Consider the following 47,248-nt stretch of genomic DNA (forward strand, 5'->3'; position numbering starts at 1 on the left):
CCGTTGTCAGCCTTAACAATTTTGTAAGGCATGATTTCGATATCACGCTGAACTTCTTCGTCTTCGAAACGACGACCGATAAGACGCTTAATTGCATATAGCGTGTTAGTTGGGTTTGTCACTGCTTGGCGTTTAGCCGGTTGGCCTACTAGCGTTTCGCTGTCTGTGTAGGCTACAACAGATGCGGTTGTACGCTCGCCTTCCGCGTTTTCAATTACGCGTGGCTTGTTGCCGTCTAAAACAGCAACACAAGAGTTAGTAGTACCTAAGTCAATACCAATGATCTTACCCATAATAATTACCTCTACACTTCGCATTAGTTATATTAATGCAAGGTCTTTAAATTCGATGTTAGTTTATTGAGAGCATACAATGCAATGTCGCGTTTAATATGCTCTGACTCAATCAATGCACAGGTTCAAATCGTGCCGTTAAACGGGTCGCAGGATTCGCTGCGAGCCCATATTCGCTATACTGTAAGCGGACTCTTTTGGCTTGGTATAAACGATCACTTAAGCAATATTTAACGGCAACTGAACTTACTTGCTGATGGAAATCTTACGCGCTTGCATTGCTTCTGGTACTTCTCGTACAAGGTCAATATGCAGCAATCCGTTCTCTATACTCGCTGTGGTTACGGTAACGTAATCAGCCAGTTGGAATTTTCGTTCAAAATTGCGCTCAGCAATACCTTGATAAACGTAAGTTGGCTTGGTTTCAGCGGCTTTTATTTCGCCAGAAACAATCAGCATATTTTCATTTTGAGTGAGTGATAGTGCATCTTCCGAGAAACCGGCAACAGCCATCGTAATACGGTAGTTGTGCTCATCTTTCTGTTCGATGTTATATGGTGGGTAACCATTTTGAGAAGGCTTTTTAGCACTGCTTTCCACAAGGTTAAACAGGCGATCAAAACCAATAGCGTGGCGGTATAGGGGAGACATATCTACATTACGCATAATACTATCCTTTATAAATAAGCAATAGTTCTCAACGCACTTGGCGAAGAGAGCGAACTCATATTCCTAAGCCTTAGTTGGCTTATCTAGACATACGGTTCAACAGTTAAAATCGGAAGTGTCGATCTGAGTGTTCAGAATGATCCTTCCGTGACGATGACGCGTTATTCCCTGTATAAGGCGAATTGAGCCATCAACGAACTCCATATGGCAGTTCGTGTAATCAATATATTCTTCCGGAGTTTGTCTGTCAATACAGTATTAGTAAAAATAATGACAAAGTTAAAGTGAAGATTGAGAGAGGAGCCTCAGCTAGACATACCGAGTTCTATATGTGTATCAATACTGCATAGAAAATAAGCCCAACACCGATTAGGCGCGAAATACTTTCTCCTTTAGGCAATATTTTTTCCGCCAGCACCACGAGAGTAAGCAACATAATCCATTGCAAGCTCATGACGCCAGCCACAAATAAAAGTGCCATAAGGAACCAACAACATCCTAAGCAGTATTGACCATGTTTGAATCCAAGTTTCATCGCATTAGCGTAACCTTCTCCCCATTCTTTCATCAGAAACCCCAGAGGTGAGCGACAAACACTTAGGCAACGTTGTTTAATTGGAAGCCATTGATAAATACCAGCCACCATAAGCAAAGCACTGCTAAACCATAGCTTGCTACTAACCATCATGGGGGTTAGCAATGATAAATGGTGTAACCAATATTGGGTAAAGGTAATAATTACGCTATAAATTGTCCAAGCGATAAGGTAGCCGACGATAAAGTAGGCACTATGAACGTAGGGGGTTCCTCGCGAACCCCGTTGCTGATTAATGTTATTCACTAATAAAATAATAGGAATGGCTGATGGCAGCATCATGCCAAACATCATGATCGTCCACATGACGAAGAGCATTAGCAAGTCATAGCCATCCCAATGTGCGATAGGAGCCATATTCATGGTCATTAAAAACGACATGTAATACCAACTCATCGCGATAATACCGATCACGAAAGCAATGATGATTCGACGAGAAAAACTACTCGATGTGATTTGCATGATCAACTTAGTTACTCCATTTCACCTCCGCTTTCGCTGCAAAATTCCCCACATGTTCAAAAGACATCACTGGATGGTTTAACGACATTGCTTCGGTGGTACCGATGATTCCGTCATCCCATAAGAATCCACCATCAGGGAAGCTGATGCTGACCTTTTTATCTTCACCAGTCATTGGGTCTGTTAAAGGAATATGTTGAACATTCAAGGTATCACCAATAGAGAAACTTGCGCGGTGATCATCGGTATTCATCGTAATATCAGTAATGATAGGTCCTTCAAGTTGAGAGAAGGTCCCCGAAAGTGCTTCAAATGGCATGCCACCAACTTGACCAGTAAAAATGGTGGCGATGGCGTTAATTTTGTTTTCTCCAGCTGCGGGATCAATAAACAAAATCGCACGTCCATTTCCTTCATGAATTGCTTTTGGCCATGAAGCGGCAAGCACGATTTTCATTCCAGATAAATCTAGGTCTCCAAGATGGCCAGCTTTAACATAGAAGCCGATTAACGCATCACAGCCTCCTGTATCACTGTCTGGGAAACCTGCAAATTGGCAGCCGCAGCCATGGCTACAGTTACAGCTTTCTATCTGGTGCATATCTAGCACCCATTTATTTTGATTAGACATCATTTTTACTCATTCAACCGGATCAATAGTGAGCTTAGTTGATAGATTTGATAATAGCGTTTTTTGTAAGGAGTAATTTTAAATAGAGGATTCAGTTTGCAGTAAATGGAATATACCCAAGTGACTTCAAGACGCAGGATTCAGAGCCTTGTCACTGGCTCCAGTTTAAGGAAAACAACGACGTGGAATAGCCATCTATTTCCGAGTTGTTTGACGAGAAAATGGTTCCAGTGAAAGGCTCCCGAAGGGCGAGTTTGTTAGGTTCGCAGACTACGTTATCGATTCTTAATTTAGAGCGACTAGATTTGCAAATCGATGCCTTGCCTGCAAACCTAACAACTCTCGCTGAACTAAGCATCTTGAGGTTACTTGGGTATATACCCGTGATATTTGAAATTGCAGCTGTGTTGGCTGTGTTCGTGCGACCCAATCACATAGTTCACCTATGCTCAGGGGACTTTCTTACTTGCCGCCTACCTGCACTTTCAAGTTTATTGGGTATGGCTGTTGATTAAATAGTCAATTGTGAGCTGTATATGCACGGAGAATACAGGGATACTCAGCGTTGCTAATTAGCTAAGAGAGTTGTACAGCGATGATAGAGATAACGGCATCATATAAAGATCGTGATTTTAAAAGTCTAAGGTTCGATGATTAACCGCTAACTTTCCTATCATAGTGGTAGTACCAAAAAAATAATTGCCTAGAATAACGTTGTAGTTTGTGTGTAATAAGGCGATGTTGTGAAAATCGAAGATTTGAAATTGTTTGTCAAAGTGGTTGAGTTGGGTAGTTTTACCGCCGCAGCCAATGCGTTAGATCTACCTAGAGCCAATGTCAGCCGTAGGATCAATGAATTAGAAAATAGGCTTAACACACCGCTGCTTCACCGTACTACACGTAGTCTATCCCTTACCAATCACGGTGAAGTCTATTTTAAAGAAATCGTTAAGGCACTGGCTTTGTTTGATAATGCTAATCAAGCTATCAATCAGTCAGACTACAATATTAAAGGCAAAATCAAGTTGGGAATCTTGTCAGAGACTCACGATATTCTCCAGCCGATATTGTTTGAGTTTTTAGATCGACACCCTGATGTGGAATTGGACATCCGTGTTATCCAAAATGGGTTTATTGATATGTATCAGCAAGGCTTGGACATCGCATTCCATGGTGGTGAGCTGATTGATTCGGATTTGATTGCTCGAAAAATATTGCCGCTTGATCGTTGTTTAGTTGCTTCTCCGGAATACATTGAGCAGTTTGGTTTACCGCAGAACATAGATAAGTTACAACTGCATACCGCACTGTGTTTTCGCTGGCCAAATGGTGAAGTTGATGACAACTGGCAGTTTATTGATGGCGGAATTAAGGTCAATTCAAAGCTAGTGTCTAACAGTGCCGCTTTCTTGAAAGATTCAACTCTGTCAGGTAGAGGCATCGCTTTTTTACCCAAAATATTGGTTGCGAAAGAGTTACGGAGCTCAACACTTATCCATATTCTACCGCACGTTAAAGCCACAGCGGAGCATGGTTACCTGCTTCATCCACAACTGCGTACACTCAATTCCGCGAGTCGTGAATTGATCGATTATTTCATACAAGAAATGTCCAAACTCAATTAATTGTCTCATTTTTCGTGACATTAAGTCATGCAGTTGAAGGCTTATTTTGAACGCTGTTCAATTGTAGGATAGCTCTACAAATAGGGAGTTATCTATTATGAATAAAATATACACAGTTGCGCTTGCTAGCGCAGTGGTTATCGGAGTAAGCGGTTGCAACCAAACGCAAGTTGATGAGCCACAAAAAGTGGCTCAAACTATACTGCAAGTTGTCCAGTTAGGGGACTCAACACCTGATACAGCAAAGCACTTTAGTGGCATTGTTCGCTCACAAGAACAAGCAGCACTCGCGTTTAGAGTTCCAGGTACTATTGAACAAATCTATGTTTCTAAGGGTGATACGGTGACGCAAGGGCAGGTTATTGCCCGACTAGATCCTCATGACTATCAACTGGCATTAGAAGAAATGGAAGCCAAGATGCTTGAAGCGCGCTCGGCGCACAAGTTAGCAAAAGTGGAGCTAAAACGAATCAAGCAAGCCACACATGATGATGCGATTGCTTCGGTGAACCTTGATAGAGCAGTAAGCGGGTATGAGCGCAGCTTATCAGCAGTTAAAGTCGTTGAAAAAAATATTCAGCGAGCAAAAGACACTTTGTCATACACCCAGCTTAAAGCACCGTTTGATGGGGTCATAGGACGTATCGACTTTGAACAACATGAACAAATACTACCAGGTATTGCCTTAGGTTCACTGCAAGATAATATGCAACTGGAAGTGGAAATTGATGTACCAGAAACCTTGATTGAAGCATTTGAAATTGGTCAAATTGGCGCGGCATCTTGGTACGGTTCTGAGCAATTCTTAAACGCTTACGTGACTGAAATTGCGCCATTACCGCACCTGATAAAGCAAACTTACACCGTGACTTATCGAATTGAAAAGGGCAATGCGCATTTGTTTCCCGGTAAATCGATATCAATTTCTACTCACATAGGCAACAACACAACAGATTACTGTATCCCGTATTCCGCTTTGGTTGGTCATAAAGAGCAGATGCACATTAATTTGATACGAGAGAATAAAGTTGTGTACACACAAGTTGAGCTTAATTCGTTAGATGCCTATCAAGCCTGTGTAAAAGGTGATCTCAATGCCGATGATTATGTTGTGGTCAGCGGTAGTCATTATTTGTCTGACGGTCAAAGCGCAGACAAATTTGTTATTCGTCGTCAGTAAAGGTGAATCATGATTAAGTTGGCTGAATTCGCGATTCGTCAAAGAACGTTTTTACTCTTTTTTACGGCATTGAGCGTCATTGCAGGTATCTATTCTTATTTTGATTTGGGCAAACTAGAGGACCCGAGTTTCACGGTTAAAACGGCGGTCGTTGTCACTTTGTATCCAGGCGCTTCCGCTGAGGAAGTTGAGCAACAGGTAACGGACACGATCGAAACGAAGTTACAAGAAATGGCGGAATTAAATCGCCTGCGCTCTTTGTCGCGACCGGGTGTCTCAATGGTGTTTGTCGACTTAAAAGAGAGCTTAAATTCTGCAATGTTGCCACAGCAGTGGGATTTACTGCGTCGTAAAGTCAATGATGTGAAATTTCAGTTACCGAGTACTGCGCAAATCAGCATAGTGCAGGATGAGTTTTCTGAAGTGTACGGCATGCTTTTCGCGATCCATAGTGAAGACGCAAAACCAGAAGAGTTACGTCGTTACGCGGAAGAGCTGCAACGTCGTATAAAAACGGTAGAAGGCATTAAAAAAGTTGAGCTGCATGGTGTGCAGCCAAGGGCAGTATATATTGATATGCCTGACGAAAGATTAGCCCAGTATGGCATCTCTTTTGCGCAAGTATGGAACCAGCTTAGTACGCAAAATATGACGTATGAAGCGGGTAAATTTGATGCGGGACATGAGCGAATCCGAGTTCATCAAGGTAGCCAGTTCCAATCACTTGAAGATATTCGTAATTTGGTTATCAAAGGGGGAATCAGCGAGCTTGGTACCGGTTTGGTACGGTTAGGCGATGTGGCTGATGTCAGCATGGGGTATCAAACACCGGCTTTAACTGAGAATCGATACAATGGACAGCCGTCTGTTACGCTCGCCGTCAGCCCAGTTGATGGGATTAATGTTGTCTCTTTGGGTGATGACATTCGTGGCACAATCGATGAGTATCAAGCAAGTTTACCATTGGGTGTCACGATTTCTGCTGTCGCGTATCAGCCTGATGAAGTACAAAAATCGATCGATAACTTTGTGGGTAATTTACTAGAGAGTGTCGGTATTGTATTTATAGTGTTGCTTGTTTTTATGGGGTTCAAATGCGCCACAATTGTCGGCGGTAGTTTGCTGTTGACGATTTTACTTACCCTGATTTACATGAATCTCAATCAGATCGATTTGCATCGAGTTTCGCTGGGCACATTCATTCTTGCTCTAGGTATGCTGGTGGATAACGCTATTGTTATCACCGATATGATGACCGCTAAGCTCAATAAAGGAGTAGAGCGTACCCAAGCTGCCTTCGAATCCGTCAAAGAAACCGCGACACCATTATTTGGTGCAACTGTTATTGCCATTATGGGTGCAAGCCCTGTACTTTTTTCGAAAACAGATGCTGCCGAGTTTGCTTCTTCAGTATTTGCAATTATTGCATCGTCGCTGTTGCTTTCATGGTTGGTGGCAATGACCTTTACTTTGTTGATGTGTTGGTTATTCATCAAACCGAGTAAATCTGTCGATGGGAACAAAGTCTCAAACTACAAGCGTTGTGTGAGTTGGACTGTCGACAACCCAGTGAAAGCGTTGTCAGGTTTAGTACCTTTAATTGTCGCCACCGTTATTCTATTACCTTTTGTATCGGTGAACTTTATACCTCAATCAGATCGCCCAATCGTGTTTTTTGATTATTGGTTACCAAACGGAGCGAAGATCGAACAAACTTCAACTGACATGAAAAAAGTGGAGCAATGGTTATTAGAACAACCAGAAGTGACCAGTATTTCAAGCAGTGTTGGTGCAAGTGTACCGCGTTTTTCTGTAACGGTTGAGCCAGAACCATTAGATTCGGCCTATGGTCAGGTTTTGGTTAATACCACAGATTATCACGCTATTTCAGCGTTAGTATCGCGAGGTGATAAATGGGTGGCAGAGCAATTCCCAGATTCACAGTCACGCTTCCGTGCTCTGAAACTCGCGACGGCTGACAAATACGCTGTAGAAGCGAGATTTTCTGGACCCGACGAGACCGTTCTTCATCAACTTGCTGAGCAAGCAAAAGCGATAATGGCAAGTCATCCAGATGCAAAATACGTTCGTGATGATTGGCGTCAGCAGAGCAAAGTGTTAGAGCCAATCGTTAATCAAGAACGAGCAAGACGTGCCGGTATTAACCGTGCAGATATTGCCTTTGCGATGAAGCGCGCATCTGATGGTATGCCTCTTGGGCAAATGACGCTCAATGATGAAATGATTTCAATTCAATTACGCAGTACCGAGCAAACAATGGCGTCTTTGGAAACTATTCCAGTTAAATCTTTACTTGGTTTGCATTCAGTGCCATTGGATCAAGTTGTTGATGGCTATGAACTGAGCATGGAAGAAAGCATGATATGGAGACGAGATCGCGTTAAAACCATTACCGCTCAAGCTGGAGTTTCTCGTACCACAACGCCAGCTAATGTACGCAATGCCATTAAAGCGGATATAGAAGCAATTGCCCTTCCGCCGGGTTATAGCTTGGAATGGGGTGGGGAATATTATGACGAGTATAAAGCGGTGTCAGACATTCTGAAGCAACTGCCTAAAGCGTTGTTGATTATGGTGATTATATTGGTTGCGATGTTTAATGGTTTTAAACAGCCCGTCATTATTCTGTCGACTATTCCCTTGGCTGCAACGGGGGCAACATTTGCACTGCTTATGTTTGATAAACCCTTTGGTTTTATGGCGCTAATTGGCGCAATTACCTTGATGGGTATGATCATTAAGAACGGCATCGTATTAATGGATCAAATAGAGTTGGAGCGCCGCAACGGTCGCAACCTATCGGATGCAATTAAAGAAGCGACGATTAATCGTACCATGGCGATTTCGATGGGCGCACTAACAACGGCATTGGGTATGATCCCTCTTCTGAGTGATTTGCTGTTTGACCAAATGGCCGCGACGATCATTGGTGGATTAGCTGCTGCGACTGTGTTGTCTTTGTTTATTATGCCTGCGCTTTATCGTTTGGCGTATAAAGAACCTCAACCTGTTCAAGTTGAACTTAACCAAGCAAATTCATAGGAGTGGCTCATGAAATTTCAACAGCTTAATTTAGCGTTAAAGATTACTCCTATTGCCTTGTCGTTGATTCTGACAGGATGTTCTATGGGACCTGACTACCAAGAACCAAGAGTGAGTATTGCACAGAGTTACCTTTATACTAGCAATCAAGCGCCAACAGAACAGATGTCATGGTGGCATCAGTTCAACGACCCGACGCTAAACGGCTTGATTGCTGATCTCCAGCAGCAAAGCATACCGCTAAAAATGGCAGCGGAGCGGATTAATATGGCCAAAAGTTATCACTCAGTGGTTGAATCATTCAAAGTGCCAACCGTCAATGTTGGTGCGGGCTATTACAATTACCAATTGAGCAAAAATGATTCACTAATGGGACCTGCGTTGAATCCAGTTGGTGAGAGTGTCGCTGGATTACCCTCGCAAATAGGTAATATGACAATGATGAACAACCAACATGATGGTTCGTTCATTGGCGCGTCGGTTATGTGGGAGTTGGACATGTTTGGGCGCATTGATCGCCAAGCTAACGCAGCGCAGATTCGTGTTGAACAAGCTGAGATCTATCAAAGCGGACTAACCACGCTGCTCACGGCAGATTTGGTTCATAACTACATCCAATTCCGTGGAGCAGAGGCTCGTACTGATCTCCTTAATGCGAACATCGAAGATCAAAAAAAGACCCTTGATTTGGTCGAAAAAGTTGTGCGCAGTGGTTATGGCTCGGACATAGATCTTGCTCAGGCGCAAACCATGTTAGCGGCAACACAATCGCTTCAGCCTCAACTGGAAATAGCACAGCAAGTTCACAAGCAGCGGTTGGCAACATTACTTGGTGAGTCGCTCACTCAGGTTGATATCCGTTTGGCATCCCGACAGGGTGTGCCAAATTTAGAAGGTACAATTCCTACGGGATTACCATCGGATTTGCTCAAGCGCCGCCCGGACATTCGTATCGCAGAAAGAGAAGTCGCGGCAATCAATGAAGAATTGGCTGTCTCAATCGCCAATCGCTATCCAAAGTTTTACTTAACGGGTGCACCAGGGCTTTCAGCGAGTAGTTTTGATGATCTGTTCAGTGGTGATTCATTTGGTTGGGCAGGTTCTGCTGGTATTAGTTGGAATGTGTTTGACGGTGGGCGAGGTGAGGCGTTAGTTGAGATCAATGATGCAAGATTGAACAATGCGCTGTTGGGCTATCAGCATGCGGTGGATTCAGCCTTTATTGAGGTCGACTCTATGCTATTTTCCTATGGTCGAAGCCAAGAGAATGAGCTGAGAATTGAACAAGCGATAGCGTCTTCTCAACGTGCGTTAAGCAAAGCAAAATCACTCTACCGCGCAGGTTTGATTGATCACCTAACGGTATTGGATGCACAAAGGCAGCACAGAGCAATGCAAGATCGACAATTGGCGGCAAGGTTACAAACCGCACAAGTGACCGTTGGCGTGTATAAATCACTTGGTGGGGATTGGCAGATTTAAGAGTTTCTGTGCAATCTTAAGCTACCTATAAAGTGTCGGATTGCATTGTTTGTAAGGTATTAGTAACAACGGGATAGCGAGTTTTGCAGATATGAACGGTCCATTATTTGGACCGTTTTTCTGTTATGGTAAAGACAGTCTTGATTTGCAACTACATTGAGTTAATCGTTACTGAGCAGGTTTTAGAGTGTGGCTCTAAATTGCTGTAACAGATCTTGCTGTTGTTCAGTCAGATTTATTGGCGTATCTACCTGAATAGTTAATAATAAATCGCCAGTGATCCCTTTGCGGTTGGTGACACCTTTGCCGGTTATTTTGAACTTACGTCCATTTTGTGTACCCGCAGGGATCTTCAGTTTAAAGCGGCTTTCTAAGACATGAACTTCTGTTTCTCCACCGAGTGTGGCAGTGATCATATCAATATGAGTTGTGCAGATTAGGTTATCCCCTTCACGTTTAAGGAACGCGTGTGAGCGAATCGTGACAACTAGTAACAGATCTCCTGCTGGACCACCGTTAACACTCGGGCTCCCTTTTCCAGAAAAACGGATTTTTTCACCGTCTTTGATCCCCGCAGGGATCTTGACGTTAATTTTTTTCTGCTCGCCATTGATTGGCAGTTCGACGACTTTTTCAGAACCTTGAATAGCATCAACAAAATCAACCGTTAAAGTGAATTCTCTATCCTGTCCTTTTTGTGGGCGAGCATTTCTGCCGCGAGCTTGGGAAAACATATCTTCAAAGCCACCAAATCCACCGCCAAAGCCTTGCCCTTGTTGTCTGAAGCCACCACCAAAGATATCGTCAAAGCCACCATTACGATAGTGAGATCCATACCCAGCGCGGCTACCATCAAAAGCTGCATGCCCGAATTGGTCATACTCGCGACGTTTGTCCGCATCAGTGAGTATTTCGTAAGCTTCTTTTATTTCTTTGAACTTGTCCTCTGCCGTTACATCGCCTGGGTTTTTATCGGGATGGTATTTCATGGCCAATTTTTTGTAGGCTTTTTTAATCTCTGTTGCTGAATCTGTTTTAGATATACCTAGCACATTGTAGTAATCTCTTTTGGACATGTTCGTGCCTTACTCTATTCCTAGCTAAAATGGAAAAGGACGCATGAGTCGTGCTCTTACGTCCTGAATACCAATATTGATGTGGTTATGATATCGGTCCGTGGGCCTATAGAGAACAAATAGTTGCGCTAGGGCGTATATTAACTTTTTGATCTCAGCATCAATGACATTGTCGACTTTAGTTTGGACGTCAGCGCCAGCGCCTTGTTTGGGACGTAGCTTACCTTACCGATCTCAAGATAAATAGTTATTCAATTTGATTACTTTGTATTACATCCATCCGCGAACTAGGGTATAACGACGCCATGAAAATACCGAAGAGAATACAGCCCTTAGTTGACGATGGTTTAGTCGATGAAGTGACAAGCCAGTTAATGAGTGGGAAAGAGGCTTCAGTGTACATAGTACGCTGTGGCGATACGATCCGTTGTGCGAAGGTTTATAAAGAAGCAACCCAGCGTAGTTTTAAGAAAGCCGTCGCCTATCGAGAAGGGCGTAAGGTACGTAACAGTCGCCGCGCACGTGCAATGGAGAAAGGCTCTGGTTTTGGCCGTGAGCAGCAAGAAAAAATGTGGCAAAGCGCAGAGGTGGATGCTTTATACAAACTTGCCGCTGCTGGAGTAAGAGTACCTGTTCCGTTTGGTTGTTTTGATGGCGTACTTTTAATGGAATTGGTTACTGATGAAGAAGGTTATGTCGCCCCAAGATTAAACGACGTGGTTATGTCATCAGAGCAAGCAATTGAAGACCATCAAACGATGATGGGCTATGTGGCAAAAATGCTTTGTGCGGGAATAATCCATGGTGATTTATCAGAGTTTAATGTTCTGGTAGATGAAAATGGCCCCGTGATTATCGATCTTCCACAGGCGGTAGATGCGTCTGCAAATAACAATGCTGAGTGGATGTTAGCTCGTGATATCAATAACATCCGAGACTACTACAGCCAGTTTGCCCCTGAGCTACAAGTGACAGAGTACGCAAAAGAAATGTGGGCTTTGTATGAAAAGGGTGATCTTCTGCCCGATAGTGAGCTAACAGGTCAATTTACTGAAATCGATATCGAGGCTGATCTTGCGACCATCATGCAAGAAATTGACGCCGCTCGTTATGAAGAACAGTACAGACGAGAACGTGTCAAGGAAGCCAAAGAAGGGGTAGACGAGAGTAAATATAATTGGAGTGAAAATTAGCCAAGCTTGCTATCTATACCGCAGACAAGAAGCGTAGACATGAAAGCATGCATAGGCATTGTTCAGCAGCGCAATTATGGATAGAAAGTGGTTAAAATTGTACTTTGATTTTTAAACCTATTTACACCTGAAATTGACACCATTCGTCATTTTTACCGAAAGTAGAGAGTATTGGGAAGATGATGAATCAAGCCGATAAGGAGATGGCTTGATTCATAAAAGACATAGCAAATAGAGCTAAAATAATTGTCCATCGACCAAAACGGCTTTGGATTGGTATTGTGGCGAAAGAATCGTAGCTGCGGCACGATAGCCCGGTTTTAGTAAGCCTAAATCATCAATGCCTATTGCGTTTGCTGGGTAGGTTGAAGCCATTTTTAGCGCTTCTTGTTCTTCTATGCCCCAACTGATTACGTTGGCAACCGAATCAGCCATTCCGATATGAGCACCAGCTAACCGACCTTCAGCATTGACCAACTTATTGTCGATCACCTCAATCATCTGCCCATCAAGTTCAAAACGGTTATTTTTACTGCCAAGCGACGCCATCGCATCGGTAATGATGATCAGCTTACCTTGTGGCTTTGCCTTATGGGCAAGTAAAAAGCTATTTGGGTGGACATGAATCCCGTCGGTGATCACAGAGCACCAAGCGTGGTCGGTATTTAATGCGGTACCAACCACGCCTGGTTCACGACCTTCAAATGGTGACATGGCGTTAAACAGATGGGTGAAACCATCGGTTAGGCTTAGTTTTCGTTCTGTTAAAGCCTCTGCGGTGGCATTGCTGTGACCACAAGAGACAATTACATCCGATTCTTTAAGCCAAGTAAGCGCCTCTTCTGAGACTTTTTCAATTGCCGCGGTGACAAGGACTTTGGCGTTGACTATCCATGGAAAAGCATTGAGTTCATCAATCGTGGGTGAATAGAATAATTCCGCGTTGTGGGCGCCTTTCTTCTCTTTATTCAACCACGGTCCTTCTAAATGCACGCCAAGCACGCCGGGAATCTTTTCGTTCACTGCTTGTTCTGCTGCGATTAATGCTTTAGCGACATTTTCAGGTGTCGAGCTGATCAAGGTGGGCATCAGATAAGCCGTGCCGTGAGTGCGATGTGCTTGGCAAATGGTATCAATCGCTTGTGGGGTAATGTTATTATTGAACATCACGCCGCCGCCGCCATTGACTTGGATGTCAATGAACCCCGGGGCGATCACCGCGTCAGCATAGTGCCGATGTTCTATATCAGCTGGCAGATCCGCGATGGGTTTGATTGCCTGAATGACGCCGTCTTGCCAAATTAAAGCCGCATCGTTGTGATAACGGTCGCCATCAAAAATTCTTGAAGCTGAGATAGCTTTCATCATCGAGATCCTTCCTTGTTAAATTGAAAAGCCGCGCCCAATAAACAGGCATCGTAATCGCCTTTCGCCGCCACAATCGGTACTTGGAATGCGTTCGGACGTTGTAGAATGCATTGCTGTACGCGTGGCAAATAACCGTGCGCCAATCCCACTCCGCCGCCTAATACAATCACATCCAAATCTAGTGTCGCTTTTAAATTGCAGCACAAGGTGGCAATTGCTTTGGCACTGGCAGCGATGATCTCCTCGGCTTGCGGGTTCGTCTTAGCAAGCTCGAATAGTTCCACATTGCTAATGGCTGGGCTAAATAGCTCATCGCTACGACGCTTAATAGCAGTGCCAGAGGCAATGGCTTCAACACAGCCAACTTGACCACAGCCACATTGAGGACCATTTGGGTCGATGGAAAAATGCCCAACGTGTCCGGCAAGACCTACCATGCCACTGTGCAATTTTCCATCAATGATGATACCACCGCCAACTCCGGTTGAGACGGTAATAAACGCCATATTGCGAGTGGAGGAGCCTATCTGTGTGTATTCATACCAAGCTGCGGCTTGGGCATCGTTTAGCATAGCAACCGGTAAACCAGTTGTTTTTTCAAGCGCTTGAGCAAGTGGGAAAGGCGCTGGGAAGGCAAGGGTATCAGGGTTTATTGCCGAGATACCTTGCTTTGATACCAAGCCAGTAGTGGAAACGCCAATACGTTTACTAATGCCGACCCAATCGAGACTGTGCTCAATAATAGCTTGAGCAAATGCCTTTGCGTCTTGCACCAATGGCGTTGGAAATTGACGACGCTCGACAATAGCATCGTTCTCTACCAAACCGATTGCGATTTTTGTACCACCGATATCAATCGCCAATGTAGACATTAGTGCGCTCCTGCTTTTCGTGTTTCTGAGTTAAACCATTCGATCATTACTTCAAGGCGGGTAAGTGCCGAGCCCACAGTGACCGCTGTTGCGCCATGAGCGATGGCTTGTGCTGCGAGCTCGGGTGTATTGTAACGTCCTTCAGCCATAGTAAAGAAACCCGCTTTGGAAAACTGTTCGACCAATAGCAAGTCGGGCTCGGTTGGCTCAATATCCCCGACATACCCAGACAGCGTTGAACCGATAATGTCCACGCCTTGCTCATTAGCCCAAAGACCATCTTCAAAATTAGAGCAGTCGGCCATGGCAAAACAGCCGCTTGCCTTGATCGCGTTTGCAATTACATCGCGATTTACTGGGCGATCGCGATTGGTTGCATCAAAGGCAATGATAGTAGCGCCTGCTTTTGCCAGTGAATCAACATCACAAACAAACGGCGTGATCCGCACTAGGCTGTCTGCTAAATCACGTTTCACGATGGCAATAATTGGTAAATTGACAGCCTGAGATACCGCTTCTACGTTGTGTACACCCTCAATACGCAGTGCTTTTGCTCCGGCCTGTTCTGCAGCTTTGGCCATCGCAACGATAATGTCAGTTTTTTCTAACGGACTACCCGCAACAGGTTGTATCGACACTACAGTTTGACCTTGGAGTGAGTCTTTCAACTGATTGATATTTAAATTATTTATTCTCACGTTTAGCCTCTCAAAAAGACACTTCACTGCGGAGTGCAGGCAAATCAATGCCTTACACAATTCGTCGAGTCAGCCGGTAGAAAACATATCTCTGGCGAATTTTTGTCCGCGATCACATTTCAAAAAAAGTTGGTTTGAAAATAATCTTCATCACTATAATAATTCATAACGAAAATAATTTTCAAACAAAATAAAATTTTTTTTGAAAATCGTGAAACCAGGTAGATAAAAATAAAAAGGGAACACTATGAAAGCCATGAACAAGATTACTTTCGCTATGCTTGCTTTAGGATGTGCAGTGTCAGTTCAAGCAGCGACCACATTGAAAATGGGCATGCAGCCTGCTGTTGGTTCTGTGGAATATAACTCTGCAAAACTATTAGCAGATACTATTGAAGAGCTAAGTAACGGTGACATGAAAGTTGCTATCTACCCAAGTGCACAGCTAGGTGATGACCGTGCGATGCTACAGCAACTATCAATGGGTGATTTAGATATCACTTACGCAGAATTTGGTCGTATGGGTTTATGGATCCCACGCGCTGAAGCAGTAATGTTGCCTTACGTAGCACGTGACTTTGAACATCTACAAACTATTTTCAACTCTGAGTTTGGTCAGGGTGTGCGTGAAGAAATGCTGACTAAGTTTAGCTGGCGTGCACTTGACACTTGGTATAATGGTACGCGTGAAACCTCTTCTAACCGTCCTCTTAACAGCATTGAAGACTTTAAAGGTCTTAAGCTGCGCGTACCTAACGCCAAAGCAAACCTAAACTTTGCCAAACTATCTGGCGCCTCTCCTACACCAATGGCGTTCTCTGAAGTGTATCTAGCACTGCAAACGAACGCGGTTGATGGTCAAGAAAACCCGTTGCCAGCAATCAAGACAATGAAGTTCTATGAAGTTCAAGCGAACTTGGCGATGACGAACCACATTGTTAATGACCAAATGGTGATCATCTCAGAAATGACTTGGCAAGGTCTAACTAAAGAGCAGCGTGACATTGTCGACAAAGCGGTAGCGAAAGCAGGTGAAGCTCATAACGCATTTGTTGAGAAGCAAGAAGCAGAGTTGATTTCGTTCTTCGAAGCAGAAGGTGTAACCGTGACTTACCCAGACTTAACGCCATTCCGTGAAGCGATGCAACCGCTATACGCTGAGTTTGAAGAGAAAATGGGTCAACCGATTGTGAAGAAGCTGGCGGCTATGTAAGCCATGCTTTAACAAATAGGTTTTTGGTTAATATTTATTGCTAGGCTGGCCAGTTTGGTCAGCCTTGGAGTTCAAGATGTTACGAAAGATTATCGACAATATTGAAGAGATCATTACCGTACCGCTAATGGTTGCTTTGTTAGTGGTGCTAACTTGGCAAATAATTAGTCGTTGGCTGCTAAACGACCCATCACTTTGGAGTGAAGAACTGGCTAGGGTGCTATTTATGTACATGTGCATGATTGGCTGTGCGATGGCTCTTAAGCGCGGTGATCACGTAAACATCACTTTCTTCTCAGATAAATTGCCAGAAAAGGCTCGCTTAGCTTTGGTACTGTCACTTGAAATAGCCGTTCTTCTTTCCATTTTTGCCATTATTTATCTTGGTTATCAACACGTGCAGCGCACGGCGTTTTTTGAACTGATCACACTAGGTATCTCAAGCAAATGGCAAACTTACGCACTGCCGCTTGGTGGCGTACTTATGGTGTTCAGACAAGTTCAGAAGTTGATTGGCATCATTAAACAGTTTTCGCATTGTCATAAAAATATTGTGGCATCTGACTCACAGATCGCTCAGAGGTAGTTAATCATGGCAATTTCAATTTTTGGCTGGCTAGGGCTGCTATTCGCAGGTATGCCAGTAGGATTCTCTCTTATTTTTGTGGCGCTAATCTTCTTATTGGTGACCGGCAGTACTGGTATTAACTTCGCTGCTCAGCAAATGATTTCCGGCGTGGATAATTTTACTCTCCTTTCCGTACCTTTTTTCGTCTTAACCGGTCATTTAATGAATAGCGCGGGTATTACTGAGCGTATTTTCAACTTTGCTAAATCGATGATGGGTCATATCACCGGAAGTTTAGGTCATGTGAATATCATGGCGAGTTTGCTGTTTTCTGGGATGTCAGGTTCAGCACTAGCAGATGCTGGTGGCTTAGGACAGTTGGAAATCAAATCAATGCGTGATGCGAAATACGATGACGATTTCGCGGGTGGTTTAACCGCGGCGTCGTGCATCATCGGTCCATTGGTTCCACCTTCAATCCCGTTAGTCATTTATGGTGTAGTATCAAATACCTCTATTGGTGCGCTGTTTTTAGCTGGTGCGATCCCTGGCTTGATGTGTTGCGCGGCATTAATGACCATGAGTTACTACATCTGTAAGAAGCGTGGCTATATGGTATTGCCACGAGCAAGTGGTCGCGAGCGCTTAAAGGCGTTTAAAGAGGCATTTTTGTCGCTACTGACACCAATTATCATCATTGGTGGTATTTTCTCCGGTAAATTTACCCCAACAGAAGCGGCTGCTGTATCGTCATTGTACGCATTATTCCTAGGTGCGGTGGTTTATAAGCAGCTTACGCTAACCAGTTTTATCGACATCTTAAAAGAGACTGTGAACAACACCGCTGTTGTGGCATTGATGGTGATGGGCGTAACAGTGTTTGGTTGGATTGTTGCACGTGAGCAGCTTCCGCAAATGCTAGCTGACTTCTTCTTAACTATCAGTGACAACCCACTGGTATTGTTGCTATTGATCAACTTACTACTGTTGTTCTTGGGCACTTTTATTGAATCTCTAGCGCTGTTGCTATTGTTGGTTCCGTTCCTAGTTCCAGTGGCTGTTTCTGTTGGTATTGACCCAGTGCACTTTGGCGTAATGGCTATTTTGAACCTGATGATCGGTATTTTAACACCGCCGATGGGCATGGCGTTGTATGTGGTTTCACGTGTTGGTGACATTCCATTCCACGTGTTAACTCGTGGCGTGATCCCACTGCTTGTGCCGTTGTTCATCGTATTGGCACTGGTTGCGATTTTCCCTCAATTTACTTTGCTGCTACCTGAGATTTTCCTTGGGTATGGTCAATAACACTTAGTTAAAACAAGAATTGAGCCGAAGGTTCCGGCTCTAAAGAGTAGGATGTGAAAATGAACAAATTAACAGGTTTGATTGCTGCGCCACATACGCCATTTGATGCTAATAACAAAGTTAACTTTGCGGCGATTGATCAAATTGCAGAGTTGCTGATTGCTCAAGGGGTAAAAGGGGCTTATGTATGCGGCACAACGGGTGAGGGTATTCACTGTTCAGTTGCAGAGCGTAAAGCGATTGCTGAGCGTTGGGCGAATGTTTCCAGCGGTAAACTGGATATTATTTTGCATACTGGTGCATTAAGTATTGCTGATGCCGTTGAGCTAACAGAACATGCTGAAACGTTAGATATTCTGGCAACGTCGGCAATCGGCCCATGTTTCTTTAAGCCTGGTAGCGTAGATGATTTAGTTGAATATTGCGCGCAAATTGCAGCAGCAGCACCGTCGAAAGGGTTCTACTACTACCACTCTGGCATGTCAGGCGTGAACTTGGATCTAGAGCAATTCTTGATCAAAGGTGAGCAGCGTATTCCGAATTTATCCGGTGCTAAGTTCAACAATATGGACATTTACGAATACCAACGCGCTCTGCGCGCTTGTGGTGGTAAATTTGATGTGCCATTTGGTGTCGATGAGTTCTTACCGGCAGGTCTTGCGGTGGGCGCAGTGGGTGCAGTGGGCAGTACTTATAACTACGCAGCGCCTCTGTACCTGAAAATTATCGAAGCATTCAACAACGGTGATCAACAACAAGTGATAGCGTTGATGGACAAAGTGATTGCCATTATTCGTATTTTGGTTGAATACGGCGGTGTTGCCGCCGGTAAGGTAGCTATGCAGTTACATGGTATTGAGGCGGGTGATCCGCGTACGCCAATTCGCTCTCTCACTGCTGCCCAAAAAGCTGATGTATTAGCGAAAATGCGTGATGCCGACTTCCTAAATCTGTAACTGACTCGCAGCATGTAAGAAAAATAGGCTTATGTGCTGCCTTTTAGATCAAATCCATACAATTAGTGCGTTGTTAATGTGTCAAAGTGCTATTCACTTTGTTACTTTTAGCGGACGAAACAAGCGGAAAAGAGGCAACTGTGTATTCGCCTAAAAATTTGTTAGTTCGATTGCGATCGAATATAGAGCCGTTGAGCAAAAAATTGCGTGTAGTAGCGGACTATATATCGGAAAACGCCAATGAAGTTCAGTACCAAACTATTACGAACTTGGCGCGCAATACTGGAACCAGTGAAGCGACGGTCGTTCGTCTATGTCGTGACATGGGCTATAAAGGCTATTCTGATTTTCGAATGGCTTTAGCTGTTGATTTGTCTCAATCGCAAGCTCACAAACCTCATGATGTGGTCGGTGATATTTGTGATGTTTCAGCACAAAATGCTTCAGCGAGTCTGTTGGATACAGCGAAATTAATCGATCGCAAAGCACTAAATCGTATTTGTGATTTGCTGCATAACGCGAGTTTTATCAGCTGTGTCGGAGTAGGGGCTTCCAGTATTGTAGGGCGTTATCTTGCTTTTCGGTTATTGCGAATTGGTAAGAAGGTCACCATGTACGAGGATACCCATTTAGCGGCGATGAACGCTGTACGCAGCAAATCGGGGGATTTGTGGTTTGCATTGTCTAGTTCGGGCTCTACTCGTGAAGTACTCCATGCGGCAACGCAAGCGCACGCCCGAAATGTGCCGGTTGTGGCGTTGACCAATATTAGCCATAGCCCTCTAAGTGCTATTTGCTCTGAGATGTTGGTGGCGGCACGTCCAGAAGGACCACTGACGGGCGGGGCGTTTGCATCAAAAGTGGGGGCGCTATTGTTGGTGGATGTGCTAGTGAATTCGTTATTAGAAAGCTATCCGGAATATTCCGAATCGGTATTAGAAACAGCTGAAGTTGTCGTACCGCTAATGAAGTAACCTTAAATGAAGCCTGCGAATGCGGGCTTTATTATAAGTTTTTCTCGAAAAAATTAATCTTGAAAATAATGTGATATGGAAAATATTTTTTTAATGCTGGTGTTGATGTCGAATTAGGCTTAATCACTTGCTCTTAATAAGGAAATAGAGAACATGAAATCATTTATTCCTGTACTACTGATGGCACCTTCGCTTGCTGCCTTCTCTGTATCAGCTACACAATCCTGGCCTGATTTACCTCAAGGTGTGAAAAATGGTGTTGGTGCGCAAATTGAATCTAAGATCTATGTCGGTCTTGGCTCATTGGGTACACAACTCTACATGTTAGACCTGGAGCAACGGGATAAAGGTTGGCAAAAACAAGCGGACTTTATTGGTCCAGCTCGTAATGGCGCGACCGCAGCTGTAATTAATAACGACATCTATGTTTTTGGTGGCTCAGGGAAAGCCGATCAAAAGGCGAAGTCACCCGTTATATTTGATAGCGTTTATCGCTTTGATGTCGATACCAATAGCTGGTCTCAGGTTGAAACGAAAGCACCAGTGGGTTTATTGGGCGCGACTTCATACTCACCAGACAATCAACAAGTGATCTTCTTTGGTGGTTATAACAAAGCGCTATTTGATAAATACTTAGCCGATATCCTTTCAACTGATCAAAAAGTGATGCCAGAGAAATGGCAAAAAATCGTTGATGATTACATGGGCATGAAGCCTGTCGATTACCAATGGAATAGGCAAGTACTTAGTTTCAACCCTTCAACGAATCAATGGCGAGAGCTAGGAGCATCGCCTTACTTACCCAATTGCGGCTCGGCAATGGTGGTCGATAAACAAAATGCGCTGTTCATCAGTGGTGAAATTAAACCAGGTTTACGTACCGCAGAAGTGAAATCTTACCACTTTGGTAAACCACAGCCATGGTTAAGTGAGCATCCACTACCTACGCCCACTTCTCAACCGTTGCAAGAAGGAGTTGCTGGTGCTTTTGCCGGTGTGAGCAACGGTGCTGTTATTGTCGCTGGTGGCGCCAACTTCCATGGTGCAAAGCTAGCCTTTGATAAAGGGAATATGTTTGCTCATCAAGGTTTACCTAAAGTATTCAACGCTGAAACATATGTGTTCAGAGATGGCGCATGGAAACAAGGGGATGACCTTAAAGAAGGAGTTGCTTATGGGCTTTCGTTTAGCGTGAAAGACGGAGTGTTGACTGTCGGCGGTGAGAAATCCGATAAAAGCTCGAGCACCAAAGTGGCTATGTTAACTTGGAATGGTAAGCAGATCGAACAACAGGATTAATTGATGAAAATGCAATTTTCACCGTTGCCGTCTTTGCCTGTAGGGTTGAAGAATGGTGTGGGGTTTGCTGATGGCGATGTGATTTACGCTGGATTGGGCAGTCTTGGCGAGCAGTGGTTGATGCTTGATGTCGCGTCAGGTCTCAATTGGCAAGCCAAAGCGCCATTTCCTGGAACTTGCCGAAATGATGCGGTGTGCATCCCAGTGAACAGGGGATGTTATGTATTTTCAGGTGCGGGCGTTGCTCATGATCGCCAGTATCCGACAGTTTTGCTGGATGGTTATTTTTATGATTGCCAACATGATCGCTGGCAATTAGTTACAGACCAAATCCCAGTAGGATTATTGGGTGCCGCTGGGTGTGCTATTGGCGATGATTTGTTTCTAATTGGCGGCTACAACAAGGATCAATTTGATGGTTTGATGCGACAGCTTAATGACCCGTTAACGGACGAATATCCGGAGAAGAGACAAGCATGTTTAGCCGAGTTTATGTCTAAGCCCGTTGAAGACTATCACTGGAATGATAAAATTTATCGATTTGATCTTTGCCAACAGCAATGGAGTGTGGCGGCTGACAATCCATTTCAATCCAACTGCGGTGCAGGTGTGTTCCGTAGTGGAGATAGCCTAACCCTAGTGGAAGGAGAGGTGAAGCCGGGGTTACGGAGTCTTCATAGTAAACAATACCTATTTAGTGGTGGCAGACTGGTTGAGGCAACTTACCTGCCTTCCATTATTGAATCTGATGCTGTTCATGAAGGCTTAGCTGGTGCTTATTGTGGTGAAATAAATGGGTTGTGGATTGTTGCCGGTGGTGCATTCTTTATTGGCAGCCAAAATAATTACAGAACGGAGATGTACTATAGCCACCAAGGTTTAAGTAAAACCTTCAGCAACACAGTATGGTGTTTTGATGGCTGTGAATGGCAACTTGCCGGCATTTTGCCGCAAGGGCGAGCTTACGGTGTAGGCGTCACGACTTCGCAGGGTATGGTGATCATTGGCGGTGAATCACAGCAAGGAGATGCGCTAACGCAGTGTTACTTATTAAGTTGAGTTTATATACTCAATAATTGAAAGCTAACCCTTATAGAGCCCGATAATCACCATTGATATCGGGCTTTCTTTGATTATTGCTGTGTAAACTATGCCAGTTTGAAGCGGTCAAGTTGTTGTTTAAGCTCATCAGCTTCTGTTTGGTAACCATTGACAATATTGTTTAGTTCATCCGCTTGATTACTGGTTTGGTGAGCAATTTCATTGAGAATGTCGACATCCTTATCAATTGCTTCACACGCTTTAGATTGTTCAATGGTGGAATGGGCGATCGAGCTAATGTGGTTATTGACATGCTCGATGCTATCTTCCAGTGTGGCTACACTTTGATTGACGTGTTTGACTGATTCAAATGTATCTTCACTGGCTTGCTTACTCTTTGTCATACTTTCTACCGAGAAGTGCGTTTTTTGGGTGATTTTAGCCAGTAGTCTGCCAATATTTTCCGTTGCCTCTTGGCTGCGTTGTGCCAAGTCTCTGACTTCTGATGAAACAACCGCGAAACCTCGACCGTGTTCACCCGCTCGTGCAGCTTCGATCGCGGCATTTAGAGCGAGTAGGTTTGTTTGCTCTGAGACGCCACTAATGGTTTCCACTATCTGCCCAATGCTCTGCGTATCTGTTGCCAACTCTGACATGCATTGCTCAGTGGCATTGATTTGATCGAGAAGGCTTTGTACTGAGTGAAACGAACGCTCACTTTGACGCTGGCATTCTTGAACCTGGTTGTTCATGGATGATGTGTCTTCCATTGCACGCTCGGCAGATTCGGCAATGCCGACGCTAGATTGAGCAAGCTCGGTCATGGCAGTAGCAATGTTGTCACATTTAGCAATAGTCGAGTGGCTACTCTTTTCCAACTCTTCGGATGAATTAACGATACGGTTTAAACGCTTGGTGCTTTGGTCGTTGGTTTTGGTTACTTCACCAAGCAGGTGGTTCAAATTGCCAATCAACTTATTGAAGCTTGAAGCAATTGATGACAGTTCATCTTTGCCATCGCTATTGAGCTCGAAAGTTAGATCTTTTTCCTTCGATATGGTGTTCAGATCGGTTTCTATTCGACCTACCCGCTGGCGTAAGCTGGTGACTATCGATACTAGTAATAGAGTAATCAGTAGCGTGGTGATCGCCGTAGCGGCAACGAGTATATTGCGATTGAGTATTGCTTGAGCAGAAACATCTGTTGCGTATTGCATCATCTCAGTTTGAATCGAATTTCTTAGATTGTTTAAAAGCCCGATTCGTTTTGTAGCCATAGGGAACCATTCAGCTGCGCTTGGTCCTTGGATATTTGCTAATGAGTCTTGTTGAGCTAAGAATTGTTGCTGTACTGAATCAACATTTTTCCATGCAGCTTGCTTCTGTATTTGATCTAACAGTGAGCGCAACGCATTAGGCATGATTATTTCGGCACTTCGTTGAGCGTAATCGCCTGATTGAATATAGCCAAGGATATTGGCGTAAGTAACAGGTGTTGCGCTACCTTTGGCAAAAACGCCGTTAAGGGCACCGCGAACTTGACCAGCACGTTCTTTCATTTCGACGATTGAAATCAGTGACTTACCAAGTGCACTCAATTCATGGCTGCGTGTTTCGCTGATCAAGAGATCGATGTTATCAATGATGAGTTGGTTTAGATTCGAGTAATAGCCAAACGGAGCGATTTGAGGTTTGAGCGTATCAACTCCTTGACGGACCTTGGGAAGATTAGTTAGGTCATTATGGATCTCATTGATTAATAAATTAACCAGAGTTGGCGACAATGTTGCGGTATCAAATTGGTTTAGAGTGGAAATTGCGGAATCAACTTTTGCTCTTTGTTGTTCTAGTTTTTTGACGATCTCAATTTTTCCTTTACTACCAAGTACTCCGGCGGTAAGTCCACGCTCAACAGCAAGGTTGTGAGCGAGGTTATCGTAATGGATGACGAGGTTAACTAATTGCTCGTCCTTCAGTGCTGTTTTAGATCTTGTGTTTAATTCAAAGATATCTTGAACGGCAAGTAATACCGCAATTGTTAATGGTATTGTGACAATGAAGCTCACGATAAAATAGAGTGGAAACCGACGTAGTATAGATTGCATTATTATTATCTCCCAAACCCGAAGCAAGCAAATATTTGTTTGAGTCTAGTCGCATAATCTTTGTCGGACAGTGAGATTTTTCAATAATTTAACATCAAATAACAAACATTGTTAATATTGTGAAAATGATCAACTAAGTAGTTGAAAAGTCTTGCCGTTAGCTCTGTTTTAGAGGTGTGTCTCGGTTTTTGATTCCTACCCAATAAATGCTCGTCTCAGTGATAACTTATTGAATAAATGCGTTTATATTTATGTATTTTGTGTATCAGGTGGATGGTGGTTGTAAGTTTTCATGTCGATTTTATATAACAAAACATTGTTAATAATTAGATCGAATTAGACTGGATAAGTAATGAACTAATCTCTGCTGGGTGCTTTTACTAACTATAAGAACTCTCTATGTATTTCAAGCCGCATTTATTACGCCAAGAAAAGTTCCCAGGAGATAGAAAAATAAACTGAAAATTTTTTTGAAAGGATTGCAAAAGCGTATTGGTCTATATCGTTACCCGTATTATTCGAGCTACTGCGAGCTCGAAAATAATGGTATCAAAGGAGCAAACTATGAGACGTTCAATCACACTCGCTATATTAATGGCATTAGCCATCGTACCGACTGCGCTAGTGGCTGGAGGCTATCACTTGGAGAGCCAAGTGAAACAGATTCAAGGTAATGTTGTTGACTCAAAGCAAGCCGCTTATGATGCAGGCTTAGTAATGATTAATAATTACCGCAGTAAATCTTCGCTAGAATTACGTAAAGAGTTTTCTAGCACGTTTGATTACGTAGACCGCCGATCTTTTACTATTACTAACACAAGAGTTACGGTTGATGAATTTTTGCAAAGTAATGGGGAAATAGCTTACCAACCTATATTAAGGGTTCGTTATGAGTTTAGAAAAAACACATTAGGTGGCAACCGTTAACGATACCTACTATATGAGAGCAAGAGCCCTGTCTTTATGTCGTTCCCTAATTATTAATGCATTCGCTAACCGTTATGCGGTAATATTTCAAATTCGAGCAATGGTCCATTCAAGAACCTTGATATTGAACATTGAGTGCATCAATCTAGAGATGATTATTTTAGATTGTGATAGGGCTCGTTCGTGGTATATGGGAACGATGTAATAGGTAAGGGAAACTCGTGCAATACGTGAAGATCAAAGATTCAATTGTTGAACAGATTGAAGCTGGAATGTTGGCCCCACGGCAAAAGCTTCCAGCGGAACGTAAATTGGCGGAATCCTTCAATACTACACGTGTCACGTTGCGTGAGGCATTATCTCTTTTGGAGGCTGATGGGCGAATTTATCGCGAAGATCGTCGTGGTTGGTTTATCTCACCCGAGCCATTACGTTATGACTTAGCGCTGCCGCCACATTTTCTAAATAGAGCGACAGCGCAAAACCGCACCGCGAAGACAGAACTGATCTTGGCGAAGGTGACACTTGCTAATAAACCTGCGACTCGTCTATTGGATTTACCGCCTTTTTCAGATGTGTACCATATTGATCGACTTCGTTATCTTGAAGGACGTCCTGTCGCATTTATAACGGATTACGTTCGAGCTGATCTATTCCCTAATTTGCTAGATTTTGACTTGAACAACTCATTAACTGATATTTTGCGTGAACAATTTGCCACTGATTATCATAAAGCACGTTACCGTGTTTTAGTGAGCTCTTTGTTTGGCGATATAGCTCAAGCTTTAAGAGCCACGGTAGGCACCCCTGCAACGGTGGTAGAGCGAACCAATTACAATCAACACGGAGAAGTGGTTAATTGTGCTATCGAATATTGGCGGCATGACGCAATTAGCATTGAATCACTCACGCACATAGCGGTTTAACCGTCATATACCCAAGTAACCTCAAGATGCTTAGTTCAGCGAGAGTTGTTAGGTTTGCAGGCAAGGCATCGATTTGAAAATCTAGTCACTCTAAATTAAGAATCGATAACGTAGTCTGCGAACCTAACAAACTCGGCCCGTGGGAGTCTGCCACTGGAACCATTTTTTCGTCAAACAATTAGGAAATAGATGGCTATTCCACGTCGTTGTTTTCCTTGAACTGGTACCAGTGATAAGACTCTGAATCCTGCATCTTGAAGTCACTGGGTATAATAAGCTTCTTTCTCAATTGGTGAGTTATTGTTAATTTCCAGCGAGATAGGGTAATGTCCGGCTCTTCTTCCTTTGAGTATTGCTTCTCATGCGTCTGGATAAATTTGTTTGTAAAAGTACCCATCTCGTCAAAGTTGATGCTAGCAGCCGGATCCAATCTGCTCTAATATCGACGAAGTGTCCCCATCACTGAAGGTAAGTTTCATCAGGTCAAACGAATGTTTTCTGCGGTAGGCAATCGAGTGGTTTCGCTTCATCATGAAGCTATTGGAGAGATCACTCTTGATGTGGATGAAGGACAATGGCGTTACTTAACGAGTGATGAAGTACAGTCTTTTACTAAGTAGTGTATAGGTGTAATTGTGTATTACGCCGCTGACGGGAAGCCTAAATTGTATTACAGACCAACTTGCAGGAAGTCGATCTGTAATACTGATATCTTAGCTTTCAGCTCTTTTAACGCGAATTTTCTGTTTAGCAATCGTTGCTGAATTCAGGTTGGCAATTGCAGCTTTGGCTTCATCTTCGTTTGGCATTTCGACAAACGCGAAACCTTTAGAAGTACCGGTTTCTTGGTCCAAAACTAACGTACATTCAGCGACAGCGCCCTGAGCAGAAAAAAGAACACGAAGTTCATGTTCAGTGGTAGCGCGTGCAAGATTACGAACTAAAAGTTTCATATATATCCATTGGTGTAGTAATTATATATGGATTGTCGCAGGTAACAGGCAACAAACCAAGGAAAGATTGGTTGCGAGTCTCTAGTGGGTAAGGTGATTTGGCGCTTGAGACATAGTGTTGTATTGTGCTTGCTATATACTTTCTTGTTTCAAATGGAAATCTACTATGGAAATGCTCATTGTTTCGTCGGAGTGCCAGAAGCGTCTCGTCATGATCTTTAGCCGAACATCAGCAAAAATGTCAGACAAAGCATTGTTAAAAGATCTCGATTCGCATCAAATAAACTCTTCGGTATACCCAGCATTTAAATCCGCACCAGACCTTCGCGTAGAGCGTATCCGTTTACCGTTTGGTGATGATAGAACCGGTGCATTAGAGGGCGGTGATTTCCTATATCGATATCTTGCTAAAGGGTATATCTGTTTAGGTGATTTTGTTGGTCAACCAAAACCTGATTTAGCCCCGTGGGGAGTAAGATCTGTACGTAAGCAACCTAAGATTGGTTTTGGTTTGTAACGTATTATCAAATGCTACTAACCACTTAATTCTATTTGATAAATAAAATAGCAAAGCGTTAAAGAAGGACTTTAAACGCTTGGTGTTTTTATCAGGCTAGATTGCAACACTTAATCCTATCCTCTTAGTAGACTTGGTTGTTAAGTCGCTCCATCTTGATTTTTCGCTTTACACAAATGAGTTTACCCACGTTATCGATGCATCTAGAAGTATGGGTGGCATTACTCACTGTCTACTTTTTGTGGGGTACACCAGTTTTTATACATTGTCAGATGTGCATGAAAACGACGTAATGAGGTCTATAAAATTTCTAGTCAAACGATCTTCATTTTCAGCGTTCCATATTAAACCCGTATCCCAACGCGCGTATGGGGAGGATAGCTTGATCAGTTTGATACTTGGCTGGCAAATGGTTTGAGCACTTGCAGGGATGATGGTGTAACCTAGCCCTGCGGAGACGAGAGCAAGTAGCGTCAGTATGTCATCTGCCTCTTGCGTCACAACCGGAGACTGCCCCTCACGGATTAGATAACTCTGAATTTGATGATGGAGCCCCATCCCTCGAAGTGGATTTAGTTGAAGATAATTAAGGTCTGAAATTGAATGCCACAGGTTATCTATATCAACGTCAGCGTTTTGAGGAATGGCGATGGCTAAATGGTCAGAAAATAGCTTTATCGACTGCAACGGATAGTTAATGTTTTGTATGCGACTAAAACCAAGCTGAAGGTCCCCGGAAAAAAGCGCAGTTATCTGCTGAGATGAGGGCATGTCATTGAGTGTCACGTTTACGTTCGGATATTGGGTCTTATATTCAGAGATGTAGCGTGGTGCATCTAAGTAGCAAGAGATACCAAAGCCAATATTTAACTTCCCTTGTGCTCCGTCAGATACGCACTGTGAGAAGCGTTTAAACTGCTCAAATTGTTTAATCATCCGTTTTGCGTCAGGCAATAGCATCTTTCCTGCTTGACTTAACTCGGCGCCATTTCGTCCCCGTTCAAATAAAATGATACCGATACGCTCCTCAAGCCGTTTGATTTTTTTGGTTAAAGCAGATTGAGTGATAAATAGGTGCTGCGCTGCAATCCGATAGTTTTTATCCTGCGATAGTTGATAAAACGCTTTTAATTGATCTATTTCCATTCCAATTGGTCATCATTTTTAGAATTCATTTCATTATACGGAATGAATTGATTGCCTTAAAGTCTCGATATCAAGTTAATTATTGCTAGGAGAAATAGGATGAAAGACGTTCGAGTTGCATCAATACAGTTTAACCACCACGCCGGTGATAAAGCCTATAACTTATCTGTTATGCAAAAATTTGTAGAAAAAGGCGCAGAATCGGGCGCTGAGATTATGGTTTTCCCTGAAATGTGCATTACCGGTTACTGGCATGTTTCGACGCTTGATAAAGAGCAAATAGAAGAACTTTCAGAGCGGGTACCTGAGGGTAAAAGTGCTCAAGCCTTGTTGTCTTTATCTAGGCAACATAACGTCAGTATTGGGGCTGGAATGATAGAACGGGACGATAAAGGCAAGTTGTTTAACACGTACATATTTGCGATGCCTGATGGTCGTTTGGAGAAGCATCGGAAATTGCATACTTTTGTTAGCCCGCACATGAGCAGTGGTAGTGCTTTTACGGTATTTGATACACCTCATGGTTGTAAAGTCGGCATTTTAATTTGTTGGGATAATAATCTGGTCGAGAATGTTCGCATCACTGCCTTAATGGGTGCTGATATACTTATTGCCCCGCACCAAACGGGTGGATGTAATTCGAGAAGCCCCAAAGCGATGGGACTGATTGATCCAACATTGTGGCATAACCGCGCCAAAGATCCAGAATCACTGCACCAAGAAATGCAAGGTGGTAAAGGCAGAGAATGGCTGCTTAGATGGCTACCAGCACGTGCACATGATAACGGAATATTTCTAATTTTCAGTAATGGTGTCGGTCTGGATATGGACGAGGTAAGAACAGGAAATGCAATGGTATTAAGCCCTTATGGTAAAATACTAGCTGAGTCACAAAGTATTGAAGATGACATGGTCATTGCTGACTTGGAGATGAAAGAGCTAGAGATGTGTACCGGAAGGCGATGGATAAGAGGTCGAAGACCTGAGCTGTATACAATGATTACTCAGTCTAGCGGATGTGAATTGAGTCCTCATGAGGCAAGATTTTCAGATTCTTAAAATTTGAGCTAAGTAAAGATCAACGCAATAGCGTCAAGAAGGGGGGCGTTTATCTGGTTGAATATGAAATATACGTCTTTACCGTGCTGATAAGAAGTACCTTCGAAAAATTCAATATCACTTGCCCAAATTTGAGGTATTATGGGCAATTGAGTTTATTGTAGTTATACATGAATATACCAATTAAGAATGAATCAAACGTCGAAGTCTCCTGTTCGAATTGTAAGGCTTGTTGCTGTCGTCTAGAAGTGATGATCATTTCAGAGACTGGGGTTCCCGAGGAATACATCGCTTTCGATAAATGGGGTGGTGAGACGATGTTGAGATTAGATGATGGTTGGTGTGTCGCTTTGGATCGCGATACCTATATGTGTACTATTTATGAAAATAGACCTTGGATCTGTCGTGAATTCGAAACGGGCTCATACGAGTGCGTTGAAGAACGGATTGCAAATCTATAACTTTGCGTATTGGTTTTAATCAACCCGAATGTTGCGAAGCTCCTCCTAATTAACATCAGACTATTTTAAAGAAGTAATCCTATGTCATTTCCTCCTTGCGAAAACTGTCAATCTGAATTCGTTTACCAAGATCAAAATCATCTAATATGCCCAGAGTGTGCTCATGAATGGAATCCATCGGAAGCGCTCGCAGAAGACGTTTTATCGATTAAAGACGCGAATGGAACACTGCTGGAAGAAGGTGATAAAGTGACCTTAGCCAAAGATCTAAAAGTAAAAGGCAGTTCTTTGGTGCTTAAGATCGGAACTAAGGCTGTGGTTAGAAGAATCGTTGATGGAAAAGATCATCAATTAGACTGCAAAGTAGATGGTGCTGGTGAAATGATGGTGACGGCAAAGTTTGTCAAAAAAGCCTAAGTGAACAACGTCAATTGAGTTAATACAGAGGGCGACATATTGGGTATATCCAGATAGATGGATAGCGTAATAATCGCTCTGATGGCGTCATTCAGTATTCGATCAAATTACCGAAAATCACCTATTAATTAATCTAGATTAAAGTTTTTAAATTTTTCGGGCGTATTATTCGATTGTCACTATAGAGTGGTTGCAAGAACAAAAAAGAGAACAGCTATACATTGCCGTATAGCTGTTCTCTTTTTTGTTCTCCACTGACTAAAGAACAGTATAAATAATAAATATTTAGAGGATTGGATTTGAACACCTTATTTACAGCAAGCCGTATCGGCAGTATGACTTTAAAAAACCGCTTTGTACGCAGTGCGACATGGGAAAATATGGCAACAGAAGATGGCCATATGACAGAGCGCCTTTACGACATATATGAAGAGCTTGCAAAAGGTGACGTGGGCTTAATTGTCACGGGCTATGCAAATATAGTTGAGGAAGAGAAGCCAAACGCAGGCATGATGGGTATGTACAATGACTCATTTATTGCTGAATACCAAAAACTGACTGAACTCGTGCATCAATACGATTCAAACATCGTGATGCAATTGGCTTATGGCGGCACAAAAACCACCTATAACGTGGGTGAAAGGATTATCTTTGCACCAAGTGAAGTCCCAGAAAGAGGTACGTCAACGCAAGGTAAAACGATGACTAAGGATGAGATTGACTACATTGTTAGCGCATTTGCCCTTGCAAGTAAACGGGCGCAAGAGTCAGGTTTCGATGGTGTTGAGATTCATGCTGCGCACACCTACTTAATCAACCAGTTTTTGAGCCCATATTACAATCAGCGAGAAGATGAATATGGCGGTAGTTTAGATAATCGAATGAGATTTCTATTAGAAATCTATGCGGAGATCCGAAAGCTGGTAGGCACGGATTATCCAATTTTAGTCAAGCTAACGGCTTCAGAGTTTTTTGAGGGCGGCTTAACCTTTGATGAAACGCGCCTTATCTGCAAAAAGCTCGAAGCAGTGGGTGTTGATGCGATCATCATGTCTGGCAATATTCACGGCAATGCAAGCACATTAGTAGGGCAGTCATTTGATGGGTATGCACTTCAACAAGAAGGCTACTTTCATGAGTATGGGCATGCAGTCAGTCAAGATGTTGATGTGCCAATCATTACTGTTGGTGGCTTGAGCGATATCAACGCAATTGAAAAGATGGCTGAAGAAACCAACATTCAATATTTCGCCCTGTCGAGACCACTATTGGCAGAGCCTCAATTGATTAAGCGTTGGAAAGAAGAAAACCGAACCACGGTTGATTGTGAAAGATGTTCAAAGTGCCGTACAAAACGTGGCAATTTCTGTGTTGTCTACGGTAAGAAAAAACGAGCGGTAGCAGCGTAATTTATGCCCAATAAATATAAAGCCTCTTTTTGGGGCTTTTTCCGTTTTAATTTCGCCATAACATCGGTGTTATAACGAAGGAATCATTATTGTTAATTAATGTCATGTTAATAAAATTCGCAACATTAAGACAAATATGATGAAGACGATTATTATCTATAAATATACAAATTAGTCTAGATTAATTTCGAAAATACCCACCTTATCGCAAATAATTTATTTTAGGTTGATGGCTAGATAATTGGATCTTAATATTGTCTTTTAATTCATATGTTTGGTGAGAAAAATGGTTAAGTTTAACGAGTATAAAGTCGTTCATATTGTTGAGGGCGGTTGTGGTACGATCTTATTAGGTGCGAGTGGACTACCAGTTCAGAAAATGGAAGCAGAGCTCAATCGATACGCTCAAGAAGGGTGGCAAGTTGTGTTCCAAGTTGTTGAACAAAAAAGATTTATGTTGTTCTGGAAACGTGAAGCTGTGATCATGACGCTAGGTCGCTAACTTTGCTCAAATGCCTATCTCTTAAATTGATTCATCGCTACCAAGCTAGCGGTGGGTCAAAAAAACTACTCAATGTGGAATGCAATTTTAAGCCGACATGCTCTGAATATACGAAGCAATGTATTGTTAAATACGGAGCCCGAAAAGGCTGGCAGCTAGGCTTATCGCGCATTCGCCGTTGCAATGATCCTGATTTAGTCGAACCAATTATCGACGAGGTACCATAATGAAATTTCTTGAATCATGGGATCAACTTGAAGAGCAAGAAGAGCTGTTAAGGCAGAGAGTGAACAGCCTTAATGAAGAGCAAAGAAAACGATATTACAAGATACAGGCAAAAAAATTAAAAGATCCAGATACTTATGCGTCGATGAATTGGTTTTTCTTGGGGGGCTTTCATCATCTATATTTAGGCAAACATATTTTATTCGCGATAGAGATAACACTACTATTAATGAGTGTTATTAGCCTGTACATGGGATATGAACTCGGAATATATATTTTAGTTATACTGGCTCTATATGAGCTACCACATCTTTTCTTTGCTCAGAAAATAGCCAGACAACATAACTATGAAATATCTAGTCAAATTTATAACGACGTAAACAGTAGTAAATAGAATGTCGAATAGGTATCAACTGCCGTCATAATGGCGCTGATTGAAAGGGAATGATTATGGATTATAAATTCTACACCAAAGATAACGACTTCACTTTTCTCGATCTTAGTACAGCGACGCATACGCAAGAAGCAAAGCAATTGATAGAGCAGGGCTTTATCGAGCAGTCGCTTATTATTACTGCAGATTCCCCTGAAAAAGCGCAAGCAATCTTTCGAGATGAGCAGCAAGGTTTTTTCAAAAAATTGAATATGCTATTGGGACCCTTTGTCACCAGCGGCTATCATCGTTCTTAGCTAAGACAATGTAGGTGCTCTTTCATCTATTGCAAGCGCACCGTCAGGGAAATGCTAGAGTTTTATCTGCTTGTGAATAAAAGCTAACACTTTGAATCAAAAATACATAGAATGCGCGCCGATTTACCCATACTAATTAGATAGAGATAATGAAAAAATCTTTGATTATAAGCGCAATTGTCGGTGCGTTATTGGTTACATCTAATGCCCAAGCAGACGATAAATTTACCTTAGGTCGTACATTGCTACTGGAGCATGGTAAACATGCCGCTAAGATCCCTCTACTGGTTTGTCGAAACACCAACGCCTTTCAAGTTAAGGCGGAAAAAGGACTAGAATTACGCAAAGCCGTGATCAAATTTCAAAATGGTGAAAGCAAAACATTTAATTTCTACCGTGATTTTAATAAAGATGAGTACAGCTCGTGGCGTTATTTTGGTAAGCGCCGCTGTGTGAAAAGTATTAATGTTTATGGCAACTCTAAAGGCTCGAAAGCGGGTGTAAGAGTTTACGGAAAAGAGAAAAACTGATCTTAACGATATCGTTACCACAAGCACAAGATAGCCCTCGATAAGGGCTATCTAACCAATAACCTTCAAAGCTAGTTATTTAGCGGCTTTCATTTCTTCAATGCCACCACCATTATGCACTTGGGTAAAACCTTGTTCCACCAAGTAGTCATAGGCAATACCAGACCGATTACCACTTCTGCAATACACTACAATTGGTTGAGACTTATCAACCTTCAAAAAATGACGGTCTAGCTCAGAAAGCGGGAAGTTTACGGCATTTTTTAAGTGCCCTGATGTAAATTCTTGCGGTGTTCTCACATCGACAATCATCGCGCCTTGTTCGATTTTCTGCCAGCCTATCTCTGCCCGTTCAGAGGCATGAATTGAGAGCGTGGTGAGAGTGGAGAAACTTAAACACAATGACATGACTAGTAGGTGAAAAATCTTCTTCATAAATCTTCCGTGATGAAATTGTCAGTAGGGAAAGTATACCAACGGGAAAGGCAACGTGATGAATAATTTTTGTTAGTTTGGTGATAAAGGTAACGCTGGCTGTCTTGTTTATGGCTCACATTGCTCGCACTTTGATTTACCAGTCAAAACAAGAGACAGCCGATAGCGATTTTTTGCGAACGCCCAATAGACGAAGTTGGCAACTGGGTTGATCACTGGCCAGCGCAGAGCGCTAAGATACGGTTTCTTTCCTGCAATTTCCCAAAGATAGACATTAGCATCTACCCCTAAACGAAGACGATTATTGCTATCTAGAACGTGGAGAATACGTCTGCTCTTGGCGATGTTAATTTGCGGGTAGCTGCGCATGATCTGCTCATTCAAAACGTTAATGAATTCGACTGTACCTGATAAATAAGACTTCAAAGCACGCATCTCCTTCACGCACAGTGGACAACTCGCATCATAGAATACGATGACATCATTCAAAATTTGGGCTCCAGAGTAATAGTGTAATCATTAAGGCATGAGATAAAATCGTAACAATAGTGAGCCTTTTTCTCAGTATGTAGTATTGCACATTGTGTTTTTCCCGCTCTCCAACCAAGTTCATTAAGTGAACCAGCATTAGACCAATTAATGCACCAACAACCCGAATATCAGCGATTAAAGCAAAAGCGACAATACAAAGTGCGATGCCATTGGAAACCAATAAAACATAAGGTTTTGGGGACGGTTTATCTATTTCGCGCCCCCATAACGTTCCCGCCATAAAAGCCGCAATGCAAACGCTGTACGTAATAAACATATCGGCAGCCAGTGACGGCAGAATAAACCTAGGTATCACCACAAACAGAGGTAATAGCAAAAACGGTAACAGCCCGAAGTAACCTAGTCTTAAAATCATCCATTTACCTACCAAATTGACGGTAACTTGATCAAGTATGGATGATCAATTTGATTTATCTATGTGTCGATGCCATTCAATGAAAACGATAAATCAATGAAACAGCATCACAAAGGGTGAGATTTCAGCTGAAAAGCAAAGGTAAACTTTTGTATTAGATCCGAGCAGTGGATATAAAGGAATCGACCTTATAAGTTGAGGTTAACATTCGAATTTAATATTTAATTTATAAATAGGGACCATCCATGAGGTACATTTCTTCGTTACTTTTTGCGCTATTGTTGAGTGCATGTTCTTCTTCTCCGTATACGTATCACGTGGAGCCTACACCGCTCAAAGCGGAGCACACGCAGTATCGTCTTGATGTAGCGGTATCATTGGAATTGGGGCATGGTGCGATTGTTGGTGATGAGTCATTCGCTAATCAAGAAGAATTAGCTAAGCAATTTAGAACGTTTATTGAAAAGCACATGGCAGAAAAAAATATACTCGCTAAGCAAAGTGATGATGCACCGACAGTGAACATTACAGTCGACTATCTAAGGATATTTAACTACGGCGGTAAGGCATTGAATAAGCCTCAGGTATCACACTCTGTAGTGATCTCTGAAAATGAGACCAAACTAGCGAGTTTTACTTCAAGTAAATATACAACCAAATATGCTTACTTTGAAGATGCGGCAGTAAATATAGAAATTGCTGCATTCTTATGGGACAGCGAAGACGAGCCGCGTGATATCGAATTGATTTCAAAGCTAATAGTTGAAGATTTGGCGAATATCGGTTCTTAGTAAAGCCCCCTTACCCCAAGATAACAACTGAGATAGAACGAGACGATTTGGCTCGTTCTATTTGGTTAACACCGCATGAAATTGGATAACGGGAATCTCATAGAAGTATCAATCAACGTTATTCCTCATATCTAACTCGAATAATTTCATTATTATCAAACGTAGCATTTTCAAAATCATCGAGCTGGTGGGTGTTGATCAGTGCGCGTAAATCCTCCACATAAGCGTCACCTCGGATAGAGTAATGACCGAGAGCCTGAACAAGTTCATCACCTTTTAAGTTGTGTTGCTCGCGCAGTTGGCGACGCAGTATCCATAGATCTTCATAGGCGCGTGTAGTGTTAAGGTTATGCATATAACTGGCAGTACCCTGATACAAGTTTTCAAATGCCGCTACCTTTATATATCCACTTGGCGTCGAAAGGTGCTTACCACCATGTAGTGGCAAATGCTCGCCATATAAGCTATTGCCTTTAATGGCGAAATGGCTTGTACCCCAACCACTCTCATCGATACCTTGGGCTAACGCCATGCCGATTGGTATTATATCAATTCGAAGCAGCAGATCTTGAAGGTTATGTGATTCGACGTGATACGACTCCATCAGATCATTCACCCATTGTTGCTCTTCAAGTGTCCAGTCTACAGTTGGCTGGTAGGACAGTGCCGTTAACTTTGTCCTGACTAAAAGAATCTGGTCGTTGACTGCCTTGATGGTCGGCAGTAATAAGCGAATAAAAACGGATGTTTTTTCGTGAACAGGCAGTAAGTTAAGGTCGTTCGTTAGGTTTTCAATAAAGTACGTTGGTACATTACCATCGGTACTGATTGTGTGTACGAGATAGTTTGCTTGATGAAACTCATTGAGCAATCCTTGCGCCGTGCGCAGAGTTTTAACCGTAACATCTGGGTAAGGGTGTGTGATTTGCTCTGGCGAAATGGGCAACGCTGTATTCGCTAACGAGCTTGAAGAGATGATGAATGAAAGACAAGTGAGAACATATTGAAATAGTCTGAATAAGGACATAATAGTCATCCTTCTACCTACAAGTGGTAGTTCTAAAGTTATGCAATATAGTAATAGTATAGTTTAGATATGGGTAAGCGAGTGAAATGACTCCTAACCGCAATCGCTTCATACAATCAGTTGTAACAATGCTTATCGTTCAGTTGGAACCTGAACGGAAGTTTTATAAAATTGAAGTAAGGTTCCAAAAACAAAGTATGTAGGTGGCTGATTTTGGCACTCTGTAACCTTTTCGTGTCACGACAGCGTAATGCTCAGGTAAAAACGGATTTCGTGAATTGTTGAAGGCATAATTTCTGATCAGTGATTCTTGATTAAGGGTCTGTCTGGTTGACAATGTTTGATAATCAAACTAAATTAATGAAATATACTTTGATAATCAAACTAAAGGCATCGTTTTGGGGTTAACTACGAACCATAGCCACAATTTTTCGTCACTCAGTACTCAAGGCGAGAAACGTACTTTTTACGTACTTTTATTGACACTTACCACAATGTTTGTCGAAGTCATTGCTGGAAGCATTTATGGCTCAATGGCACTCCTAGCCGATGGTTGGCATATGGGTACTCACGCTGCCGCGTTCTGTATTACGTTGTTTGCATACCGATATACCAAAAAACATGCACAGAGTGATAGGTTCTCTTTTGGAACAGGAAAGGTCAGCGTATTAGGGGGCTATACAAGTGCGATTGCGCTGGGAATAGTAGCGCTACTGATGCTTGTTGAGTCGGCTCATCGTTTATTTAACCCACAAGTCATTCAGTTTAATGAGGCGATTATCGTCGCGTTCATTGGTTTAGCTGTAAATATAGTTAGTATGGTCTTGCTCGGTGAGCATCACCACCATCATGATGACCATGCAGATAGTCACAATCATAAAAATGATCATGCGCACCATCACGATCACAATCTTAGAGCGGCATACTTACATGTATTAGCTGACACATTAACGTCATTATTGGCGATAGTGGCATTATTGTTTGGTAAGTTTTATGGTTGGAATTGGCTAGATGCGGTGATGGGAATGGTAGGGGCGTTGGTGATAGCGAAATGGACGATGAACTTGATCAATCAAACAAGCCCTATCTTACTAGATGAGAATATCGAACAGACATATCGACAGTCTATTACAGATGAGCTAGCGCCATTTGCTACCGTGACAGATTTACATATGTGGAAGGTGAGTGGTCATCATTATTCTGTCGCGATGACGCTTGAAGCAAACTGCGATAAAACCATCGCTGAATATAAACAAATGCTACTTAAGTTTGATAAGATTGATCACCTTACTCTTGAACTACATACCAATCAGCCATGACAAATATAGAGCACCTAAACCAATCACTAACCGAGTTCTACGATAAAATGTCCTCTTGGGAGCAATCTGTTGTCAAAGAGACAGGTTATTCTTTAGCACAGGTACACACTATCGAAGTATTGGGGGTTCATGGTGCTTTAAGAATGAAAGAATTGGCAGAGAAGCTGGGTATTACTACTGGCACTTTAACGGTTCAAATTGAAAAACTGGTTAAAGCCAATCTGATTGAGCGCCGAGATCACCCCACTGACCGTCGTGCGATAGTTGTCATTCTAACGGAAGATGGACAAAAAATTCATCGTCATCACAATCAGTTGCATCTTGATTTGGTTAAAGATATTACTAGGAATATTGAACCGGAAGATGAAGAAGTGTTGTTACGTTGTTTGAGAAAAATGGCGCAAGAATTTTGATAGTTAAAATCCTATCAACTTCAACTATTGTTTTTATCAGCAGAAATGAATGTTATCGCCGCTAGTTATTTATGCATATTTTATATCTTCAATCCCACCGCCCCAAATTTCGAAATTTTTGACCTGGAACCTAACGGAAAGGACTTTTGTCCGCTTGTTTTCATCAAGTCAGCGTTATTCTTATCACTAGAGTTATCAATATAACAACAAGATGCAGATCTTCTCGTTTGTGCCGCTCAGGGCATTGAAAACAAGTGAAGAAGCAACATAAGCACGATCAATATAGGTTTACCCCATGAACGTACTCGTTATTAACGGTCATCCCAATTTAGAAAAATCTTTTGCTAACGCAGAGATCCTCAAACTGCTTGCGCAGCATAGCGATTGGCAAGTCAGCCACGTTGTTGATTTTGCTGGTGATATTGAAACCGAACAGCAACGCCTTTTAGAGGCGGAGTTGGTGGTTGTGCAATTCCCACTTTACTGGAGTACGTTTCCATCGGTGATGAAAGAGTGGATCGACCAAGTTTTCACGTTTGGTTTCGCCTTTGGCCCTGATGGTAGCCAGCTAAAAGGTAAGAAGCTGCTGTTTTCAATCACTGCGGGTGCGACTGCCGAATCTTATTCAGAATCGGGCTTTAACTTTATGTCTCTTGAGTGCTATCAGCGTGCATTTGAACACGCCTTTAAAGCCGCTGAAATGAACATCATCGATACTATCGTAACGTTCGAGATGAATGCCATTCCTGAAGAGGGCGGCGATGTAGAGAAAACCATCGCGCTTGCTCATCAACACGCTCACCAAATCATTAACACTGTAAACGCTCACATCGGATAATTATTATGTTGCAATCAATACTTGGAATCGCCGTTCTTCTAGGCGTGGGCTTCTTATGCTCTGAAAATAGAAAGCAAATCAGCTGGCGTGCTGTTGTGGGCGCGTTCGCCATCATCTTAGTTGTTGCGGGTTTTGTATTAGCGACCGAGGTTGGCGCAGATGTGCTGCTGGCGGTTTCAAATGCTGTGGGCAACGTGTTTAGCTACGGTACAGAAGGCATTAAGTTTGCGTTTGGTAACCTAGTGAATTTCAGTGTTGATGGCATTGGCTTTATTTGGGCTCTGCAAGTACTGCCGCAGATTATTTTCACCGCCTCGTTGACATCACTGCTCTACTACATGGGCATTATGCAATGGTTCGTACGCATAATCGGTGGTGGTTTGCAGTTTGTACTAGGCACCTCGCGCGCTGAATCAATGAATGCAGCTGGCAACATAGTGCTGGGCCAAACAGAAGCACCGCTTTTGGTTAAGCCTTACCACCGTGTGCTGACCCGTGCGCAGATCTTCGCCATTATGGTGGGTGGTCTTTCTTCAATTGCCGGTTCAATTTTGGCGGGTCTGGCTGGTATGGGAGTGGGCATCAACTACCTAGTGATGGCGTGTTTCATGTCGGCCCCTGCTGGTTTGATGTTTGCCAAATTGATCATCCCTGAAACCGAAGCGACGATTAATGAAGTGCCAGAGTTGCCAGATAACGAAAAGCCAACCAGTTTTATTGATGCCGTCGCGAAGGGTGCTATTGCTGGTACTTCAATTGCAGCGATTGTTGGTGCGGTGATCATCTCATGTATTGGTTTGATGGCATTGCTTAACGGCGGACTTGGCGCGCTGGGTGGCTACATTGGTTTTGAAGGCTTAACTGTTGATGTGATCCTTGGTTTCTTCTTCGCACCAGTGGCTTGGCTGATTGGTGTACCTTGGAGCGAAGCGATGCACGCCGGTGCATTCTTGGGTCAAAAAATAGCCCTAAATGAATTCGTTGCTTTTGCTAGCATGGGCGCGGTTGATTTGAGTGAACGTACTACGGCAATCATGACCATTGCATTATGTGGCTTTGCTAATATTGGCTCGGTAGCCATGGTGTGTGGTGCACTAAGTACCATGATCCCAGAGCGTGCAGGCGTGATTGGTAAATTGGGTATGAAAGTACTGCTTGCTGCTACATTGGCTAACCTAATGAACGCGGCTATTGTAAGCCTGTTCGTTTAGTCTTCAATACCTCAAAAAAACGCCACATCGCAATTTGCGGGTGGCGTTTTTGCTTCTTTTACGACTATTCATAGGTATCGAGAAAAGCTTTCAGTGCTTGCTCATCGACAATTTCTAACCCATTATCACCTTTGCGGATCAGGTCTCTGTCCGTCAGCGTTTTTACCGCGCGGCGATAGACGCGACCAGAGGTACCAAAACGCTCAGCTTCTTGATTAACCTTATCGAAGCCGCATAGCGAAGGGCTTTCTTGCTGTTGCATCAGCAAATCATAGGCAATATTGTAAGTGATAGGGTGCAGTAAGCGGTTGGTGTAAATCTCTAGTGAATCTTGATAGTCATCAGCGAGCGCAGACGCAAAGAAAAACAGCATCTCTGGCTGTTGATGCAGGTGCTCAGTGAGCTTCTTGATGCAAATAATATCGACCTGCATTTGTTCATCTGCCATCACGCTCCACTGACACGGAGTTTGAGTGAAAAATTCCATCTCACCAAAAATGTGATCGTCGCAGTTTGCCTCACCCAGTTGAAAGCGACGTCCGTTGGCCGCCAAAATACTCATCGAAACACGCCCTGCGGGCACCACATAAATGTGCTCCAATGCTTTACCTTGCGTCAAAATAGCTTCACCAGCATTAAAGTAGCGGCTACCGATTTGGCATTGATAGATCAAATCTCTGAACATAGCGCTTTTATTATTGAGCAAGGTTTTAAAACGACCCGTTGGCGACGGTTTGATTCTCATTGTTTTTCCATGTTTTATCGTTAATGGATGATCAACTAGCGGTACTTCTGCTTGTTGTCAGCCCCAACATTTGTACTATTTTGATACCAGTCACACATCATAGTGAAATCCCGCTATCACAACGGTTTAAAAGAGCTGTAGTAGGACAAAAGTCCTCCTGTTCTAAGGCGAAACCCTCCTAATATTGGCGTAGTTTAAACACATTATTGCAAGACTTCGATATGACCTGAGCAAAAAATAATGGTCACTAGAGCCCAACTAGTGCCACGCAGTCGTATCGCTACGTCGGGAAAACAAGAATTAGAGGATCAATTCATGCTCAAACAACCACATATTGGTGTTGATGGCACTCAAGTGGCACCGTTGGTTATTGTTTGCGGAGAGCCTGACCGCGCCAACCGCATTGCCGCGCTGTTTGATTGCGCAGAGATGGTTTCGCAGAATCGCGAATACCGCGTTTTTACCGGCAAATACAAAGGTGTGGTAGTTTCAGTATGCAGCACGGGGATTGGTGCACCATCAATGATTATTGCTGTTGAAGAGCTTAAGCAATGCGGTGTGACGCATGTTGTGCGTGTTGGTTCCGCAGGGGCGATGCAAACGGGTATTCAACTCGGTGAGCTAATCGTGGCAGAGGGAGCCGTACGTGATGAAGGTGGATCAAAAGCCTATGTTGATTCTGCATATCCGGCTTACGCCAGTTTTTCGCTGTTGAAGGCATTAGAGAACTATTTACTAGAACAAACTACGTCATATCACTTTGGCATTGTCCGCTCGCACGACAGCTTTTACACTGACGATGAAGAGTCAATTTGCCAATATTGGAATAAGAAGGGCATCCTTGGCGCCGATATGGAAACGTCTGCGCTGTTCGCGGTTGGTCGCCTTAGAGGGCTTCATGTTGCGTCCATTTTGAACAACGTGGTGCTCTATCAGCAAGATGTAAAAGAGGGCGTTGACCAATATGTGAATGAAGCTGAGTGCATGATGGATGGCGAGAAGCAAGCATCGTTAGCCGCACTAGAAGCTTTGATTGTGCAGCAATAGAGGATGAAAAATATAGCCATGTAGATACCCGAATAACATCTTTCAGGGTATCTACATTTAGGCCCGAAACATCGTCTAATTAATAGAAATTATTACTCGCCAGAGCGACTAATAGCTTCTTTGCCGTTATAAATTAAACGAGTTGACCAAGGAATCGGGTTCCGCAAAGCGTAGTGTGCCATACAGCCATTCTCAGCTTCGTCTAGAAGGTCTTTAATATTTTCTTCAGGCTCTGGGCTTTCAATGATGACATGTGTTTCCACAATATCGCATCCGCCGTCAGTCATATAACCGTGGTCGCGCATGTGCCCAAGGTTCGTTCTAAACACGATACGTTGTTCAAGCTTTAGTGAATCAACCTGAATTTTGCGCGCTGTGAGTATGTCGGTTAAATGCGTCATTAAGCAAAAACCGATACCAGCTGCAAAGAATGCCAGTGGTGGTGGCGCGGTATCATTACCGACAGGTGGCTGCTCATCACAATATAGTTTTACCGGACTAAAACCTGGGATATTGACAGATACAACCCCGGTTTTCTTTTGCATATCACCTGCTTCAGCACTTAGATTCACTTCAAAGCGATACGGTTCAGGGTGACGCGCTTTAGCAAAGGTTGATGGCTGATATTGGGTGGTTTCTGGTTGCTCTGCACTGAGTTCGCCCACATGATAAAACTTTTCGTTCGACATAAATTATTCCTTGTTTGATCATTTCTACGGAATTAAGTTTACTCCAAAGTAACTGAATTTAGCCGTCAAACTCACCCTTGAATTGCGAAGGTTTGGTGATATTATTCACTTTTATGTTCAAATTTGAAGGAAAGCGGCACAATGACTAATCAGGATAAAAAAATACTTTCTCATCTTCAGGAAAATGGACGAATGTCGATTGTTGAGCTTGCTAAAGCAACAGATATGTCTGAGTCAACGTGCTTGCGACGTACAAAACATCTTGAAGAATCTGGTGTAATTAAGAAATACGGAGCGTTACTTGATGCAGAACAAGCGGGTTTTGGTGTTACCGCATTTATTCAAGTGAGCATTGATCAAAGGAACGAAGCCGCATTTGATGAGTTTAAAACCGCAGCACGGGAGCATCCGTTGATCCTTGAGTGTTACTCGTTATCTGGCCCTTATGATCACCTCATGAAAGTGGTTGCCAGAACGAATAAAGAGCTTTCACACTTTATTTTAAAAACATTACGAAGCTTTCCCGAGGTAAGAGAAGCACAAACTCTTTTTGTGCTTGATGAAGTCAAACATACCAGTGTGCTACCGATCAATATGGTCGATTCAATAGAGTAGGGGCTGAACACTCTGTTTACGGTTCTGTTTCTTTCGGCAGTTTAACCCAAGGTGTACTTGCCATATTCATCAACCCTATGAATACTGACCACATTCTTGGTGAGATCAACGCCAATGGTTTGAATTATGGGCATAATAGACATAATGACCCCCAGTTATTGTGCGTATGTTTGAGAACTATTATGCAGCATGGTTTAGGGTGAGGATGTCCATATCATTCGTTAGTTCACTCTATGAAGTATTTAAATTACAGGGAAGTAATATGTTTCGAGGTATTCACTCTCGTATATCAGGAAAGTTGGTATTAGTGCTGTTTGCTATGGCAAATGCGGTATATATAGCAATGCTAATTTATAGTATTCCTAAGCTGATGCAGTATTCTGGTGGTTTGCCATTGTTTGATATGTCGCCACTTGGTTACACTTATCAAGAAGCATTGACACTGTTGTCGATGTTGGGTGAGGAGGGGCGTAGTGTCTATGTGTCACTCCAACTAACATTAGATCTATTCTACCCATTTCTATTTGCGCTTTGTTACTCTGCTTTACTCCAATGGTTGATCGGCGTAGGAAATCTTTCTAGCCGTTTCTGGCTGTGTCTGTCATTTGTGCCCGTGTTTGTATGTTTATTCGACTATGCAGAGAATATTGGTATTTGGCTTATGTTGACTGAATATCCCGTGGTATCAAATAGTTTGGTAATGGCGAGTAGCGCATTCACGTTGGCAAAAAGTTTATTAACGATGATTTATTTTACAGCGCTGATTTCTGCTATTTGTGTTGTTGTTTCTCGTCGGCTATTTCGTCGTTCAGAGAGGGTGTGAGCTAACAAATGAGGATTAAGTCTCGCGTAGTTGAGATTAATTCTGGATGTTGAATGTGGCAGTAATATTTAATAATATCAGTAACTAAACTATGATTTGGCGCTTGTGCTATCGCCTTTTTATCGCAAATTTTGAATCGAAAAGAATACCGTTTTAATGCGACTCGCAAATTTTCACTTTGTTTGTCATCTCCTAATGAGAAGGTATCGTTGGGCTCACACAATAGGACAGGTACTTTATTCTATTAATGGAGATGTGTATGTCCTTTAAGACTGTATTAGTCACAGCATTAGTCTGTTCAAGTTTTTCTGCTTTCGCGGAAACAACCTTGACCTTCCTCGATTCTCAACGCGCCGCTGCGCAGTTATCGCACAATGATGATTTCATGCAAAGGCTCAGTCAGTTCGACATGGAAGCGCGCATGAAGACGATTGACCATGTCATTAAGCCAGAGTTTAAGCGCTTTGTCCGTAATAACACACTCGATTGGACTGAACAAGATCGCCAATATGTAGAGCAAGCTTATGCAGAACTGACATTGGAATTGGATAAATATCCGCTCGATTTGCCAAAACGAATTCAGATGATTCTCACCACCGGTGCTGAAGAAGGCACTGCTGCCTATACGCGCGGTAAAGCGATCATTTTACAGCGTGATAAATTGGTTTTGGGTCAAGAGCTCAAGCGTATTATGGCTCATGAAATATTCCACATTTATACACGCCACAACCAAGTTAAAAAAGACGAACTTTACCAGTCGATTGGGTTTGATTATGTCGGTGAAATTGAATTTCCTGACGATTTGGAAGAGCGTAAGATCACCAATCCTGATGCCCCAGTCAACGATTACGCTATTCTAGTGGAATATAATCAGCAACCTGTTTGGGCTATGCCGATCCTTTACTCCATTAGTGAAAAGTATGATTTAAACAAAGGGGGGGAGTTCTTCAACTATCTACTGTTCAAATTTTTGATTGTCGCTGATGAACACGGCAACTGGACATATGATGATGATCATCCACTTATTGTTGACCGTTCCGAATTGAAAGGCTTTTTAGAGCAAGTCGGCTCCAACACCAATTATATTATCCATCCGGAAGAAATTCTTGCTGATAATTTCGCCTTGTTGATGCTAAAAACAAAGCCAGTGAATTCTCCGGAAATCATTGCGAAGATGAAGAGCATATTGATGAATTAACATCGGATTGAGCGAGCAAAAAATTGCTCAGCTGAGCAAGATCTTGCTCGCCCTGAGCAATAAACTGCCCAATTAACAGTTGAGTCATTATAACTTGTTGAATTAAGGTGGTTAAAAGTTGGCACAAGACTTGATTAATAAACCCTGAGTTATATGTATTTCATTTCATAAAATTAAGGATTAAGTCATGCCAACTCCATGTTATATTTCAGTTGAAGGTCAAACTCAGGGGCTCATTACTGCAGGCGCGTGTACTGCTGATTCTATTGGTGATACGTACGTAGAAGGTCATGAAGATGAAATGCTGGTTCAGCAATTCGATCACACAGTGACAGTGCCAACAGATCCTCAATCGGGTCAACCTTCAGGTCAACGTGTTCATAAACCATTCAAATTCACTGTCTCGTTGAACAAAGCGGTTCCATTGCTTTATAACGCATTGGCATCGGGTGAGAAGCTTAACAATGTTGAGCTGAAATGGTACCGCACTTCCATTGAAGGTAAGCAAGAAAACTTCTTTACTACTAAATTAGAAAACGCTTCTATCGTCGATATCCAGTGTGAAATGCCACATTGCCAAGATCCTGATAAAGCTGACTTTACGCAGAACCTAACGGTTTCACTGTCGTACCGTAAAGTGACGTGGGATCACGTTAACGCAGGTACATCAGGCTCAGATGACTGGCGTAAACCAATCGAGGCGTAATCCTCGTCTGATTATCAACCTACATTGATATTCAGTCAGACCAGTGTGAGA

The 47,248-nt window shown here is 42.8% G+C and carries 50 protein-coding genes and 2 pseudogenes; 35 read left to right on the forward strand and 17 right to left on the reverse strand.

The features are described 5' to 3' along the window. The 4 genes from L4C38_RS20260 to L4C38_RS20275 all read right to left on the reverse strand — a co-directional run. On the reverse strand, positions 1 to 293 hold a 293-nt coding region (locus tag L4C38_RS20260), incomplete at its 3' end, for an Hsp70 family protein (RefSeq protein WP_428799355.1). A 246-nt stretch (positions 294 to 539) separates the two neighbouring features. Then, positions 540 to 959, reverse strand: coding sequence for an Hsp20 family protein (locus tag L4C38_RS20265; protein ID WP_428799356.1), 420 nt, complete (start codon positions 957 to 959; stop codon positions 540 to 542). Positions 960 to 1,287: 328 nt separating this feature from the next. Then, a complete protein-coding gene (locus L4C38_RS20270) occupies positions 1,288 to 2,019 on the reverse strand; it encodes a DUF2182 domain-containing protein (protein WP_428799357.1) in 732 nt (243 codons plus the stop codon). 7 nt (positions 2,020 to 2,026) lie between these two features. Beyond that, entirely contained in the window at positions 2,027 to 2,653 is a 627-nt protein-coding gene (locus L4C38_RS20275) for a DUF1326 domain-containing protein (protein ID WP_428799358.1), read from the reverse strand. A 740-nt stretch (positions 2,654 to 3,393) separates the two neighbouring features. On the opposite strand from L4C38_RS20275, the gene L4C38_RS20280 reads away from it, so the two are divergent. The 4 genes from L4C38_RS20280 (at position 3,394) to L4C38_RS20295 (ending at position 10,000) form a co-directional block, all read left to right on the forward strand. Next, positions 3,394 to 4,275 (forward strand): LysR family transcriptional regulator, encoded by an 882-nt coding sequence (locus tag L4C38_RS20280; RefSeq protein ID WP_428799359.1) that lies wholly within the window; start codon positions 3,394 to 3,396, stop codon positions 4,273 to 4,275. A 97-nt stretch (positions 4,276 to 4,372) separates the two neighbouring features. Then, a complete protein-coding gene (locus tag L4C38_RS20285) occupies positions 4,373 to 5,455 on the forward strand; it encodes an efflux RND transporter periplasmic adaptor subunit (protein WP_428799360.1) in 1,083 nt (360 codons plus the stop codon). A 9-nt stretch (positions 5,456 to 5,464) separates the two neighbouring features. Beyond that, positions 5,465 to 8,518: an efflux RND transporter permease subunit gene (locus tag L4C38_RS20290; protein WP_428799361.1), complete on the forward strand. Its 3,054-nt coding sequence runs from the start codon at positions 5,465 to 5,467 to the stop codon at positions 8,516 to 8,518. A gap of 9 nt (positions 8,519 to 8,527) precedes the next feature. Next, entirely contained in the window at positions 8,528 to 10,000 is a 1,473-nt protein-coding gene (locus tag L4C38_RS20295; RefSeq protein WP_428799362.1) for an efflux transporter outer membrane subunit, read from the forward strand. Between the two features lie 182 nt (positions 10,001 to 10,182). On the opposite strand, the gene L4C38_RS20300 is transcribed toward L4C38_RS20295, so the two are convergent. Further along, complete coding sequence (locus L4C38_RS20300) at positions 10,183 to 11,076, reverse strand: DnaJ C-terminal domain-containing protein (protein ID WP_428799363.1); 894 nt, start codon at positions 11,074 to 11,076, stop codon at positions 10,183 to 10,185. Positions 11,077 to 11,381: 305 nt separating this feature from the next. Here L4C38_RS20300 and L4C38_RS20305 point away from each other — a divergent pair, with 305 nt between their 5' ends. After that, the gene (locus tag L4C38_RS20305) at positions 11,382 to 12,269 is read left to right on the forward strand and encodes a PA4780 family RIO1-like protein kinase (protein ID WP_428799364.1); all 888 of its coding nucleotides are present in this window, start codon (positions 11,382 to 11,384) and stop codon (positions 12,267 to 12,269) included. 237 nt (positions 12,270 to 12,506) lie between these two features. Here L4C38_RS20305 and nagA read toward each other — a convergent pair whose 3' ends face one another. From nagA to L4C38_RS20320, 3 genes are read right to left on the reverse strand one after another with little or no spacing between them, the layout of a single operon-like run. Further along, positions 12,507 to 13,637 carry an N-acetylglucosamine-6-phosphate deacetylase gene (gene nagA / locus L4C38_RS20310; RefSeq protein WP_428799365.1) on the reverse strand — a complete coding sequence of 377 codons (1,131 nt, stop codon included), beginning with the start codon at positions 13,635 to 13,637 and terminating at the stop codon, positions 12,507 to 12,509. Beyond that, positions 13,634 to 14,509 carry an N-acetylmannosamine kinase gene (locus L4C38_RS20315; RefSeq protein WP_428799366.1) on the reverse strand — a complete coding sequence of 292 codons (876 nt, stop codon included), beginning with the start codon at positions 14,507 to 14,509 and terminating at the stop codon, positions 13,634 to 13,636. Before L4C38_RS20315 ends, nagA begins: the two co-directional genes overlap by 4 nt. Continuing rightward, positions 14,509 to 15,207: a putative N-acetylmannosamine-6-phosphate 2-epimerase gene (locus L4C38_RS20320; protein ID WP_428799367.1), complete on the reverse strand. Its 699-nt coding sequence runs from the start codon at positions 15,205 to 15,207 to the stop codon at positions 14,509 to 14,511. Before L4C38_RS20320 ends, L4C38_RS20315 begins: the two co-directional genes overlap by 1 nt. A gap of 247 nt (positions 15,208 to 15,454) precedes the next feature. Between L4C38_RS20320 and L4C38_RS20325 the strand changes: the two genes are divergently transcribed. The 7 genes from L4C38_RS20325 (at position 15,455) to L4C38_RS20355 (ending at position 22,584) form a co-directional block, all read left to right on the forward strand. Continuing rightward, positions 15,455 to 16,420 (forward strand): sialic acid TRAP transporter substrate-binding protein SiaP, encoded by a 966-nt coding sequence (locus L4C38_RS20325; protein WP_428799368.1) that lies wholly within the window; start codon positions 15,455 to 15,457, stop codon positions 16,418 to 16,420. A 64-nt stretch (positions 16,421 to 16,484) separates the two neighbouring features. Next, complete coding sequence (locus L4C38_RS20330; protein WP_428799402.1) at positions 16,485 to 17,006, forward strand: TRAP transporter small permease; 522 nt, start codon at positions 16,485 to 16,487, stop codon at positions 17,004 to 17,006. 6 nt (positions 17,007 to 17,012) lie between these two features. Continuing rightward, positions 17,013 to 18,296, forward strand: a complete 1,284-nt coding sequence (locus L4C38_RS20335) for a TRAP transporter large permease (protein ID WP_428799369.1) — start codon at positions 17,013 to 17,015, stop codon at positions 18,294 to 18,296. A 59-nt stretch (positions 18,297 to 18,355) separates the two neighbouring features. Next, a complete protein-coding gene (locus L4C38_RS20340; RefSeq protein ID WP_428799370.1) occupies positions 18,356 to 19,252 on the forward strand; it encodes a dihydrodipicolinate synthase family protein in 897 nt (298 codons plus the stop codon). Positions 19,253 to 19,392: 140 nt separating this feature from the next. Beyond that, positions 19,393 to 20,226, forward strand: a complete 834-nt coding sequence (locus L4C38_RS20345; protein ID WP_428799371.1) for a MurR/RpiR family transcriptional regulator — start codon at positions 19,393 to 19,395, stop codon at positions 20,224 to 20,226. Positions 20,227 to 20,379: 153 nt separating this feature from the next. Then, positions 20,380 to 21,525, forward strand: a complete 1,146-nt coding sequence (locus tag L4C38_RS20350; protein ID WP_428799372.1) for an N-acetylneuraminate epimerase — start codon at positions 20,380 to 20,382, stop codon at positions 21,523 to 21,525. Positions 21,526 to 21,528: 3 nt separating this feature from the next. Beyond that, positions 21,529 to 22,584 carry a YjhT family mutarotase gene (locus L4C38_RS20355; RefSeq protein WP_428799373.1) on the forward strand — a complete coding sequence of 352 codons (1,056 nt, stop codon included), beginning with the start codon at positions 21,529 to 21,531 and terminating at the stop codon, positions 22,582 to 22,584. An 89-nt stretch (positions 22,585 to 22,673) separates the two neighbouring features. Here the strand turns inward: L4C38_RS20355 and L4C38_RS20360 are convergent, their stop codons facing one another. Next, positions 22,674 to 24,671 (reverse strand): methyl-accepting chemotaxis protein, encoded by a 1,998-nt coding sequence (locus L4C38_RS20360; RefSeq protein WP_428799374.1) that lies wholly within the window; start codon positions 24,669 to 24,671, stop codon positions 22,674 to 22,676. Positions 24,672 to 25,235: 564 nt separating this feature from the next. Between L4C38_RS20360 and L4C38_RS20365 the strand changes: the two genes are divergently transcribed. The 3 genes and pseudogenes from L4C38_RS20365 to L4C38_RS20375 all read left to right on the forward strand — a co-directional run. Continuing rightward, positions 25,236 to 25,598, forward strand: coding sequence for a DUF3316 domain-containing protein (locus tag L4C38_RS20365; protein ID WP_428799375.1), 363 nt, complete (start codon positions 25,236 to 25,238; stop codon positions 25,596 to 25,598). Positions 25,599 to 25,819: 221 nt separating this feature from the next. Beyond that, positions 25,820 to 26,524 carry a phosphonate utilization transcriptional regulator PhnR gene (gene phnR / locus L4C38_RS20370; RefSeq protein ID WP_428799376.1) on the forward strand — a complete coding sequence of 235 codons (705 nt, stop codon included), beginning with the start codon at positions 25,820 to 25,822 and terminating at the stop codon, positions 26,522 to 26,524. Between the two features lie 458 nt (positions 26,525 to 26,982). Beyond that, positions 26,983 to 27,144: pseudogene (locus L4C38_RS20375) on the forward strand (16S rRNA pseudouridine(516) synthase); the annotation flags it as partial. 93 nt (positions 27,145 to 27,237) lie between these two features. Here L4C38_RS20375 and L4C38_RS20380 read toward each other — a convergent pair. Continuing rightward, the gene (locus tag L4C38_RS20380; protein ID WP_428799377.1) at positions 27,238 to 27,477 is read right to left on the reverse strand and encodes an RNA recognition motif domain-containing protein; all 240 of its coding nucleotides are present in this window, start codon (positions 27,475 to 27,477) and stop codon (positions 27,238 to 27,240) included. A 166-nt stretch (positions 27,478 to 27,643) separates the two neighbouring features. Here L4C38_RS20380 and L4C38_RS20385 point away from each other — a divergent pair, with 166 nt between their 5' ends. Continuing rightward, the gene (locus L4C38_RS20385; RefSeq protein WP_428799378.1) at positions 27,644 to 27,994 is read left to right on the forward strand and encodes a hypothetical protein; all 351 of its coding nucleotides are present in this window, start codon (positions 27,644 to 27,646) and stop codon (positions 27,992 to 27,994) included. Positions 27,995 to 28,252: 258 nt separating this feature from the next. Here L4C38_RS20385 and L4C38_RS20390 read toward each other — a convergent pair whose 3' ends face one another. Beyond that, positions 28,253 to 29,140, reverse strand: a complete 888-nt coding sequence (locus L4C38_RS20390; RefSeq protein ID WP_428799379.1) for a LysR family transcriptional regulator — start codon at positions 29,138 to 29,140, stop codon at positions 28,253 to 28,255. Positions 29,141 to 29,239: 99 nt separating this feature from the next. Between L4C38_RS20390 and L4C38_RS20395 the strand changes: the two genes are divergently transcribed. The 9 genes from L4C38_RS20395 to L4C38_RS20435 all read left to right on the forward strand — a co-directional run bounded on the left by L4C38_RS20395 (position 29,240) and on the right by L4C38_RS20435 (position 34,433). Beyond that, a complete protein-coding gene (locus L4C38_RS20395) occupies positions 29,240 to 30,199 on the forward strand; it encodes a nitrilase family protein (protein WP_428799380.1) in 960 nt (319 codons plus the stop codon). A gap of 170 nt (positions 30,200 to 30,369) precedes the next feature. Next, positions 30,370 to 30,660 carry a YkgJ family cysteine cluster protein gene (locus L4C38_RS20400; RefSeq protein ID WP_428799381.1) on the forward strand — a complete coding sequence of 97 codons (291 nt, stop codon included), beginning with the start codon at positions 30,370 to 30,372 and terminating at the stop codon, positions 30,658 to 30,660. An 81-nt stretch (positions 30,661 to 30,741) separates the two neighbouring features. Then, the gene (locus L4C38_RS20405) at positions 30,742 to 31,077 is read left to right on the forward strand and encodes a zinc ribbon domain-containing protein YjdM (RefSeq protein ID WP_428799382.1); all 336 of its coding nucleotides are present in this window, start codon (positions 30,742 to 30,744) and stop codon (positions 31,075 to 31,077) included. A 299-nt stretch (positions 31,078 to 31,376) separates the two neighbouring features. Beyond that, on the forward strand, positions 31,377 to 32,486 hold the full coding sequence (locus tag L4C38_RS20410) for an NADH:flavin oxidoreductase (RefSeq protein ID WP_428799383.1): 1,110 nt from the start codon (positions 31,377 to 31,379) through the stop codon (positions 32,484 to 32,486). A gap of 286 nt (positions 32,487 to 32,772) precedes the next feature. After that, the gene (locus L4C38_RS20415) at positions 32,773 to 32,988 is read left to right on the forward strand and encodes a DUF4177 domain-containing protein (protein ID WP_428799384.1); all 216 of its coding nucleotides are present in this window, start codon (positions 32,773 to 32,775) and stop codon (positions 32,986 to 32,988) included. 26 nt (positions 32,989 to 33,014) lie between these two features. After that, positions 33,015 to 33,215, forward strand: coding sequence for a membrane protein insertion efficiency factor YidD (gene yidD, locus L4C38_RS20420; RefSeq protein WP_428799403.1), 201 nt, complete (start codon positions 33,015 to 33,017; stop codon positions 33,213 to 33,215). Then, on the forward strand, positions 33,215 to 33,607 hold the full coding sequence (locus L4C38_RS20425) for a hypothetical protein (protein WP_428799385.1): 393 nt from the start codon (positions 33,215 to 33,217) through the stop codon (positions 33,605 to 33,607). Before yidD ends, L4C38_RS20425 begins: the two co-directional genes overlap by 1 nt. 56 nt (positions 33,608 to 33,663) lie before the next feature. Continuing rightward, on the forward strand, positions 33,664 to 33,903 hold the full coding sequence (locus L4C38_RS20430) for a hypothetical protein (RefSeq protein WP_428799386.1): 240 nt from the start codon (positions 33,664 to 33,666) through the stop codon (positions 33,901 to 33,903). A 149-nt stretch (positions 33,904 to 34,052) separates the two neighbouring features. Then, positions 34,053 to 34,433 carry a DUF2541 family protein gene (locus tag L4C38_RS20435; protein ID WP_428799387.1) on the forward strand — a complete coding sequence of 127 codons (381 nt, stop codon included), beginning with the start codon at positions 34,053 to 34,055 and terminating at the stop codon, positions 34,431 to 34,433. Positions 34,434 to 34,508: 75 nt separating this feature from the next. Here the strand turns inward: L4C38_RS20435 and L4C38_RS20440 are convergent, their stop codons facing one another. The 3 genes from L4C38_RS20440 to L4C38_RS20450 form a co-directional block, all read right to left on the reverse strand. Then, on the reverse strand, positions 34,509 to 34,868 hold the full coding sequence (locus L4C38_RS20440) for a rhodanese-like domain-containing protein (protein ID WP_428799388.1): 360 nt from the start codon (positions 34,866 to 34,868) through the stop codon (positions 34,509 to 34,511). Between the two features lie 108 nt (positions 34,869 to 34,976). Then, positions 34,977 to 35,357: a thiol-disulfide oxidoreductase DCC family protein gene (locus tag L4C38_RS20445; protein ID WP_428799389.1), complete on the reverse strand. Its 381-nt coding sequence runs from the start codon at positions 35,355 to 35,357 to the stop codon at positions 34,977 to 34,979. After that, a complete protein-coding gene (locus tag L4C38_RS20450) occupies positions 35,350 to 35,775 on the reverse strand; it encodes a DUF3429 family protein (RefSeq protein WP_428799390.1) in 426 nt (141 codons plus the stop codon). The genes L4C38_RS20445 and L4C38_RS20450 overlap by 8 nt, the downstream gene beginning before the upstream one ends. Positions 35,776 to 36,020: 245 nt before the next feature. Between L4C38_RS20450 and L4C38_RS20455 the strand changes: the two genes are divergently transcribed. Continuing rightward, on the forward strand, positions 36,021 to 36,566 hold the full coding sequence (locus L4C38_RS20455) for a hypothetical protein (protein WP_428799391.1): 546 nt from the start codon (positions 36,021 to 36,023) through the stop codon (positions 36,564 to 36,566). Positions 36,567 to 36,684: 118 nt separating this feature from the next. On the opposite strand, the gene L4C38_RS20460 is transcribed toward L4C38_RS20455, so the two are convergent. Beyond that, the gene (locus L4C38_RS20460) at positions 36,685 to 37,593 is read right to left on the reverse strand and encodes a glucosaminidase domain-containing protein (protein ID WP_428799392.1); all 909 of its coding nucleotides are present in this window, start codon (positions 37,591 to 37,593) and stop codon (positions 36,685 to 36,687) included. A 398-nt stretch (positions 37,594 to 37,991) separates the two neighbouring features. Here L4C38_RS20460 and dmeF point away from each other — a divergent pair. From dmeF to L4C38_RS20480, 4 genes and pseudogenes are all read left to right on the forward strand, one after another. Beyond that, a pseudogene (gene dmeF, locus L4C38_RS20465) lies at positions 37,992 to 38,958 on the forward strand (CDF family Co(II)/Ni(II) efflux transporter DmeF). Continuing rightward, entirely contained in the window at positions 38,909 to 39,325 is a 417-nt protein-coding gene (locus L4C38_RS20470; protein WP_428799393.1) for a MarR family winged helix-turn-helix transcriptional regulator, read from the forward strand. Before dmeF ends, L4C38_RS20470 begins: the two are co-directional and overlap by 50 nt. 295 nt (positions 39,326 to 39,620) lie before the next feature. Beyond that, positions 39,621 to 40,163, forward strand: a complete 543-nt coding sequence (locus L4C38_RS20475; RefSeq protein ID WP_428799394.1) for an NAD(P)H-dependent oxidoreductase — start codon at positions 39,621 to 39,623, stop codon at positions 40,161 to 40,163. A 5-nt stretch (positions 40,164 to 40,168) separates the two neighbouring features. Then, a complete protein-coding gene (locus L4C38_RS20480; protein ID WP_428799395.1) occupies positions 40,169 to 41,374 on the forward strand; it encodes a NupC/NupG family nucleoside CNT transporter in 1,206 nt (401 codons plus the stop codon). Positions 41,375 to 41,438: 64 nt separating this feature from the next. Here the strand turns inward: L4C38_RS20480 and L4C38_RS20485 are convergent, their stop codons facing one another. Then, positions 41,439 to 42,119, reverse strand: a complete 681-nt coding sequence (locus L4C38_RS20485) for a Crp/Fnr family transcriptional regulator (protein ID WP_428799396.1) — start codon at positions 42,117 to 42,119, stop codon at positions 41,439 to 41,441. Between the two features lie 315 nt (positions 42,120 to 42,434). Here L4C38_RS20485 and L4C38_RS20490 point away from each other — a divergent pair, with 315 nt between their 5' ends. Beyond that, positions 42,435 to 43,166 carry a nucleoside phosphorylase gene (locus L4C38_RS20490; protein WP_428799397.1) on the forward strand — a complete coding sequence of 244 codons (732 nt, stop codon included), beginning with the start codon at positions 42,435 to 42,437 and terminating at the stop codon, positions 43,164 to 43,166. A gap of 92 nt (positions 43,167 to 43,258) precedes the next feature. Here L4C38_RS20490 and L4C38_RS20495 read toward each other — a convergent pair whose 3' ends face one another. Then, positions 43,259 to 43,855 carry an OsmC-related (seleno)protein gene (locus tag L4C38_RS20495; RefSeq protein WP_428799398.1) on the reverse strand — a complete coding sequence of 199 codons (597 nt, stop codon included), beginning with the start codon at positions 43,853 to 43,855 and terminating at the stop codon, positions 43,259 to 43,261. 141 nt (positions 43,856 to 43,996) lie between these two features. Between L4C38_RS20495 and L4C38_RS20500 the strand changes: the two genes are divergently transcribed. The 4 genes from L4C38_RS20500 to L4C38_RS20515 all read left to right on the forward strand — a co-directional run bounded on the left by L4C38_RS20500 (position 43,997) and on the right by L4C38_RS20515 (position 47,197). Beyond that, positions 43,997 to 44,470, forward strand: a complete 474-nt coding sequence (locus L4C38_RS20500) for an Lrp/AsnC family transcriptional regulator (RefSeq protein ID WP_428799399.1) — start codon at positions 43,997 to 43,999, stop codon at positions 44,468 to 44,470. A 262-nt stretch (positions 44,471 to 44,732) separates the two neighbouring features. Then, positions 44,733 to 45,293: a hypothetical protein gene (locus tag L4C38_RS20505; RefSeq protein ID WP_428799400.1), complete on the forward strand. Its 561-nt coding sequence runs from the start codon at positions 44,733 to 44,735 to the stop codon at positions 45,291 to 45,293. Positions 45,294 to 45,552: 259 nt separating this feature from the next. After that, positions 45,553 to 46,491: a hypothetical protein gene (locus tag L4C38_RS20510; protein WP_428799401.1), complete on the forward strand. Its 939-nt coding sequence runs from the start codon at positions 45,553 to 45,555 to the stop codon at positions 46,489 to 46,491. Positions 46,492 to 46,678: 187 nt separating this feature from the next. Continuing rightward, positions 46,679 to 47,197, forward strand: coding sequence for an Hcp family type VI secretion system effector (locus tag L4C38_RS20515; RefSeq protein ID WP_428798537.1), 519 nt, complete (start codon positions 46,679 to 46,681; stop codon positions 47,195 to 47,197). Positions 47,198 to 47,248: the final 51 nt, after the last annotated feature.

The sequence above is a fragment of the Vibrio kasasachensis genome, assembly GCF_050337565.1.
Classification (GTDB): Bacteria; Pseudomonadota; Gammaproteobacteria; order Enterobacterales; family Vibrionaceae; genus Vibrio; species Vibrio kasasachensis.

What these genes read in the sequence shown, in the direction of transcription:
- L4C38_RS20265 (WP_428799356.1), bottom strand. Translation starts at nt 959, where the DNA reads ATGCGTAATGTAGATATGTCTCCCCTATACCGCCACGCTATTGGTTTT.
- L4C38_RS20270 (WP_428799357.1), bottom strand. Translation starts at nt 2,019, where the DNA reads ATGCAAATCACATCGAGTAGTTTTTCTCGTCGAATCATCATTGCTTTC.
- L4C38_RS20275 (WP_428799358.1), bottom strand. Translation starts at nt 2,653, where the DNA reads ATGATGTCTAATCAAAATAAATGGGTGCTAGATATGCACCAGATAGAA.
- L4C38_RS20285 (WP_428799360.1), top strand. Translation starts at nt 4,373, where the DNA reads ATGAATAAAATATACACAGTTGCGCTTGCTAGCGCAGTGGTTATCGGA.
- L4C38_RS20290 (WP_428799361.1), top strand. Translation starts at nt 5,465, where the DNA reads ATGATTAAGTTGGCTGAATTCGCGATTCGTCAAAGAACGTTTTTACTC.
- L4C38_RS20295 (WP_428799362.1), top strand. Translation starts at nt 8,528, where the DNA reads ATGAAATTTCAACAGCTTAATTTAGCGTTAAAGATTACTCCTATTGCC.
- L4C38_RS20300 (WP_428799363.1), bottom strand. Translation starts at nt 11,076, where the DNA reads ATGTCCAAAAGAGATTACTACAATGTGCTAGGTATATCTAAAACAGAT.
- L4C38_RS20305 (WP_428799364.1), top strand. Translation starts at nt 11,382, where the DNA reads ATGAAAATACCGAAGAGAATACAGCCCTTAGTTGACGATGGTTTAGTC.
- nagA (WP_428799365.1), bottom strand. Translation starts at nt 13,637, where the DNA reads ATGATGAAAGCTATCTCAGCTTCAAGAATTTTTGATGGCGACCGTTAT.
- L4C38_RS20315 (WP_428799366.1), bottom strand. Translation starts at nt 14,509, where the DNA reads ATGTCTACATTGGCGATTGATATCGGTGGTACAAAAATCGCAATCGGT.
- L4C38_RS20325 (WP_428799368.1), top strand. Translation starts at nt 15,455, where the DNA reads ATGAAAGCCATGAACAAGATTACTTTCGCTATGCTTGCTTTAGGATGT.
- L4C38_RS20335 (WP_428799369.1), top strand. Translation starts at nt 17,013, where the DNA reads ATGGCAATTTCAATTTTTGGCTGGCTAGGGCTGCTATTCGCAGGTATG.
- L4C38_RS20340 (WP_428799370.1), top strand. Translation starts at nt 18,356, where the DNA reads ATGAACAAATTAACAGGTTTGATTGCTGCGCCACATACGCCATTTGAT.
- L4C38_RS20350 (WP_428799372.1), top strand. Translation starts at nt 20,380, where the DNA reads ATGAAATCATTTATTCCTGTACTACTGATGGCACCTTCGCTTGCTGCC.
- L4C38_RS20355 (WP_428799373.1), top strand. Translation starts at nt 21,529, where the DNA reads ATGAAAATGCAATTTTCACCGTTGCCGTCTTTGCCTGTAGGGTTGAAG.
- L4C38_RS20360 (WP_428799374.1), bottom strand. Translation starts at nt 24,671, where the DNA reads ATGCAATCTATACTACGTCGGTTTCCACTCTATTTTATCGTGAGCTTC.
- L4C38_RS20365 (WP_428799375.1), top strand. Translation starts at nt 25,236, where the DNA reads ATGAGACGTTCAATCACACTCGCTATATTAATGGCATTAGCCATCGTA.
- L4C38_RS20380 (WP_428799377.1), bottom strand. Translation starts at nt 27,477, where the DNA reads ATGAAACTTTTAGTTCGTAATCTTGCACGCGCTACCACTGAACATGAA.
- L4C38_RS20385 (WP_428799378.1), top strand. Translation starts at nt 27,644, where the DNA reads ATGGAAATGCTCATTGTTTCGTCGGAGTGCCAGAAGCGTCTCGTCATG.
- L4C38_RS20390 (WP_428799379.1), bottom strand. Translation starts at nt 29,140, where the DNA reads ATGGAAATAGATCAATTAAAAGCGTTTTATCAACTATCGCAGGATAAA.
- L4C38_RS20395 (WP_428799380.1), top strand. Translation starts at nt 29,240, where the DNA reads ATGAAAGACGTTCGAGTTGCATCAATACAGTTTAACCACCACGCCGGT.
- L4C38_RS20400 (WP_428799381.1), top strand. Translation starts at nt 30,370, where the DNA reads ATGAATATACCAATTAAGAATGAATCAAACGTCGAAGTCTCCTGTTCG.
- L4C38_RS20405 (WP_428799382.1), top strand. Translation starts at nt 30,742, where the DNA reads ATGTCATTTCCTCCTTGCGAAAACTGTCAATCTGAATTCGTTTACCAA.
- L4C38_RS20415 (WP_428799384.1), top strand. Translation starts at nt 32,773, where the DNA reads ATGGTTAAGTTTAACGAGTATAAAGTCGTTCATATTGTTGAGGGCGGT.
- L4C38_RS20425 (WP_428799385.1), top strand. Translation starts at nt 33,215, where the DNA reads ATGAAATTTCTTGAATCATGGGATCAACTTGAAGAGCAAGAAGAGCTG.
- L4C38_RS20430 (WP_428799386.1), top strand. Translation starts at nt 33,664, where the DNA reads ATGGATTATAAATTCTACACCAAAGATAACGACTTCACTTTTCTCGAT.
- L4C38_RS20435 (WP_428799387.1), top strand. Translation starts at nt 34,053, where the DNA reads ATGAAAAAATCTTTGATTATAAGCGCAATTGTCGGTGCGTTATTGGTT.
- L4C38_RS20440 (WP_428799388.1), bottom strand. Translation starts at nt 34,868, where the DNA reads ATGAAGAAGATTTTTCACCTACTAGTCATGTCATTGTGTTTAAGTTTC.
- L4C38_RS20450 (WP_428799390.1), bottom strand. Translation starts at nt 35,775, where the DNA reads ATGATTTTAAGACTAGGTTACTTCGGGCTGTTACCGTTTTTGCTATTA.
- L4C38_RS20455 (WP_428799391.1), top strand. Translation starts at nt 36,021, where the DNA reads ATGAGGTACATTTCTTCGTTACTTTTTGCGCTATTGTTGAGTGCATGT.
- L4C38_RS20460 (WP_428799392.1), bottom strand. Translation starts at nt 37,593, where the DNA reads ATGTCCTTATTCAGACTATTTCAATATGTTCTCACTTGTCTTTCATTC.
- L4C38_RS20470 (WP_428799393.1), top strand. Translation starts at nt 38,909, where the DNA reads ATGACAAATATAGAGCACCTAAACCAATCACTAACCGAGTTCTACGAT.
- L4C38_RS20475 (WP_428799394.1), top strand. Translation starts at nt 39,621, where the DNA reads ATGAACGTACTCGTTATTAACGGTCATCCCAATTTAGAAAAATCTTTT.
- L4C38_RS20480 (WP_428799395.1), top strand. Translation starts at nt 40,169, where the DNA reads ATGTTGCAATCAATACTTGGAATCGCCGTTCTTCTAGGCGTGGGCTTC.
- L4C38_RS20485 (WP_428799396.1), bottom strand. Translation starts at nt 42,119, where the DNA reads ATGAGAATCAAACCGTCGCCAACGGGTCGTTTTAAAACCTTGCTCAAT.
- L4C38_RS20490 (WP_428799397.1), top strand. Translation starts at nt 42,435, where the DNA reads ATGCTCAAACAACCACATATTGGTGTTGATGGCACTCAAGTGGCACCG.
- L4C38_RS20495 (WP_428799398.1), bottom strand. Translation starts at nt 43,855, where the DNA reads ATGTCGAACGAAAAGTTTTATCATGTGGGCGAACTCAGTGCAGAGCAA.
- L4C38_RS20500 (WP_428799399.1), top strand. Translation starts at nt 43,997, where the DNA reads ATGACTAATCAGGATAAAAAAATACTTTCTCATCTTCAGGAAAATGGA.
- L4C38_RS20505 (WP_428799400.1), top strand. Translation starts at nt 44,733, where the DNA reads ATGTTTCGAGGTATTCACTCTCGTATATCAGGAAAGTTGGTATTAGTG.
- L4C38_RS20510 (WP_428799401.1), top strand. Translation starts at nt 45,553, where the DNA reads ATGTCCTTTAAGACTGTATTAGTCACAGCATTAGTCTGTTCAAGTTTT.
- L4C38_RS20515 (WP_428798537.1), top strand. Translation starts at nt 46,679, where the DNA reads ATGCCAACTCCATGTTATATTTCAGTTGAAGGTCAAACTCAGGGGCTC.